56 protein-coding genes and 1 tRNA gene (1 of these 57 running past the window's edge) are annotated in these 55,901 nt (G+C 67.7%); 12 read left to right on the plus strand and 45 right to left on the minus strand.

Annotated elements, in window-relative coordinates:
- From ACK41U_RS09290 to ACK41U_RS09300, 3 genes are all read left to right on the plus strand, one after another.
- Window positions 1–120 (plus strand): NAD(P)(+) transhydrogenase (Re/Si-specific) subunit beta (locus ACK41U_RS09290; protein WP_409678973.1); only part of this gene is annotated, 120 nt, incomplete at its 5' end.
- An 81-nt stretch (window positions 121–201) separates the two neighbouring features.
- Window positions 202–1,506, plus strand: a complete 1,305-nt coding sequence (locus tag ACK41U_RS09295) for a DUF3422 family protein (protein WP_409678812.1) — start codon at window positions 202–204, stop codon at window positions 1,504–1,506.
- 144 nt (window positions 1,507–1,650) lie between these two features.
- Entirely contained in the window at window positions 1,651–1,995 is a 345-nt protein-coding gene (locus ACK41U_RS09300) for an arsenate reductase family protein (protein WP_409678815.1), read from the plus strand.
- Between the two features lie 45 nt (window positions 1,996–2,040).
- Here the strand turns inward: ACK41U_RS09300 and ACK41U_RS09305 are convergent, their stop codons facing one another.
- The 9 genes from ACK41U_RS09305 to cobU all read right to left on the minus strand — a co-directional run bounded on the left by ACK41U_RS09305 (window position 2,041) and on the right by cobU (window position 9,374).
- The gene (locus ACK41U_RS09305) at window positions 2,041–2,469 is read right to left on the minus strand and encodes a TIGR01244 family sulfur transferase (protein ID WP_409678817.1); all 429 of its coding nucleotides are present in this window, start codon (window positions 2,467–2,469) and stop codon (window positions 2,041–2,043) included.
- A 53-nt stretch (window positions 2,470–2,522) separates the two neighbouring features.
- Window positions 2,523–3,209, minus strand: a complete 687-nt coding sequence (gph, locus tag ACK41U_RS09310; protein ID WP_409678820.1) for a phosphoglycolate phosphatase — start codon at window positions 3,207–3,209, stop codon at window positions 2,523–2,525.
- Window position 3,210: 1 nt separating this feature from the next.
- The gene (locus ACK41U_RS09315; protein WP_409678823.1) at window positions 3,211–3,765 is read right to left on the minus strand and encodes a thioredoxin family protein; all 555 of its coding nucleotides are present in this window, start codon (window positions 3,763–3,765) and stop codon (window positions 3,211–3,213) included.
- Window positions 3,766–4,025: 260 nt separating this feature from the next.
- Window positions 4,026–4,475 carry an RrF2 family transcriptional regulator gene (locus ACK41U_RS09320; RefSeq protein ID WP_409678825.1) on the minus strand — a complete coding sequence of 150 codons (450 nt, stop codon included), beginning with the start codon at window positions 4,473–4,475 and terminating at the stop codon, window positions 4,026–4,028.
- 116 nt (window positions 4,476–4,591) lie between these two features.
- Entirely contained in the window at window positions 4,592–6,448 is a 1,857-nt protein-coding gene (locus ACK41U_RS09325; RefSeq protein ID WP_409678828.1) for a TRAP transporter large permease subunit, read from the minus strand.
- Window positions 6,445–7,053: a TRAP transporter small permease subunit gene (locus ACK41U_RS09330; RefSeq protein ID WP_409678831.1), complete on the minus strand. Its 609-nt coding sequence runs from the start codon at window positions 7,051–7,053 to the stop codon at window positions 6,445–6,447. The genes ACK41U_RS09325 and ACK41U_RS09330 overlap by 4 nt, the downstream gene beginning before the upstream one ends.
- 135 nt (window positions 7,054–7,188) lie before the next feature.
- Window positions 7,189–7,911: an adenosylcobinamide-GDP ribazoletransferase gene (gene cobS, locus ACK41U_RS09335; protein WP_409678834.1), complete on the minus strand. Its 723-nt coding sequence runs from the start codon at window positions 7,909–7,911 to the stop codon at window positions 7,189–7,191.
- Window positions 7,901–8,857: a nicotinate-nucleotide--dimethylbenzimidazole phosphoribosyltransferase gene (gene cobT, locus ACK41U_RS09340; RefSeq protein ID WP_409678837.1), complete on the minus strand. Its 957-nt coding sequence runs from the start codon at window positions 8,855–8,857 to the stop codon at window positions 7,901–7,903. Before cobT ends, cobS begins: the two co-directional genes overlap by 11 nt.
- Window positions 8,844–9,374, minus strand: coding sequence for a bifunctional adenosylcobinamide kinase/adenosylcobinamide-phosphate guanylyltransferase (gene cobU / locus ACK41U_RS09345; RefSeq protein WP_409678840.1), 531 nt, complete (start codon window positions 9,372–9,374; stop codon window positions 8,844–8,846). The genes cobT and cobU overlap by 14 nt, the downstream gene beginning before the upstream one ends.
- A 214-nt stretch (window positions 9,375–9,588) precedes the next feature.
- On the opposite strand from cobU, the gene ACK41U_RS09350 reads away from it, so the two are divergent.
- On the plus strand, window positions 9,589–11,454 hold the full coding sequence (locus ACK41U_RS09350) for an ABC transporter ATP-binding protein (RefSeq protein ID WP_409678843.1): 1,866 nt from the start codon (window positions 9,589–9,591) through the stop codon (window positions 11,452–11,454).
- Here ACK41U_RS09350 and ACK41U_RS09355 read toward each other — a convergent pair.
- The 5 genes from ACK41U_RS09355 to ACK41U_RS09375 form a co-directional block, all read right to left on the minus strand.
- Window positions 11,451–12,833 (minus strand): GntP family permease, encoded by a 1,383-nt coding sequence (locus ACK41U_RS09355; RefSeq protein ID WP_409678976.1) that lies wholly within the window; start codon window positions 12,831–12,833, stop codon window positions 11,451–11,453. The two genes, ACK41U_RS09350 and ACK41U_RS09355, sit on opposite strands and share 4 nt — an antisense overlap.
- 103 nt (window positions 12,834–12,936) lie before the next feature.
- Window positions 12,937–13,020: transfer RNA gene (locus tag ACK41U_RS09360), tRNA-Leu, on the minus strand.
- 99 nt (window positions 13,021–13,119) lie between these two features.
- The gene (gene lipA, locus ACK41U_RS09365; RefSeq protein WP_409678846.1) at window positions 13,120–14,070 is read right to left on the minus strand and encodes a lipoyl synthase; all 951 of its coding nucleotides are present in this window, start codon (window positions 14,068–14,070) and stop codon (window positions 13,120–13,122) included.
- Window positions 14,071–14,169: 99 nt separating this feature from the next.
- Entirely contained in the window at window positions 14,170–15,084 is a 915-nt protein-coding gene (locus ACK41U_RS09370; protein WP_409678848.1) for a hydrogen peroxide-inducible genes activator, read from the minus strand.
- Between the two features lie 83 nt (window positions 15,085–15,167).
- On the minus strand, window positions 15,168–16,307 hold the full coding sequence (locus ACK41U_RS09375) for a DUF6456 domain-containing protein (protein WP_409678851.1): 1,140 nt from the start codon (window positions 16,305–16,307) through the stop codon (window positions 15,168–15,170).
- Between the two features lie 217 nt (window positions 16,308–16,524).
- On the opposite strand from ACK41U_RS09375, the gene ACK41U_RS09380 reads away from it, so the two are divergent.
- Window positions 16,525–16,902, plus strand: a complete 378-nt coding sequence (locus ACK41U_RS09380) for a DUF6477 family protein (RefSeq protein WP_409678854.1) — start codon at window positions 16,525–16,527, stop codon at window positions 16,900–16,902.
- An 8-nt stretch (window positions 16,903–16,910) separates the two neighbouring features.
- Here the strand turns inward: ACK41U_RS09380 and ACK41U_RS09385 are convergent, their stop codons facing one another.
- A complete protein-coding gene (locus ACK41U_RS09385) occupies window positions 16,911–18,416 on the minus strand; it encodes a helicase HerA-like domain-containing protein (protein ID WP_409678857.1) in 1,506 nt (501 codons plus the stop codon).
- 471 nt (window positions 18,417–18,887) lie between these two features.
- A complete protein-coding gene (ychF, locus tag ACK41U_RS09390; protein WP_409678860.1) occupies window positions 18,888–19,985 on the minus strand; it encodes a redox-regulated ATPase YchF in 1,098 nt (365 codons plus the stop codon).
- Between the two features lie 132 nt (window positions 19,986–20,117).
- On the opposite strand from ychF, the gene trpA reads away from it, so the two are divergent.
- The 4 genes from trpA to ACK41U_RS09410 all read left to right on the plus strand — a co-directional run bounded on the left by trpA (window position 20,118) and on the right by ACK41U_RS09410 (window position 22,725).
- On the plus strand, window positions 20,118–20,915 hold the full coding sequence (gene trpA / locus ACK41U_RS09395; protein WP_409678863.1) for a tryptophan synthase subunit alpha: 798 nt from the start codon (window positions 20,118–20,120) through the stop codon (window positions 20,913–20,915).
- The gene (locus tag ACK41U_RS09400; RefSeq protein WP_409678866.1) at window positions 20,912–21,442 is read left to right on the plus strand and encodes an N-acetyltransferase family protein; all 531 of its coding nucleotides are present in this window, start codon (window positions 20,912–20,914) and stop codon (window positions 21,440–21,442) included. The genes trpA and ACK41U_RS09400 overlap by 4 nt, the downstream gene beginning before the upstream one ends.
- 47 nt (window positions 21,443–21,489) lie before the next feature.
- Window positions 21,490–22,230: a TerB family tellurite resistance protein gene (locus ACK41U_RS09405; RefSeq protein WP_409678979.1), complete on the plus strand. Its 741-nt coding sequence runs from the start codon at window positions 21,490–21,492 to the stop codon at window positions 22,228–22,230.
- A 69-nt stretch (window positions 22,231–22,299) separates the two neighbouring features.
- A complete protein-coding gene (locus ACK41U_RS09410; RefSeq protein WP_409678868.1) occupies window positions 22,300–22,725 on the plus strand; it encodes a hypothetical protein in 426 nt (141 codons plus the stop codon).
- A 9-nt stretch (window positions 22,726–22,734) separates the two neighbouring features.
- On the opposite strand, the gene ACK41U_RS09415 is transcribed toward ACK41U_RS09410, so the two are convergent.
- The 10 genes from ACK41U_RS09415 to ACK41U_RS09460 form a co-directional block, all read right to left on the minus strand.
- Window positions 22,735–24,723: an exonuclease domain-containing protein gene (locus tag ACK41U_RS09415; RefSeq protein ID WP_409678871.1), complete on the minus strand. Its 1,989-nt coding sequence runs from the start codon at window positions 24,721–24,723 to the stop codon at window positions 22,735–22,737.
- Window positions 24,717–25,088 (minus strand): response regulator transcription factor, encoded by a 372-nt coding sequence (locus ACK41U_RS09420; RefSeq protein ID WP_409678874.1) that lies wholly within the window; start codon window positions 25,086–25,088, stop codon window positions 24,717–24,719. The genes ACK41U_RS09415 and ACK41U_RS09420 overlap by 7 nt, the downstream gene beginning before the upstream one ends.
- Window positions 25,088–25,588: a hypothetical protein gene (locus tag ACK41U_RS09425; RefSeq protein ID WP_409678876.1), complete on the minus strand. Its 501-nt coding sequence runs from the start codon at window positions 25,586–25,588 to the stop codon at window positions 25,088–25,090. The genes ACK41U_RS09420 and ACK41U_RS09425 overlap by 1 nt, the downstream gene beginning before the upstream one ends.
- A complete protein-coding gene (locus ACK41U_RS09430; protein ID WP_409678879.1) occupies window positions 25,585–27,408 on the minus strand; it encodes a putative nucleotidyltransferase substrate binding domain-containing protein in 1,824 nt (607 codons plus the stop codon). Before ACK41U_RS09430 ends, ACK41U_RS09425 begins: the two co-directional genes overlap by 4 nt.
- A 68-nt stretch (window positions 27,409–27,476) precedes the next feature.
- Window positions 27,477–29,285 (minus strand): sodium:solute symporter family protein, encoded by a 1,809-nt coding sequence (locus tag ACK41U_RS09435; RefSeq protein ID WP_409678882.1) that lies wholly within the window; start codon window positions 29,283–29,285, stop codon window positions 27,477–27,479.
- A 10-nt stretch (window positions 29,286–29,295) separates the two neighbouring features.
- Window positions 29,296–29,553 (minus strand): DUF4212 domain-containing protein, encoded by a 258-nt coding sequence (locus tag ACK41U_RS09440; RefSeq protein WP_409678885.1) that lies wholly within the window; start codon window positions 29,551–29,553, stop codon window positions 29,296–29,298.
- Between the two features lie 122 nt (window positions 29,554–29,675).
- Window positions 29,676–31,631: an acetate--CoA ligase gene (acs, locus tag ACK41U_RS09445; RefSeq protein ID WP_409678888.1), complete on the minus strand. Its 1,956-nt coding sequence runs from the start codon at window positions 31,629–31,631 to the stop codon at window positions 29,676–29,678.
- Window positions 31,632–31,809: 178 nt separating this feature from the next.
- A complete protein-coding gene (locus ACK41U_RS09450; RefSeq protein ID WP_409678890.1) occupies window positions 31,810–33,366 on the minus strand; it encodes a SulP family inorganic anion transporter in 1,557 nt (518 codons plus the stop codon).
- A gap of 86 nt (window positions 33,367–33,452) precedes the next feature.
- Entirely contained in the window at window positions 33,453–35,747 is a 2,295-nt protein-coding gene (locus ACK41U_RS09455; RefSeq protein ID WP_409678893.1) for a glycosyl hydrolase family 28-related protein, read from the minus strand.
- A gap of 244 nt (window positions 35,748–35,991) precedes the next feature.
- Window positions 35,992–37,569 carry a lysine--tRNA ligase gene (locus tag ACK41U_RS09460; RefSeq protein WP_409678896.1) on the minus strand — a complete coding sequence of 526 codons (1,578 nt, stop codon included), beginning with the start codon at window positions 37,567–37,569 and terminating at the stop codon, window positions 35,992–35,994.
- A gap of 119 nt (window positions 37,570–37,688) precedes the next feature.
- Between ACK41U_RS09460 and ACK41U_RS09465 the strand changes: the two genes are divergently transcribed.
- Window positions 37,689–38,111 (plus strand): tellurite resistance TerB family protein, encoded by a 423-nt coding sequence (locus ACK41U_RS09465; RefSeq protein WP_409678898.1) that lies wholly within the window; start codon window positions 37,689–37,691, stop codon window positions 38,109–38,111.
- A 3-nt stretch (window positions 38,112–38,114) separates the two neighbouring features.
- On the opposite strand, the gene ACK41U_RS09470 is transcribed toward ACK41U_RS09465, so the two are convergent.
- The 3 genes from ACK41U_RS09470 to ACK41U_RS09480 form a co-directional block, all read right to left on the minus strand.
- Window positions 38,115–39,515 (minus strand): D-alanyl-D-alanine carboxypeptidase, encoded by a 1,401-nt coding sequence (locus tag ACK41U_RS09470; protein ID WP_409678901.1) that lies wholly within the window; start codon window positions 39,513–39,515, stop codon window positions 38,115–38,117.
- A complete protein-coding gene (locus ACK41U_RS09475) occupies window positions 39,505–40,107 on the minus strand; it encodes a nicotinate-nucleotide adenylyltransferase (protein WP_409678903.1) in 603 nt (200 codons plus the stop codon). Before ACK41U_RS09475 ends, ACK41U_RS09470 begins: the two co-directional genes overlap by 11 nt.
- A gap of 107 nt (window positions 40,108–40,214) precedes the next feature.
- Window positions 40,215–41,813 carry a bifunctional metallophosphatase/5'-nucleotidase gene (locus ACK41U_RS09480; protein ID WP_409678906.1) on the minus strand — a complete coding sequence of 533 codons (1,599 nt, stop codon included), beginning with the start codon at window positions 41,811–41,813 and terminating at the stop codon, window positions 40,215–40,217.
- Between the two features lie 81 nt (window positions 41,814–41,894).
- Here ACK41U_RS09480 and ACK41U_RS09485 point away from each other — a divergent pair, with 81 nt between their 5' ends.
- Both ACK41U_RS09485 and ACK41U_RS09490 read left to right on the plus strand, forming a co-directional pair.
- Window positions 41,895–42,287, plus strand: a complete 393-nt coding sequence (locus ACK41U_RS09485) for a DUF952 domain-containing protein (protein ID WP_409678909.1) — start codon at window positions 41,895–41,897, stop codon at window positions 42,285–42,287.
- Window positions 42,287–43,345, plus strand: coding sequence for a quinone-dependent dihydroorotate dehydrogenase (locus ACK41U_RS09490; protein WP_409678912.1), 1,059 nt, complete (start codon window positions 42,287–42,289; stop codon window positions 43,343–43,345). The genes ACK41U_RS09485 and ACK41U_RS09490 overlap by 1 nt, the downstream gene beginning before the upstream one ends.
- A gap of 6 nt (window positions 43,346–43,351) precedes the next feature.
- Here ACK41U_RS09490 and cysE read toward each other — a convergent pair whose 3' ends face one another.
- The 16 genes from cysE to ACK41U_RS09570 form a co-directional block, all read right to left on the minus strand.
- Entirely contained in the window at window positions 43,352–44,173 is an 822-nt protein-coding gene (gene cysE, locus ACK41U_RS09495) for a serine O-acetyltransferase (RefSeq protein ID WP_409678982.1), read from the minus strand.
- 106 nt (window positions 44,174–44,279) lie between these two features.
- A complete protein-coding gene (locus tag ACK41U_RS09500) occupies window positions 44,280–44,990 on the minus strand; it encodes a DUF2793 domain-containing protein (protein ID WP_409678915.1) in 711 nt (236 codons plus the stop codon).
- Entirely contained in the window at window positions 44,980–48,864 is a 3,885-nt protein-coding gene (locus ACK41U_RS09505) for a glycoside hydrolase/phage tail family protein (RefSeq protein WP_409678918.1), read from the minus strand. Before ACK41U_RS09505 ends, ACK41U_RS09500 begins: the two co-directional genes overlap by 11 nt.
- A 27-nt stretch (window positions 48,865–48,891) precedes the next feature.
- Window positions 48,892–49,323 (minus strand): peptidase, encoded by a 432-nt coding sequence (locus ACK41U_RS09510; protein ID WP_409678920.1) that lies wholly within the window; start codon window positions 49,321–49,323, stop codon window positions 48,892–48,894.
- On the minus strand, window positions 49,316–50,149 hold the full coding sequence (locus ACK41U_RS09515) for a DUF2163 domain-containing protein (protein WP_409678923.1): 834 nt from the start codon (window positions 50,147–50,149) through the stop codon (window positions 49,316–49,318). The genes ACK41U_RS09510 and ACK41U_RS09515 overlap by 8 nt, the downstream gene beginning before the upstream one ends.
- The gene (locus ACK41U_RS09520; protein WP_409678925.1) at window positions 50,146–50,778 is read right to left on the minus strand and encodes a TIGR02217 family protein; all 633 of its coding nucleotides are present in this window, start codon (window positions 50,776–50,778) and stop codon (window positions 50,146–50,148) included. The genes ACK41U_RS09515 and ACK41U_RS09520 overlap by 4 nt, the downstream gene beginning before the upstream one ends.
- Window positions 50,779–50,791: 13 nt before the next feature.
- Window positions 50,792–51,442, minus strand: a complete 651-nt coding sequence (locus tag ACK41U_RS09525; RefSeq protein WP_409678928.1) for a phage tail tape measure protein — start codon at window positions 51,440–51,442, stop codon at window positions 50,792–50,794.
- Window positions 51,429–51,671: a rcc01693 family protein gene (locus tag ACK41U_RS09530; RefSeq protein WP_409678932.1), complete on the minus strand. Its 243-nt coding sequence runs from the start codon at window positions 51,669–51,671 to the stop codon at window positions 51,429–51,431. Before ACK41U_RS09530 ends, ACK41U_RS09525 begins: the two co-directional genes overlap by 14 nt.
- On the minus strand, window positions 51,668–51,982 hold the full coding sequence (locus tag ACK41U_RS09535; protein ID WP_409678935.1) for a gene transfer agent family protein: 315 nt from the start codon (window positions 51,980–51,982) through the stop codon (window positions 51,668–51,670). The genes ACK41U_RS09530 and ACK41U_RS09535 overlap by 4 nt, the downstream gene beginning before the upstream one ends.
- Window positions 51,982–52,395 carry a phage major tail protein, TP901-1 family gene (locus ACK41U_RS09540; protein ID WP_409678938.1) on the minus strand — a complete coding sequence of 138 codons (414 nt, stop codon included), beginning with the start codon at window positions 52,393–52,395 and terminating at the stop codon, window positions 51,982–51,984. Before ACK41U_RS09540 ends, ACK41U_RS09535 begins: the two co-directional genes overlap by 1 nt.
- An 11-nt stretch (window positions 52,396–52,406) precedes the next feature.
- Complete coding sequence (locus tag ACK41U_RS09545) at window positions 52,407–52,826, minus strand: DUF3168 domain-containing protein (protein WP_409678941.1); 420 nt, start codon at window positions 52,824–52,826, stop codon at window positions 52,407–52,409.
- The gene (locus tag ACK41U_RS09550; RefSeq protein WP_409678943.1) at window positions 52,823–53,161 is read right to left on the minus strand and encodes a head-tail adaptor protein; all 339 of its coding nucleotides are present in this window, start codon (window positions 53,159–53,161) and stop codon (window positions 52,823–52,825) included. The genes ACK41U_RS09545 and ACK41U_RS09550 overlap by 4 nt, the downstream gene beginning before the upstream one ends.
- Window positions 53,161–53,775: a hypothetical protein gene (locus ACK41U_RS09555; protein ID WP_409678946.1), complete on the minus strand. Its 615-nt coding sequence runs from the start codon at window positions 53,773–53,775 to the stop codon at window positions 53,161–53,163. The genes ACK41U_RS09550 and ACK41U_RS09555 overlap by 1 nt, the downstream gene beginning before the upstream one ends.
- Window positions 53,776–53,972: 197 nt before the next feature.
- Complete coding sequence (locus ACK41U_RS09560) at window positions 53,973–55,136, minus strand: phage major capsid protein (RefSeq protein WP_409678948.1); 1,164 nt, start codon at window positions 55,134–55,136, stop codon at window positions 53,973–53,975.
- 124 nt (window positions 55,137–55,260) lie between these two features.
- Window positions 55,261–55,791, minus strand: a complete 531-nt coding sequence (locus ACK41U_RS09565) for an HK97 family phage prohead protease (protein WP_409678951.1) — start codon at window positions 55,789–55,791, stop codon at window positions 55,261–55,263.
- A gap of 3 nt (window positions 55,792–55,794) precedes the next feature.
- Window positions 55,795–55,901, minus strand: partial view of a hypothetical protein gene (locus ACK41U_RS09570; protein WP_409678954.1) — the 3' end only. Its footprint extends 124 nt past the window's final position; only the last 107 of its 231 coding nucleotides appear in the window; its start codon lies off the right edge, out of view — the gene reads right to left on this strand; it ends in the stop codon at window positions 55,795–55,797.

A 55,901-nucleotide genomic window follows, 5' to 3' on the forward strand; every position in this document is an offset into this window, starting at 1 on the left:
CGCGGTCAGGGCACCGGCTATTCCGGCATCGAGAACCCGCTGTTCTTCAAGGACAACACCCGCATGTTCTATGGCGATGCGAAAGACAGCATCAATAAGCTGTTGCCGATGATCGAGTGAGCCTTTTCCGGTGAACAGTCTATAACCATGACAGGGGCCCGTGCGGCCCCTGTCGCATATGAGCCACCGCAGGAGAGCCGCGTGACCCCCGAGACCGAACATCCCATGCGCTATGCGCTGGTGAATGAGCTGCACGCCCGGCCCTCGCCCCGGCTGCGGGCGCCCTCGACGGCGGTGTTTCTGGCCTTCAAGGAACCACGCGACGCCGCCAACCGCGACCGGGCGCGCGATCAGGCGCATCTGGCCGAACTGGTCACCCGCCATGGCGGACAGCGCCCCGACCCGGAGGAAAGCCATTATCAGGGCAAGCTGGGGCGGCACGATCTGAAATGGGAAAGTCACACCGAATTCGTGACCTATATGGCGATGACGCCGGGCCTGCCGCCACGGCCCTTTGACCCCTCCGCCGCCGCGATCTTTCCCGATCCGTGGCAGGACCATGCGCCGGGCCGCCGGGTCGCCGCCGTCATGGTGCAGATCGACCTGATGCCCGAAGACCCGGCCGAGGTGCTGACCCGCATCTCGGGCTGGTTTGCGCGCGACAGTCTGGCGGCGGTCTGGGTGCTGGACAAAACCGCCGTGATCGCCAGCGATTTCCGCATCGACCCGGATGGCTGGATGCGCTTTGCCGCCTTCGTGCGCCCCGACGTGTCCGAGGGCCGGATCGGGCGGCTGGTGCACCGGCTGGTCGAACTGGAGACCTATCGCGCCGTCTCGATGCTGGGGCTGAGCCGGGCGCGGGATCTGAGCTCGCGGCTGAATGCGCTGGAGCTGCGGCTGTCGGCGCTGGTCGACAGCATGGCCGACGGTGCGCGCCCCGCCGAGGAGGTGCTGCACGACCTGCTGCCCATCGCCACCGAGCTGGAGGCGCAGGCCACCCAGCACAGTTTCCGCTTTGGCGCCACGCGTGCCTATCAGGCCATCGTCGCCGACCGGATCGAGGTTCTGCGCGAGTCCCGCTTTCTGCAATGCCAGATGCTGACCGAATTCATGCGCCGCCGCTATCTGCCCGCCATGCGCACCACCCAATCGGCCGAGGCCCGTCTGAAGGCGGTGATGGAGCGGGCGACCCGGACCGGCGAGTTGCTGCGCACGCGGGTCGAGGTCGAACGCAGCGCCCAGAACCAGAAGATCATGGAGCGGATGGACCGCCGCGCCGATCTGCAGCTGCGGTTGCAGCACACGGTCGAGGGGCTGTCGGTCGTGGCGATCAGCTATTACGCTGTGGGGCTGCTGGGCTATGCGATGGCGCCGCTGGCGGCGGGTGTGGGGCTGGACAAGACGGTGCTGATTGCCGCGCTGACGCCGCTGACCGTGCTGGTGGCCTGGTGGGGGATGCGGCGGGTGCGGCAAAACCTGCATCAGGGCGGCCACAGCACATTGTGACTTGTGGCGGGGCAGGGCTGCGGCAATAAACAGGCGACCCTCACCCGGAGCCATGATCATGCGCCTTTACCTTGCCCTTCTGACCCTGACCGCCTTGTCCGCCTGCGGTGTGCCGTTCGTCCCCTTCATCTGATCGAGGATATTATGGTCAAGACCCTGAAAATATTTGGTCTTTCCCATTGCTCAACCTGCCAGAAGGCGCAGGCCGCGCTGGAAGAGCAGGGCTGGCAGGTCAGCTTTCGCGACGTCCAGAAAGAGCCGCTGACCGAGGCAGAGCGTCAGGCGCTTGTCACGGATTTCGGTGAGAAGATCATCAACCGGGCCAGCCTGACCTGGCGCGGCATGTCCGAGGACGAGCGCGCCGCCGATCCGGCCCTGATGATGGGCGCCAAGCCATCAGTGATGAAGCGCCCGGCGATTGTCGAGGGGGATCAAAGGCTTCTGGGCTGGACCGCGAATGTCAAGCGGGCGCTTGGCGTGCCGGTCTGACCCTGATGGGGCAGGGGGCGATGGGGCAGGGGTCGCCTGCCCCTCTCAGCCTTTGCGGCTGGCCAGCGATGCGATCAGCGGCTGCACCGATGTCAGATCATAGCCCGCCTTGGCCGCCGTTTCGAGAATTTCACCCTCGGGCAGTTTTCCAGCCTGATTGAGCGCCCAGAGCACGGTCGAGCGGTTGCCGCTGCGGCAATAGGCGATGACCGGGGCCTGATCGGCGGTGGCGGCGCCGAAATCCGAGATCAGCTGCGGTGTCACCTCGCCGGGCGTGAACGGCAGGTAATGATAGCGCATCCCGGCTTCGGCTGCCGCCTTCGACATGGCGTCATGGTCGATCTGGGCGTCGACCTCGTGGTCGGGGCGGTTGTTGACCAGCACCTTGAACCCTGCGGCGGCCAGCGCGGGCACATCCTCGGGCTGGATCTGGGCCGAGACGGCAAGGGTCGGGCTGAGTTGACGCAGATCCATGGGCGGTCCTTTCGCGGAGCTTCACCGCGATTCAGCCGGTTCGGGGCGGGATGTCAAGCCGCTGGCAGCACCTCGGCCGCGTCTGCCACCAGTCGGGGCAGATGGTCGAAATGGCTGAACCGCGCATGGCTGGTCATCTCGTCCAGCGGCACATGGCGGTAGCCCTCGGTGTACAGCAGAAACGGCACCGGGACGGCCTTGGCGCAGTTCGCGTCGAATTCGCTGTCACCGACATAGAGACCGCGCGGCTGCGCGCCATCCGCCCCAAGCGCCGACAAGGCCGCCCGCAGCGGCGCGGGATGCGGCTTTTTCTCGGGGAGCGAGTCGCCCGCGATCACCACGCCAAAGCTGCGGGTCAGGCCGAAATGTTCAAGAATATGCTGCGTCGGCCCCAGCGGCTTGTTGGTGCACAGGCCAATGGGGTGGCCCAGCTGCGCCAGCGCCGCCAGCGCCCCGGCGGCGCCGGGGTAAAGCCGCGTCAGCGCGGTCGCGTCGTGATAGCGCGACATGAAGGCGGCGATCAGATCGCGGCGATGGACCGGGTCGATGTCGCAGGCCGCAATCACGCGGGTCCACAGCAGATCGACGCCGCCGCCGATAAAGCTGCGCACCCGCGCCAGTGTCAGCGGCGGCACCTGATTGTCGCGCAGCACCGCGTTCACGCAGGCATGAATGTCGGGCGCGCTGTCGATCAGCGTTCCATCAAGGTCGAACACGACCGGGCAAGGGGCACTGCGCATATCAGGCGTCTTTCCATTTGATTGAACATCCCATCGACGGGATCTGATTTTCGGGGCCTTTGCCCGTCGCGGCAATCTGCATCATCGCCTCGAACAGGTCGCGGCGGGCATCGGTCGGACCGGCCGTGCGGCCAGAGGCATCCAGCCGCCCGCGATACTGCAGTCCGCCGTCGCTGTTATAGCCAAAGAAATCCGGCGTGCATTCGGCGCCATAGGCACGGGCAACCTGCTGGGTGGCATCATGCAGGTAGGGAAAGGGAAAGCCGCGCTCTTGCGCCAGCTGGCGCATCTGTTCGGGGCTGTCCTGCGGATAGCTGTCAGCATCGTTCGAAGAGATGGCCACGACGCCGATGCCTGCCGCCTGCAACGCGGCGGCGTCGCGCAGGATCCGGTCAAGGATCGCCTGCACATAGGGGCAATGGTTGCAGATGAACATGACCAGCGTGCCGCGCTGACCTTTGACGTCATCCAGCCGGTACGTCTGGCCATCGGTGCCGGGCAACGAGAAATCCTGCCAGGGGGCGTCGAAATCGCATACGGGTGGTGATACGGCCATCGTCGTCTCCGTGTTGTCTGGCAGCAGTCTGGGGCAAGTGTGAGGATCGCAACAACCCATGAAATGGTCGCAACGCCGATCTGATATTGTAGTTACATAATACAGATTATGGGTAAATGAGTTGCGCCTTCCTGTGTGGTCTCAGCCGCGCGCGCAGACCGACATGGCGGCAGACATGCCGGATCGTCCAGCAGCCGACAAAGGATGTGCTGCTGCGGCCCGTCTTAAATTAAAACTGTTATATATCAAACAGATAGCTGTTATCCGGCCACCTGTGCCGCCATCTCTTCCGAGCCCAGCATGTCAGCCAGACTAAGCGACTCGATCAGGATCAGATAGGACCAGAACAGTTCCGCAAAGACCCGGCGCAAGCGGCAGGTGGCCTCATCCGTGCAGTCCTCGCAGCGCTGATAGGCGCGCCGCGACAGGCAGGGCAAAGGCGCGATCGGCCCGTCGATCAGGCGCAGAAGCTCTGATATGGAGATCTCTTCGGGCCTTTTGATCAGCAAATAGCCGCCCGAGCGGCCCCGGATCGAGGCCACGATCCCGGCATTGCGGATCTCCAGCAGGATCTGCTCGAGAAACCGTTTGGGCGTCCCCGAGCGGGTGGCGATGGCCTCGATGGTCAGCGCCTCGGGATGATTGCGCCGCGCCTCGTCACCCAGAATAAGCAGGGCTTTCAGCGCGTATTTCATCTTTTGCGTGATCATCAGAGAGGCCTTTGGCGCGGCGTGTAATACGGATCATAGGCAATTTCGCGCGGACAGGCCAGAAAAGACGACTTGTCGGCGGGGGTTTTCTGCGACAGGCCCCCGCCGCGTCGTGCTCAGTTCCCTGACAGACCCGGCGGCGGACCACCCAATCCGAGGCCCATCCCGCCCGGTGCCGGCTCGGTCGCGCCTGAATCACCCGCCGGATCACCCGCCGGATCACCCGCCGGCGCCGGGCTGGCCGGCTGCTGCTGGCCAAAGGGCGAGCCGCCCAGACCGCCAAGTGTGCCAAATCCGCTGCCGCCGCCCGGCTGCGCGCCGTTCAGGCCCCCGCCAAGCCCGCCGCCAAGCCCGCCGCCAAGCCCGCCTCCCATGGGGATCTCGATGCGGATATTCGAGCTGTCGATCACCGGGCCGCGATAGTGCATGACCATCTGCGGGAAGGCGATCACAGCCACGATCATCAGCACCTGCAGCCCCACAAACGGCACCGCACCGCGATAGATGTCGATCGTGCTGACCGCGGGCATCTGCAAGCCGGTCACCTTGTCCTTGTAGGGTTTTCGCGGCGCCACGGATCGCAGATAGAACAGCGCAAACCCCACCGGAGGCGTCAGGAACGAGGTCTGCATCGTCACCGCCAGAATGACCCCGAACCACACAAGGTCGATGCCCAGCACATTCGCCGCCGGGATCAGCAGCGGCACGATGACAAAGGCCAGCTCGAAGAAATCCAGAAAGAACGCCAGGAAAAAGATGATGGCGCAGACGGCGACGAGGAACCCGATCTCGCCCCCCGGCAGCGCGGTCATCAGGTCGCGCACCCAGATATGGCCGTTGATCGAATAATAGGTCAGCGAAAAGACCGTGGCGCCGATCAGGATGAACATGACAAAGGCCGACAGCTTGACCGTCGCCAGCAGCGCCTGATTGACGACGCCAAACGACAGCCGCCCCTTCATCCCGGCCAGCACCAACGCGCCGACCGCGCCCATGGCGCCGCCCTCGGTCGGCGTCGCGATGCCCAGAAAGATCGTGCCCAGCACCAGAAAGACCAGCGCCAGCGGCGGGATCATCACGATGATCACCTGCCGCGTCATCGGCGACATCAGATGCAGCCCCGTGACCCGGTCCAGCAGCGCCAGCAGCAGCATGACCACCACGGTCAGCGCGGCGGCCCAGATGGCGCTGTCATCGCCCAGCTGACCCTCCAGCCATTGCGCGGCCAGCCAGTAGAACCCCAGCGCAAAGGCCAGCGACAGGGCCAGCGACCAGCCGCCCGAGCCCAGGCTGCGGGCCTCGGCGGGCAGCGCGGGCATCGAGGCCGGGCGCAGGAACGACATGACCAGCACGTACAGCATGTAGATCCCGGTCAGCACCAGCGCGGGCACCATCGCCGCCTTGTACATATCGCCCACCGAGCGGCCCAGCTGGTCGGCCAGCACGATCAGCACCAGCGAGGGCGGGATGATCTGCGCCAGCGTCCCCGAGGCGGTGATCACCCCCGAGGCCATACGCCGGTCATAGCCATAGCGCATCATGATCGGCAATGAGATCAGCCCCATCGAGATGACCGAGGCCGCCACGACCCCGGTGGTCGCCGCCAGCAGCGCACCGACCAGAATGACCGCATAGGCCAGCCCGCCGCGCACCGGGCCGAACAGCTGGCCGATCGTGTCCAGCAGATCCTCGGCCATGCGCGAGCGTTCCAGCACGATCCCCATGAAGGTAAAGAACGGGATCGCCAGCAGCGTGTCGTTGCGCATCACCCCGAACACGCGGTCGCCAAGCGCGCCCAGCAGGTTCCAGCCCAGATTGACCTGATCGGACAGCGGCGTCAGGAACACGCCGAAGAAGAAGAACAGCAGCCCGTTGGCGGCCAGCGCGAAGGCGATGGGATAGCCGATCAGCAGAAAGGCGACCATCGACACGAACATGATGGGCGCCAGGTTATGGGCGATAAGGTCGATCACGGGCGGCTCTCCGGGGTGGTGTCGATGCGGTCGTCGCGCATGCCTGCGGTCATCAGCTCGGCCTCGCGCAGCGCCGTGTCATGGCCGACATGCAGGTCGGGGATCAGCCCGCGCATCACCGCGATTTTCTTGATAATCTCGGATATGCCCTGCACGAACAGCATGATGAACCCGGCCAGCAGCACCGCCTTGGCGGGCCAGATGATCAGCCCGCCTGCGTTCATCGACACCTCTCCGGCACGCCATGACCGCATCAGCGAGGGCTGCATCAGCCAGATCATGATGGCCGAGAACGGCATCAGGAACAGCAGGGTGCCCAGCAGGTCGATCCAGTGCTGCACCCGGCGCGACCAGCGGCCATAGATGATGTCGATGCGGATATGTTCGTTGTCCAGCAGCGTCCAGGCGGCGGCCAGCATGAAGGCGCCGCCGAACAGATACCATTGCAGCTCCAGCCAGGCGTTCGAGGACATGGAAAACACCTTGCGCACCACGGCATTGACCGCGCTGACAAGGATCGCCATCAGGATCAGCCAGGCCACCGATTTGCCGATCACGGTTGTGACGCGGTCGATGCCGCGTGACAGGGCCAATAGCCCGTTCATGCTGTAGTCCTCCCCCTTGGCGCGGACCCGGCGGGTCGGGCCGGTTGTGCCCCGGCTTGTGCGCGTTCAACCGGGGTATGACGGATGCCGGGACCGGTCAAGATATTCGGTGCGGGGCGCGCGGCGCAATCGGGCTCAGACCAGTGCGGCAAAGGCCACAAGCACCGCCGTCTCGGCCCACAGCGTGCCCGCGCCCAGCACATCGCCCGTCTGTCCGCCCAGCAGATGCCGGGCACGGGCCGCAACCGCCAGCCCCGCCGCACCCGCAGCCAGCCCCGCCGCCAGCACCGCAGCACCCGGAGCGGCAACGGCCAGCAGCGCCAGGGCCAGCCCGCCCGCCACCAGAACCGATCCGCCCGAGGGGCGCCCGGCCCCCTGCCCCAGCCCGTCGGCGCGCGCGGGCGGCAGGCCCGCCATCAGCGCCACGGTCACCGCGCGCCCGGCAGCCATCGCCGCGATCAGGTGCCACGGACCCAGCCCGGCCAGAGCCGTCAGCCGCAGCGCATAGCACGCGATCAGCGCCACGGCGCCATAGCTGCCGATGGTCGAATCGCGCATGATGCGCAGCCGGTCCTCGCGCGTCCGGCCGCCGCCCGCATCGGCGAAATCGGCCAACGCATCCTCGTGCAGCGCGCCGGTCAGCCAGACAGCCCCCGCCAGCGCCAGCGCGGCGGGCAGCAGCCCCGGCCCCAGCAGCCACAAGGGCAGCGCCGCCAGCGCACCCGCCAGCGCGCCGATCAGCGGAAAAGACCATGCCGCATCCGACAGCGGCATCACGCGGGCGGGCAACAGGCGGCCAAGCGGCAGGCGGGTCAGAAACACCGCCGCCAGCAGCGCCTGATGCCACCTAGCCCGCAATCCCGGCCTCGGCAAAGGTGGCCATGCCGTTGTGGCATTCCAGCGCCGCGCGCAGCACCAACAGCGCCACGGCAGCACCCGAACCCTCGCCCAGCCGCATGTCCAGCGACAGCACGGGCGTCATTCCCAGGGCTGCGATCAGGCGGCGATGGCCCGGCTCGGCGCTTTCATGGCCGATCAGGCAATGGGCCAGCGCATCGGGATCGTCGCGGGTCAGCACGGCGGCGGCGGCGGTGCAGATGAACCCGTCCAGCAGCACCGGCAGCCCCAGTTCGCGCGCGCGCCGCACCGCGCCGCAGATCGCCGCCTGCTCGCGCCCGCCAAACGCCGCCAGCGTGGCGCGCGTATCGGTGGGCGCGTGACGCGCCAGCCCCTCGGCCACGACCGCGATCTTGCGCGTCAGAACCTCGCCCGCAGCCCCCGTGCCGGGGCCGGTCCAGTCCTCGGCCTGCCCGCCAAAGACCGACCCCGCCAGCGCCGCCGAGACGGCGGAATTGCCGATCCCCATCTCGCCCAGCAGCAGTAGATCGGCGCCGGGATCGACCGCATCGGCCCCGGCCTGCATTGCGGCTGAGACCTCGGCATCGCTCATGGCGGGGCCTTGGGTGAAATCGCCGGTGGGCCGGTCCAGATCCAGCGGCACGACGGTCAGATCCGCCCCCGCCGCGCGGCACAGCTGGTTGATGGCCGCACCACCGGCGCGGAAATTGGCGACCATCGCCGCCGTGACCTCGGCGGGAAAGGGCGTGATCCCGCGCGCCACGATGCCGTGATTGCCCGCAAAGACCAGCGCCTGCGCGGCGGTGATCCGGGGGCGCGCCTGCCCCTGCCAGCCGGCCATGAACACGGCCAGATCCTCCAGCCGGCCAAGCGAGCCGGGCGGCTTGGTCAATTCGGCCTGCCGCGCGCGGGCGGCATTGGCGGCGGTCTCGTCATAGTGGCGCATCGGGATCGTCCCTTGTCGGTTTCAGGCGCAGGGGCTGGCCCGCGACGGCCAGCCAGACCTCATCGGCCATCCCCGCGATCAGTTGGTTCATCCGCCCGTGATCGTCGCGAAACCGACGGGACAGCTCATTTGCCGGAACGATGCCCTGTCCCAGCTCGTTCGTGACCAGCACCACAGGGCCGGATTGCTGGCGCAGCGCCGCGACAAGCGCGCCGACATCCGCCTGACCCATGCAGTTTGACAGCCACAGCGTCAGGCAATCGACCAGCCGCGCGCCCTGCCCGTCGGTCCGGTGCAGCGCCCCGGCCAGCGCGACCGGCTCTTCGACCGTGATCCAGCCTTCGCCGCGACGCCGTTGATGCCGCGCGATTCGTTCAGCCATCTCGCCATCGCGCGGCTCGGCTGTCGCGATATAGAGGCGCGGCAGACCGTGGCGCGCGACCAGCCGTTCGGCCAGATCGGATTTGCCCGAGCGCGCGCCGCCCGTCACCAGCGTGATATGTCCCCGGTCGCTCATGGCGCGCATCTGTTCCACATGACGCGCCGTCTGTGAAGCGGGAATGCGCCTTGCCGATGCCCGCGCTTTGCCTAAGGTGCACCGGATTGCACATGACCCGGAGACCACGCGGTGATCAGCTTGTCGCCACCACCGCCCGACAGACCGTCCGCGCCGCGCCGGATCAGCGACCGGGGCGCAGGCGCGCGCGCCCGCCACAGCGAGGTTGCAGCCCATGCCCACTGACACGCCAAAGGGTCCGTCCTTTTCGGCCCGGTGGGCGGCGCTGAAGAACATCCCGCCGTTTCTGGTGCTGGTCTGGCGGGCCAGCCCGGCGCTGACCGCCGCCATGATCGTGCTGCGCCTGTTACGGGCGCTGATGCCGGTGGCGATGCTGTGGGTGGGCAAGCTGATCATTGATCAGGTCGTGGCGCTGTCGGGCATGGGCGGGGCGGCCTCGGGCGGGCCGGACAGCCTGTCCGGCTGGTGGGACAGCGGGCTGGCCGACAGGCTGATCTGGCTGGTCGCGCTGGAACTGGCGCTGGCCGTGGCGCAGGATGTGCTGGGGCGGCTGGTCAGCTATGCCGACGCGCTGCTGCAGGAAAAGCTGGTCATCGACATCTCGATCCGGCTGATGGACCACGCGGCGGGGCTGGACCTTGCCAGTTTCGAGGATGCCGGATTTCAGGACCGTCTGGACCGCGCGCGGCGCCAGACGATGGGACGCATTCCGCTGCTGAACCAGCTGATGCAGCAGATGCAGGACAGCGTGACGGTGGCCAGCTTTGCCATCGGCCTGATCCTGTATAATCCGTGGCTGGTGGTGCTGCTGGCGCTGGCGCTGATCCCGTCCTTGCTGGGCGAGATGCACTTCAACGCCCGCACCTATGCGCTGAACCACGCCCGCGCGGCCGACCGGCGCGAACGCGACTATCTGCGCATGATCGCCGCCACCGCCGAGACCGCGAAAGAGGTCAAGATATTCGGCCTGTCGCCCTGGCTGCGCGACCGTTATCTGGTGCTGGCCGAGCGGTTCTATCGCGAGAACCGCAAGATCCAGAGGCGGCAACTGTCGGTCATGGCGGTGCTGACGGCGCTTGGCACGCTGGCCTATTACGCGGCGTTCCTGTGGATCATCGCGCGCACGCTGACGGGGCAGCTGACGCTTGGCGATCTGACCTTTCTGTCGGGCAGCTTCCTGCGCCTGCGCGGGCTGCTGGAGGGGCTGCTGGCGGGCTTTTCCAGCATGGCGGGGCAGGCGATGTATCTGGACGACCTGTTCGGGTTCTTCACCGCCCTGCCCGCCATTGCCTCGCCCGCCGATCCGCTGCCGGTGCCCAACCCGATCCGGCAGGGATTCCGGTTCGAGAATGTGGGCTTCCGCTATCCGGGCCGCGAGGCTTGGGCGGTCCGCCACATGACGCTGGATCTGCACGCGGGCGAAACCGTGGCGCTGGTGGGCGAGAATGGCGCGGGCAAGACCACCATCGTCAAGCTGCTGGCGCGGCTCTATGACCCTGATGAGGGGCGCATCACGCTGGATGGGCGCGACCTGCGTGATTATGATCTGGACGGCCTGCGCGGCGCCATCGGCGTGATCTTTCAGGATTTCGTCCGCTATGCGGTGACGGCCGCCGAAAACATCGCCATCGGCCGCATCGAGGAACGCGAGGACCGGCCGCGCATCGTGGCCTCGGCCGAGCGCGCGCTGGCGGATCAGGTGATTGCGAAGCTGCCGCAGGGCTATGACCAGATGGTCGGTCGCCGCTTTGCGCGCGGGTTGGACCTGTCGGGCGGCGAGTGGCAGAAGCTGGCCATCGCGCGCGCCTATATGCGCGACGCGCAGTTGCTGGTGCTGGACGAGCCGACCGCCGCGCTGGATGCCCGCGCCGAGTTCGAGGTGTTCCAGCGCTTTCGCGACCTGACCGAGGGGCGCACGGCGCTGCTGATCTCGCACCGCTTTTCGTCCGTGCGGATGGCCGACCGCATTATCGTGCTGGAACAGGGCGCCGTGCAGGATCAGGGCAGCCACGCGGAATTGTTATCGCGCCCGGGACGTTACAAGGAACTGTTCGAATTGCAGGCGCAGGGTTATCGCTAGAACATGCCGCCCAGCAGGATCACCACCAGAAGGGCCGCAGCCGGAATCGCCACCGCGACCACGAAAATATCGCCATAGCTTTTGCGGTGGCTCATCCCGCTGATCGCCAGCAGGGTGATGACCGCGCCGTTATGGGGCAGCGCGTCGAACCCGCCCGAGGCCAGCGCGGTGACGCGGTGCATCAGCTCCATGCTGATCCCCTGCGCCTGCCCCATTTCCGCGAATTGCGCGCCAAGCGTCTGCAGCGCGATCGACATCCCCCCCGAGGCGCTGCCGGTGATGCCCGCCAGCACCATCACCGCCACCGCCAGCGAGGCGACGGGATCGGCGGGAAACAGCCCCAGCACCGCGTCGCGCAGAGCCAGAAAGCCCGGCAGCGAGGCGATCACCGCGCCATAGCCCACCACCGAGGCGGTGTTGAGGATCGGCTGCAACGAGCCGATCGTGCCTTCGTTGACGCTGCCGCGCAGGCTGGCAAAGCGGCGCCGGTTCAGCGCGATGGCAAGACAGATCGACACGACCAGCGCGACGATGATCGCCCACAGCCCCGCCACCGCCGACAGATCGGTCCCGCCATATTCCGGCAGGGCAAGATAGGCGGTCTGCATGCGCGGAAAGACGACCCAGCTCAGCAGCGCATTCAGCGCGATCACCGCGACCACGGGCATGACCGCCTGCGCAAAGGGCGGCAGGTCGGCCTCCTCGGGCAGGCTGGCATCGGCGGGGGTGGCGGGGTGGGTGCCGTATCCCTCGCCGCGCGCGGTGGCAGCAGCCGCACGGCGGTTCAGCCACAGCGTGCCGCCCGCCAGCATGATCGCCCCCGCCAGCAGCCCCAGAACCGGCGCGGCAAAGACATTGGTGCCGAAAAACGGCATCGGGATGGCGTTCTGGATCGCGGGCGTGCCGGGAAAGGCGCTCATGGTGAAGGTGAAGGCGCCAAGCGCGATGGTCGCGGGCAGCAGCCGCTTGGGGATGCCCGCGCGGCGGAACAGCGCGCTGGCGATGGGATAGACGGCAAAGGCCACCACGAACAGCGACACGCCGCCATAGGTCAGCACCCCGCAGGACAGCACCACCGCCAGAATCGCCCGGCTGGCGCCAAGCCGCGCCACGATCCATTCGGCAATGCTGCGCGCAGCCCCGCTGTCGGCCATGATCTTGCCAAAGATCGCGCCCAGCAGGAACAGCGGAAAATACAGGATGACGTAATCGCCAAGCGCCGTCATGAAGACCTGCGTATAGCTTGCCAGCAGCGGCACCCCGCCCGACATCGCCACCGCCAGCAGCGCCAGAACCGGCGACAGGACCAGAACATTGATCTCGCGATAGGCCAGATACATCAGCAAGATCAGCGACAGAAAGATGCCCAGCAGACCCATATCGCGCGCGCCCCGCATGCCCGTTTCGGATGGGCCGCAGGGTCTCATCCCCGGCAACCGGGCGCAAGATGCTGCAATGCAGAAAAGGGCGTGGTCAAAGCGGTGGTAGGGGTAGAGGGACTCGAACCCCCACGCCTTGCGGCGGGGCATTTTGAATGCCCTGCGTCTACCATTCCGCCATACCCCCAGGACCAGTGCCCGGCGCTTTGACCGAAGGCCCCGAGGGGCCGTGAAATCTGACGTAAATCGGCCCGCGCGGATTTGCAAGCCCGCGCGCGCGGGTCTGTCAGGCGCGGCCCAGCTTTTCCAGCCGCGCCTGCCGCAGTTGCGCGAAATCATCGCCCGCATGATAGGACGACCGCGTCAACGGCGTGGCCGAGACCATCAGGAACCCCTTGCCATAGGCCGATTTCTCATAGCCCGAGAATTCCTCGGGGGTGACAAAGCGGTCCACACGGTGATGCTTGGGCGTCGGCTGCAGATACTGGCCGATGGTGATAAAGTCGATATCGGCGGCGCGCATGTCGTCCATCACCTGCAAGACGCCCTGCCGGTCCTCGCCCAGACCCACCATGATCCCCGATTTGGTGAACATGGTCGGATCAAGCTCCTTGACCTTTTGCAGAATGCGCAGCGAATGGAAATAACGCGCACCGGGCCGCACGGTCGGATAGAGGCCGGGCACGGTTTCCAGATTGTGGTTGAACACATCGGGCCGCGCCTCGACTACCTTCTCCAGCGCGCCGGGGGCCGATTTCAGGAAATCCGGCACCAGCACCTCGATCGTCGAGGCGGGCGAGCGGTGGCGGATCGCGCGGATGGTCTGGGCGAAATGCTCGGCGCCACCATCGTCCAGATCGTCGCGGTCGACGCTGGTGATGACGACATGGTTCAGGCCCAGCTTCTGCACCGCATGGGCGACGCGGCCGGGTTCAAACGCGTCCAGCGCGTTGGGCTTGCCGGTGGCCACATTGCAGAAGGTGCAGCCGCGGGTGCAGATCTCGCCCATGATCATCATGGTGGCGTGGCCTTGGCTCCAGCATTCGCCGACATTGGGGCAGCCTGCTTCCTCGCAGACGGTCGACAGGCGATGTTCGCGCAGCAGATCGCGCGTGGCCTTGTAGCCTTCGGATGTGGGCGCCTTGACGCGGATCCATGCGGGTTTTTTCGGCTGCGCCTGATCGGGGCGATGCGCCTTTTCCGGGTGGCGCTGATCCGGGATCGTGAGGTCGCGCAAACTGGTCATCCTTCTGGTCGCGGGCGTTCCGTCGCGTATCCGCCATATCTAAGGCGTTCCGCACCCTTTGGCAACGCGCGCGTCCCCCGATACCGGCAGCTAGGCCAGCAGCGGGCGCGCCGCATCCGACAGGATCTGCGCCAGCTCATCGAACCAGCCGCCCGGCGGGGTCGAGGCGCGGCGCATCAGCACCACCTGCCGCGCGGGCTGAGGATCGGGAAAGCGGATCGCGGTCAGGCCGGGGGCGGCGGCAATCTCCTGACTGCGGGCGATCTCGGGCAGGAAGGTCAGCCCCATCCCCTGCGCCGCCAGCCGGCACAGCGTCGCCAGCGAGGCCGCGCCCAGATCCAGCCGGCTGCTGCGACGGTTCAGCCCGCAGACCTCCAGCGCCTGATCGCCAAGGCAATGCCCCTCATCCAGCAGCAGCAGCTGGCCGGGGTCCAGATCGCGCGGCCCGATGCTGCGGGCGTCGCTGCGGGCGTCCAGATCGGCGATGCGCGCGGCGCTGCCCGCCAGCAGAAAGCGGTCGGTGAACAGGGGCACGGCCTCGGTGCTGCCCCCCTGCGGCGGGGTCGCCACCACCACCGCATCCAGCCGCCCGGCGGCCAGCTCGTCCAGCAGGCGTTCGGTCTGCGCCTCGCGCAGATGCAGGTCGCGGCCGATATTCTGCGCCCGCAGCACCGGCAGGGCCACCGGCAGCAGATAGGGCGCCACCGTCGGGATCATCCCCAGCATCAGGCGGCCCCCCTGCCCCGGCTGCCGCATCGCCTGTTCCAGCCCCGCCATGCTGGCCATGACACGGCGGGCATGGGTGTCCAGCGCCCGGCCCTGAGGGGTCAGAACGATCCCCGCGGGCGTGCGCTCGACCAGCCTTGCGCCTGCGACCTCTTCCAGTTGCCGGATCTGCATCGACAGGGCGGGCTGGGTGACATGGATCGCCTCGGCGGCGCGGGTGAAATGCGCGTGTTCCGACAGGGCCAGAAAATAGCGCAACTGGCGCAAGGTGATGTTCATAAGCCCGCCTGATGCGCATGGTGCAATGGATAAGCGATACCTTATCGCGCCACACGCCGCCACTCAAGCGGCGCGCGCGGGCATCAGCCGATCAGCGGCGCGCCCTTGCCATAGGTTTCGGCGTAATGCCGTTCCAGCCGCATCAGCGCCAGCCGCAGCACGATCTTGCCCGAGCGCGCGGACCAGCCCAGCCTGCGCTCGGTCATCTCGATCCCTTCCAGAAAGCAGCAGACCCGCAGCACGATGTCGCCCATCCCCGGCCCCAGATCACGCAGCGCAAGGGCCACCCGGTCGCGCGCCGTCTCGGACCCGCCGCGATGCCCGCCGCCATGGCGCGACACGTCGATGCCCGAGGTCATGAACCCGTCCCAGTTCTGCGTCACGCGCGGCCCCATCTGCGCCAGTTCGAAATCCTCGCGCAGCCGTTCCCCGGCCGCGACCATGCCCGCGCTGAGAAAGGGCTGTCCGTCCGTATCCCGCCTGCGCGCCAGCAGCAGCAGCGGCGCCTCGGCGATGTTGACGCGGGCACGGCGGCGGCGGCCATCTTCGGGGTCGGTGATGAGCCGGTCGTCCCAGACCCGATGCTGACCGGCATGGTCGAATGTGGTGGGCGCCTCGGCCATGCCGGTCACGACCGGCGCGGCCTCGTCAAAGGCGTCCGGGCCCGGCACCGCGTTGCGCTGACGGGGCGAGCGCAGCATCTGGCGCAGCGCGTCGCGACCGGTGGGCGCCATCACATAGCGCGACAGCCGACCGCCCTGCCCCGATTGCACCACCCAGCCGCGCAGGGCCAGTTCCTCGGCCAGATGCCGGGTCAGCACGGCGGTGCGGATGTCGTCGCGGGTGACGATCGCCTTGTCCATGCCCACAGCCGAGGCCAGCACCGCGCCCGGTTCCGACAGCCGCCGCAGCACGCGCAGCGCCTGACGCTCATCGAACTGGGGCGCCGGGCGGGGGGCCGATGTCAGCGCAGCGTCGACCAGCGGATCGTCGCGCCGCGCCTCGAACCGGCGGATGCGGCGCAGAATGGTCGAGGCATGGCACCCCGTCTCGCGCGCCAGCGCGCGGATCGCCTCGCCATTCTCGACATGGCGCAGATACAGCTGCGCGTCCTGGCAAAGGTCATCATCGGCGGAACCGTCCGGGGCAGCAAGGCAGGCGCCGTCCTCGCGGTGCTCCGCCTCGTGGGGGCCGATTGCGAAATCACCGGAAAATATCGTCATGTCACGTCCCTTGTGGTCCTTGGGCAGTCCGGCAAAAAACCACCCTGGGTTGAATCTTCGCCCATCTTGGTTAACCGGGCGTTTCTGCACGTAGACGCAACAATCACTAACAAACCCTAAAGAATGATTGCCGGTGCGTGCGCTGCACGGGCAGAATCGGCAACACACCCTGTGGTTGTGTGAAGCTGTGGCTGTCGCAGATCAAAGGATTGATGCCATGACCGCAGACCGTGCCGCAGCCAACCTGTCAGCCAACAGTTCCAAAGGCAGGGACGGCAATGTGATTCCCTTTCACCCCCGCGGCACCGATCAGCCGCTGCGCCGTCCCCGGCTGCTGATCCGGGCCGCGCGCGAGGGTCAGCGTGGATGGCGCCGCGAGCGCGATCTGGCGCGGCTCCTGCGGCTGGACAATTGCCCGCGCCCCGGCGCCTGCCTGCCGCGCCTGCGCGCCGAAGAGGCGATGGTGAACGACATGCGGCTGGCCGCTGCGGCGGAATATCCCATGCGGCGCCACGTGCTGCTGATGGTGGCGATTCTGGCCGAGATGAAGGCCGCGATCGAGGCCGCACCCGCGCCGCTGCTGGCCGCGCGCTAGGCGCGTGTTCAGCGCGGCTTTTTCAGCAGCGATCCCAGAAGGCCGCGCACCAGCGCCTGCCCGGTGCGTGTGCCCAACTCTCTGGCAAGGCGCTTGCCGAAGGTCTCCGCGACGCCATCGCTGCGCGCGGTCGAGGTGCGGCGCGCTGGCGGCTGATAGCGCCGCGCCTGCTGCAGGGCCTCGGGCGGGGGCGCATCGGCGGTGCGCCGTGCCAGCATCTCATGCGCCGAATCGCGGTCGATGCTGCGGTCGTATTTCGGCCCCAGATCGGACGCGGCCAGATGCGCCTGCAGCTGCGCCCCGGTGATCGGGCCGGGCTGGCTGAAGGGCGGGCGGATCAGCGTGCGCTGCGCCACGCCGGGACTGCCCTTGGCCTCAAGAAACGAGGTCACGGCCTCGCCCGTGCCCACCTGCCGGATCGCCTCGGCAATGTCGAAATCCGGGTTGGGCCGGTAATTCTGCGCCGCGTCGCGCAGCGCCTTCTGGTCGCGCGCGGTAAAGGCGCGCAGTGCGTGCTGGACCCGGTTGCCCAGCTGCGACAGGACCGGATCGGGAATATCGGTCGGGTTCTGGCTGATGAACCAGACGCTGACGCCTTTCGACCGGATCAGCCGCGCGACCTGTTCCACCTTTTCGATCAAGGCTTTGGGCGCGTCACCGAACAGCAGATGCGCCTCGTCGAAAAAGAACGCCACGCGCGGGCGGTCGGGATCGCCGATTTCAGGCAGCTGTTCGAACAGCTCTGACAGCAGCCACAGCAGAAAGGTCGCATAGAGGCGCGGTGAAGTCATCAGCCGCCCCGCCGACAGGATATTGATGACCCCCTTGCCCGAGGCGTCGCACCGGATCAGGTCCGACAGCTCCAGCGCCGGTTCCCCGAACAACCGCGCGCCGCCCTGATTCTCCAGCACCAGCAGCGCGCGCTGGATCGCGCCGACGCTGGCGGCGCTGACATTGCCATAGCGCAGCGACAGGTCACCGGCATTCGCGCCCACCCAGCGCAGCATCGCCTGCAGATCCTTGAGATCGAGGACCGGCAGCCCCTCTTCGTCGGCCACGCGAAAGGCGATGTTCATCACCCCCTCCTGCACGGCGGTCAGGTCCAGCAGTCGCGACAGCAGCAGGGGCCCCATCTCGGCCGGGGTGGTGCGGACGGGGTGGCCCTGCTCGCCCCAGACATCCCAGAACGCCACCGGAAATCCCTGATAATCCAAAGACAAACCGATCCGACCGGCGCGTGCGACAAAGGCGTCATGCAGCCGCCCGCCCGGATCGCCGGGGCGCGACAGGCCCGCCAGATCGCCTTTCACATCCGCCAGAAAGACGGGAACGCCCGCCAGCGACAGGCTTTCGGCCAGCGTCTGCAAGGTCACCGTCTTGCCGGTGCCGGTCGCGCCCGCAATCAGCCCGTGCCGGTTCGCCAGCCGCAACAAAACTGTTTCAGAGGTTCCATAGTCGGGGCCGCAGCCGCCGACAAAGATCTCTCCTGCCTCTGGATCAAGCACTGACCGCATCATCGTTCCACCCGCCGGCGATTTTTCGCAGGCGAACATGCAACGCTTTATCGCGCAAGACTAACTTAACCTTTTCGTGTCATGGTTGAGTCGTCCGGTGCCGCATCCTTGGCGTCGGACCTTCCTCCCTGTTGGACTGCCGCGCCTTCGGGCGCGGCTTTTTTCATCTGAGAACGGGGCAGCGCCGAAACCTGACCAAAGGGACAGTTCTGGGCTGTTGACGGATCACGACGCCGCGACTAGTTTCGCGCCCAATGATGACCGGCCAGTCCGGCAGGGAGACTGCGCACCAACAATCGCGCGAGGGGCCGCAGCAATCACTGGCTGCGGCCTTATCTAATTCCCGCAGATGACGGCATGATGACAATGCGGTAACGAATTTGCGGCGCAGGCAGCAAAAAGGGCCAGCAAAAAGGGCGATGCATCGCACCGCCCTGCACCGCCCTGCCCTGGGTGGTCTGCGGGACAAACTCAGCCGCTGAACAGGAAATGCAGCACGTCGCCGTCCTTGACCTCATAGGACTTGCCCTCGACCCGCAGCTTGCCGGCCTCGCGCGCGCCCGCCTCGCCATTGCCTGCGACGTAATCGTCATAGGCGATGGTTTCGCTGCGGATAAAGCCCTTCTCGAAATCGCCATGGATCACGCCCGCCGCCTGCGGGGCCAGCGTGCCGCGGGTGATGGTCCAGGCGCGGGCCTCTTTCGGGCCGACGGTGAAATAGGTCTGCAAGCCCAGCAATTCATAGCCCGCGCGGATCAGCCGGTCCAGACCCGCCTCGTCCAGCCCCATCTCGGACAGGAACATCTCGGCCTCTTCGGCCTCAAGCTGGCTGATCTCTTCCTCGATCCGGGCCGAGATGACGACATGGCCCGCCCCCTGCGCGGCGGCCATCTGGGCCACCTTGTCGCTCAGCGCATTGCCGTTGGCGGCATCCGTCTCGGCCACGTTGCAGACATACAGAACCGGCTTCGAGGTCAGCAGCTGCAGCATTCCCCAGGCCTTGCGGTCATCCTCGGCGATGTCCAGCGTGCGGGCGGGCTGACCGGCCTCAAGGGCGGTCAGTGCGCGTTTCAGCAGCCCCTCCTGCTGCGCGGCCTCCTTGTCGCCGCCTTTCAGCTTGCGCGCGATATTGGCCAGACGGCGCTCGATCGATTCCATATCGGCGATCATCAGCTCGGTCTCGATCACCTCGGCATCGGCCAGCGGATCGACGCGGCCCTCGACATGGGTGATGTCGCCATCCTCGAAGCAGCGCAGCACATGGGCAATCGCGTCCACCTCGCGGATGGTGGCCAGAAACTGGTTGCCCAGCCCCTCGCCCTTGCTGGCGCCCTTCACCAGACCCGCAATATCGACAAAGGTGATGCGCGTCGGGATGATCTGCTTGCTGCCCGCGATCTGGGCCAGCGTATCCAGCCGCCGGTCGGGCACGGCCACCTCGCCGACATTCGGCTCGATCGTGCAGAACGGAAAATTGGCGGCCTGTGCGGCGGCCGTGCGCGTCAGCGCGTTGAACAGCGTGGATTTGCCCACATTCGGCAAGCCCACGATCCCCATGCGAAAGCCCATCTGCGCGCCCCTTTGTCATTTGCGAATTCCGCGCGTCTGTTACGCCGCCCCCGCCCCCAAGTCCAGCCTGCGCACATTGCGCCCGGCGCGCTTGCGGGCTAGTGCTGCATGAAAAGCTGCGCGGGGGCGGACATGACCAGAATCGACACGACCTTTCAGGCGCTGAAGGCCGAAGGCAAAAAGGCGTTCGTCGCCTATATGATGGCCAGCGATCCCGATCAGGACACGGCGCTTTCGATCATGCGCGGCCTGCCGCAGGCGGGCGTCGATGTGATCGAGCTGGGCATGCCCTTCACCGATCCGATGGCCGACGGCCCGATCATCCAGCTGGCGGGCCAGCGCGCGCTGGCCGCAGGCGGCAGTGTCTCGCGCACGCTGGACATGGTGCGCGCGTTCCGGCGGGATGACAGCACCACCCCCATCGTGCTGATGGGCTATTACAACCCGATCTATGCCCGCCCCGGCGGGGTCGAGGGCTTTCTGTCCGAGGCGGTCGAGGCGGGCATCGACGGGCTGATCGTCGTCGACCTGCCGCCCGAGGAAGACGAGGAACTGTGCCTGCCCGCCGCCCGCGCCGGGCTGAACTTTATCCGGCTGGCCACGCCCACGACCGATGACCGCCGCCTGCCTGCCGTGGTGAAAAACACCTCGGGCTTTGTCTATTACGTCAGCGTCACCGGCATCACCGGCGGGCCTGCCGCCAACGCCGCCGAGGTGGCCCCCGAGGTCGCGCGCATCCGCGCCAGCGCCGGGCTGCCGGTCGTGGTGGGCTTTGGCATCTCGACACCCGAGGCCGCGCAGCAGATCGCCTCGGTGGCCGATGGCTGCGTCGTGGGCAGCGCCATCGTCAAACAGATCGGCGAAGGCCGTCCTGTGTCCGAGATCCTTGATTTCGTGCGCGATCTGGCCACCGGTGCGCACCGGGGATGACCGGGGGGGCTGATGGCGTGATTCTGCGCGACGCCACATCTGCGGACGCCCCGGCCATCGGGGCGATCTGGAATGCCATCATCCGCGACACCGCCATCACCTTCTGGCCCACCGAACGCAGCGATGCCGAGATCGCGGCGATCATCCACGAACGGCAGGCGGCGGGTCTGGCCTTTCTGGTGGCCCAGACCGATGCGGGCGTGCTGGGTTTTGCCACCTATTCCCAGTTTCGCGGCGGCGCGGGCTATGCCCACAGCATGGAACACACAATCCACGCAGCCCCGCAGGCGCGCGGGCAAGGGCTGGGCCGCCGCCTGCTGGCCGCAATCGAGGATCATGCCCGCGACGCGGGCCACCGGCTGATGATTGCGGGGATCACCGGCTCGAACGCGGGCTCGATCGCCTTTCACGCGGCGCTTGGCTACGGCGAATGGGGGCGCATCCCTGCGGCGGGCTGGAAGTTCGGGCAGTTCCACGATCTGGTGCTGATGGGCAAGGATCTGGGCGCGGGGGATCTGGGCCAGTGACATCGCGCCCCTATCGCAGCGAGGCCGGGGGCGTTAACCTTGGCGCCATGGAATGCTGCGACAACCCTCTGATCTGTTCCGGGCCGTGCCCCGACCTGCCGCGTCCGCGCAGCTTCTGGCAGCGGATCGCGGACCGGGTCGTGGCCTTCATGTGGACCAGCCGCCCGGCCACGCCGCGCGAACGCTCGGTCGCGTTCACCATTGCGGTGATCGCGCTTGGCGCGAAACTGGCCAAGGCCGACGGCACCGTCGCCCGGTCCGAGATCGCAGCCTTTCGCCGCGTCTTCATCATCCCGCGCGCCGAGGAAAAGAACGCCGCCCGAGTCTTTGATCTGGCCCGGCAGGATGTGGCGGGGTTTGACGCATGGGCGCGCAAGATCGCCTCCATGTTCGCGCCCGGCGATCCGGTGCTTGAGGACGTGATCGAGGGGCTGTTCATCATCGCCGTCGCCGATGGCGATCTGCACGAGGCCGAGATCATCTTTCTGGACGAGGTCGCGCGCATCTTCGCGCTGGCGCCCGAGCGGCTGGCCGATATCCGGCGCCGCCATGATCCGCGCAGCGAATGCCCGCCCTGCGACGTGCTGGGCATCGCGCCCGGCACGCCGCTGCCCGATGCGCGCAAACGCTGGCGCAGCCTGATCCTTGAGGCGCATCCCGACCGCGCCATCGCCCGTGGCCTGCCCCCCGAGGCGGTGCGGCTGGCCGAGGCCCGCACCCGCCGCCTGAACGAGGCATGGGAGAAATTCCGCGCCCTGCACGCGGCAAACCAGCAGCGCCCGGCCTGAGGGGCATGGCCCGAGGGGCTGACGGGGCTTGCGCCATGGCCCGCGCGCGCCCATCTTGGGGTCATGTCGATGCGCCGCCTTGCCCTTGCCGCCCTGACTGTTGCAGCCCTGTCGCTGCCCGCCTCCGCTCAGCCTGCCCCGCCGCAGCCTGCGGAGGGGACCGAAGAGGGTCTGGGCCTGATCGAACGCGGCATCGGCATGCTGTTTCGCAACCTGATGTCCGAGGCCGCGCCCCAGCTTGACCTGATGACCCGCGATCTGTCGGGCGCGCTGCAACAGCTGGCGCCCGCCCTGCAGGATCTGGCGGTTCTGGTCGATGACATCCGCCACTATCACCCGCCCGAGCGGCTGGAGAATGGCGATGTGCTGATCCGCCGCCGCGCCGAGGCGCCGCCGCCCCCGCCCATCGGGGACGGGCTGCGCGGTCTGGTCACGCCCGGTGATCCGGCCCCGGACCTGACCCCCACCCCCTCACCGGACGACATCGAGATCTGAGTGGCGGCCTCAGGCGGACGGCTCGGCAAGTGGCCCGGCGCCGGGCGGCGGGCTGGCCGTCATCAGGCTGGTGGGCAGGTTCGCATCCCCGATCAGGCGGCGATGGCGGCGGGCCTCTTCGACGGCCTGCTCGAACCGCTCGATCCCCTTCGCCTCCAGCGCGGGGATCAGGCGCAGAAAGGCGTCGGCGGTGGCGATGGTGTCGCCCATGGCGGTGTGGCGGGCCTCGGGCGGGATCACGATGCCCAGCCGGTCGGTCAGCGCGTCCAGCGAATGCACCGCCGACTGCCCCCAGACCATCGCCGACAGCAGCACCGTGTCCAGCACCCGGTTGTCGAAATGCGCGCCCGTTTCGGCGGCGGCGCGGCGCAGATAGCCCATGTCAAACGGCGCGTTATGCGCCACCAGCACCGCGCCTTCGGTAAAATGCTGGAAGGCGGTCAGGGCGGCGGTCATGTCGGGGGCGCCCGCGACCATCGCATCGGTGACGCCATGGATCGCGGTCGAGGCGGGCGGGATCGGGCGGCCCGGATCGACCAGCGTGTCGAACCGCTCGCCGGTCAGGCGGCCCCGCGCAATCCGCACGCCCGCGATCTGCACGATCCGGTCATGGGGCGCCATGCCGGTGGTTTCGGTGTCAAACACCACGCAGGTCAGATCCGCCAGCCGCGACGAGGCCGCGCCGCGCGAGGCCAGCGCGAAATCATAGGTCACGCCCGCGCCCTCGGCATGGTGCATGACCAGCCGCAACGGCAGCACCAGCCGCGCGTGATCGCCCGCAGCCTCGGGCCAGATGCCGGTGCCGTGGCCCGCCAGAATCTCGGCGCCCGACAGATCGGGCTGGCCCGGATCGGGTGGTGCGGCCAGCCAGCTGTCCAACTGATCCATGCCAAGCGCCGCACCGGTCCAGCCAAGGATCAGCCGCGCCTCGCCCCCCTCATCGGGCTGCACGTCCAGCACCGGCGCGCGGCCGCTGGCGCGCAGCCGCGCATCCAGATCGCGCAGCAGCGCATTCATCGGCCCGGCCTCGGCCTGAAAGCGCAGGCGCGGCAGGGGGGAGGCGGCGGTCAGGCCCGCGCCCAGCTCATCCAGCCCCGCCACGCCGCCGGGCGCGTCACCGGCCAATATCTCGGACAGATGGCGGGTGGCCACGGCCAGCCCCTGCCCCTCATCGCGGATGGCGCGGGCCAGATCGGGCGGGATCGGCCCGTCCAGCGCATCCAGCATCGGCACCAAGGTCGCTGCATGGCGGCGCAAGGCCTCCAGCGTGGCGCGGGGGGCGGGGCGGTCGGCGGGCCGGTCGCGCAGGATCATCAGCGTGCCGTCATCGACGCGGCGCATGCGGCCCGACAGGCGCGCGCCCTCGGCGGTCAGGCAGATCAGATCGGTGGCGGCGGCACCCGCGGCCAGCCGCGCCTCGGCGGCCTCCAGCGCGCCACGGCCCAGATGACGCTCCAGCGGGCGGTCCAGTGCCAGCCCCGGCAACAGCCGCGCGGCCGAGGCGTTGTAGAACACCACCCGCCCCGCCGTGTCCGAGATCACCGCCCCCGCGCCGAAATCGGCCAGAATGGATTCGAGCCCCGCCTTTTCGCGCGCCAGTTCAGCGGCGTGGATGCGCACAGCCTCGGCCAGCGCCTCGGCAGAGGCGGCGCGGGCCTCGGCGGCCTCGCGCGCGGCAGGGCCCAGATCGGCCAGATAGCGGGTCTCGTCCGGGTCGGGCGCATGGCCCATGCGCAGCCCCCCGGCCAGCGCCTCAAGCGGGCGGGCCATATTGCGGTCGAACAGATACCACAGCCCGGTGATGCCCCCCAGCAGACCAAAGCCCGCCACCAGCCCGGCCTGCATCAGCCCGTCCAGCATCTGCGCGGGCGCCACGCCTGCGCCCGCCAGCCGCGCGAAGGCCAGCCACAGCGCCGCGCCCAGCAGCGCCAGCCCCGCCACAGCCAGCCCTGCAAACATCAGCAGAACCCGCAGCCGCAGCGACAGCCCGGTCAGCATGGCCCGGCAAGCAGGCGCGTCATCTCGGCCCGCAATTCCGACAACTCGAAGGGTTTGGCGATGAACCCGTCGGCGCCAAGTGCCAGCCCCTTGCGCCGTTCCACCACAGATCCGCGCGCGGTCATCATCAGCACCCGCACATCGGCCAGCGACGGGTCGGCGCGGACATCCTGCACGATCTGATAGCCGGACACGTCGGGCAGCATCACGTCCAGCAGCACCAGATCAGGGCGCGTCTCGCGGATGCGGTCCACCGCGCCCGAGCCTGTGGCCATGCGCGCATGGCGGTGCCCGTCCCGCGTCAGCAGGAAATCCAGCGCCACGGCGATATTGTCCTCGTCCTCGATCACCAGAATATCGGCCATCATCCCCCCTGACTGCCGCACACCACGGCAAATGCCGGATCATCGCCCGCCACGGGCGCCCATTCCCCGCGCGCAGGCCGGATGCGGCCCGCGGCGCAGTCGAAATCCTGCGGCACGATTATGGTCTGGCCGCGACGCTCGACCAGCATGATCTGCGCCTGTCGCAGCCCCTCGGCTCCGTCGGTGACGCTTGCGGGATCGAGTGCGGCAAAGCGCACCTCGACCGGGACCACATAGGTCCAGGGCGCCCAGATCTGATGCGCGCGGCCCACCATCAGCACCTCGGCGCCATCGGGCAGCCGGTCGATCGCGCGCCCGTACCAGGAATAATCGGTCCAGACGGAATAGGCGACCATCGCGGCGCCGATGGCCGCAGGCAGCAGCCAGGGCGCGGGCCGCAGACCCGCCTTGCGCGCCGCATGGATGCCCGCATACATCACCGAGGCCATGCCGATCCCCACGGCGATCACCCCCAGAAGCTCTGCTCCGATCCCACTCATCCCAGCATTCCTTTTCCGTGTCCCACCGCCGATTGCATGGATCTGACCACCACAAAGGCGTCGCGCAGGTGACTGCGCTGAAAGTCTGACAGATCCGAGGGCGAGAGGTAATTGTCAGGCGCCCGCCCGGCCTTGATCAGCGCCGCCTGATTGTCCAGCCGCACGGTCTGGATCATGTCATAGGCCGCGATCAGATCGCGCGCACCCCCGGCCGAGATGACCGAGCGCGTCTCGGCATCCTCCAGCCGGGCGCGGGTGTTCACCGCCCCGATCCGGCCCTGCAGCGCATAGACCCGCGCCAGATCGGTGACCGGCACGACGCCGTTATGCTTCATGTCGATATGGTGGCGGTGCTCGCCCGAGCGGATCGTGGCAAAGCCGCCGATCAGCCCCAGCGGCGGGCGGTGCTTCAGCGAATTCGCGATCATATGCGCGACAAAGATGGAATTGCGGTTGGCCGCCAGCAGCGTCTCGCGCTGCAGACCCTCCAGCAGCGCGGCCTGCCCGCCGATGGCGCGCAGATCGAACATGACCGAGGACAGCATCTGCGCCTCGGGCGATGGATGGGCGATCCAGTCGTGGAAATAGCCCTGCCAGACCGGGACCGGCTGGCACCAGCGCGGGTTGGTCGCCATCATGTCGCCGGGGCAATAGACATAGCCGCAGTCGTTCAGCCCGTCGCTGACCTGCCGCGCCAGATCGCGGAACCAAGCCGCGTCCGGATCGGCACCCGGCGCCAGGATCAGGCAGTTGTCCTGATCGCTGATGCCGGTCTGTTCCTGCCGCCCCTGACTGCCGCAGGCGGCCCAGACCCATGCGGCGGGCGCGGGCCCAAGCCGGTCACCGGCCAGCGCGATCAGGCGGCGGGTCACCGCATCGGCGACATCGGTGATCATCCGGGTGACGATCTCGTGGCGCTGATGGGCGTGGACCAGCTGCACCAGCAATTCGGGGATGCGCCCGGTCACCCGCGCCATCTGCGCGACGGTGTCGGCCTGCGCCACTTCGCGGATCAGCCCGGCGGTGGAAATCGCCTGCACCCGCGTCAGATCCGACTGGCTGATCATGCCCAGAAAGCGCCCGTCCTCGACCACCGGCAGATGGCTGACGCGGCGTTCCAGCATCACGTTCAGCACATCCAGCCCCAGCGCCGAGGGCGCCAGCGTCACCGGATCTTCGGTCATCACCTCGCGGACGGGGCGGCGCAGGTCGCGCCCCTCGGCCACGACGCGGGTGGACATGTCGCGGATGGTCACAAGGCCGATCAGCCGCCCGCCCTCGCAGATGCCAAGGCTGCTGGCATGGGCGTCGCGCATCATCCGCGCGGCCTCGATGATGGGCGTGTCGGGGGGGCAGTACAGCGGACGGGCCGACAGCAACTCGCCCACCTTGAGCATGGCGACCTCGGTGCCCCGGTCCACCGGGTCGCGATCCACCGGGCCGCGCCCGCGATCAAAGAACCGCGCGACCGCGCGGTGGTCGGCGATCAGGCGCACCACCTCGGCGCGGGGCAGCAGCAGGACGGTGCTGTCCGTCTCGGCCAGGGCGCTGGTGACGGCCACACCGTCGCGCAACAGCCCGCGTTCGCCAAAGGAATTGCGCGGCCCCAGCTGCGAGACGCTGTCGCCGTTGCGGTCCCGCACGGCAATGCAGCCCTTTTCGATCAGATAGAGGCCGGGCAGCGGGTCGCCATGGGCATAGACCGTGCTGCCCGCCGGATAGTCCCTGCGGCTGAAGGAACCGGCGACACGCGCCAGCTCGTCCCGCGGCAGGCCGTCATAGGGATGAACCGTGGCGATGAAACCTGCAATATCGGACATCACGCGGGGCACCTTGCTGACGTTGCGGGGATGCCGCGCCCCCGGCAGGGGACGCGGCGGGTGTGTGGTCAGTGGGCGACAGCGCCACCGGCACCGCGCGGCACGCGGATCGATTCGACCATGTCCTGCACCTCGACCGGCGGTTCCTGCGTCACTTTCGAGATGGCGAAGGCCACCAGGAAGTTGATCAGCGCGCCGATGACCCCGAAGGATGCGGGCGAGATGCCCAGCAGCCAGGCGTCGGGCGTATCGGGCAGCATGTTGGTGCCGCCGATGAAGAACCAGCCCTTGTAGGTGAAGATATAGAGCAGGGTCGAGACGATGCCCGCGATCATGCCCCAGATCGCGCCTTCCTTGGTGATGCGCTTCGAGAAGATGCCCATCATCAGAACCGGGAAGATCGAGCTGGCCGCAAGACCAAAGGCCAGCGCCACGGTCTGCGCCGCAAAGCCCGGCGGGTTAAGCCCCAGGATCGTGGCCACAAGGATCGAGGCCGCCATCGAGATGCGCGCCGCGTTCAGCTCTCCGCGTTCACTGATATTGGGCATCAAGGTGCCCTTGATCAGGTCGTGGGACACAGCGCCCGAGATGGCCAGCAGCAGACCCGCCGCGGTGGACAGGGCCGCAGCCAGACCGCCCGCCGCCACGATGGCGATGACCCAGCCCGGCAGGTTGGCGATTTCGGGGTTGGCCAGCACCATGATGTCGTTGTTCACGGTGGTCAGCTCGTTGCCCACCAGACCTTGCTCTGCTGCCATCTCGACCACAGGGCCGGTGGTGGCGGCATCGTTATAGTACTGGATCAGACCGTCGCCGTTCTTGTCTTCCCAGTTCAGCAGCCCGGTGGCCTGCCAGGTGCGCATCCATTGCAGCTCAGGCGCGGTCTCGATGGCCTCCAGCGAGACGGCAGGCTGGCTGTAGGTGTCGCCGGTCAGCGCACCCGGCCACATGGTCGCGCTGAGGTTGAAGCGCGCCATCGAGCCGACCGCAGGTGCGACGGTATAGAGCAGCGCGATGAAGACCAGTGCCCAACCCGCCGATTTCCGCGCGTCCGACACTTTCGGCACGGTGAAAAAGCGGATGATGACGTGGGGCAGACCCGCGGTGCCGATCATCAGCGCCAGCGTGAACAGCACCATGTCCAGCGTCGAGTTGTGATGCGCGGTATATTCGCGGAAGCCCAGATCGGTGACCAGCAGGTCCAGCTTGGACAGGAAGGCCATGCCGGATGCGTCATGCGTCCCGAACAGACCCAGCTGCGGCAGGAAATTGCCGGTCAGTTGCAGCGAGATGAAGATCGCCGGAATGGTATAGGCGATGATCAGCACGACATATTGGGCGACCTGCGTATAGGTGATGCCCTTCATGCCGCCAAGCACGGCATAGCAGAACACCAGCGCCGCGCCGATCCACAGGCCGGTCGCGTTCGACACTTCCAGATAGCGCGAGAAGGTGACGCCGACGCCGGTCATCTGGCCGATCACATAGGTGATCGAGACGATCAGCAGACAGATCACGCCGATGATGCGCGCGGTCTTGGAATAGAACCGGTCGCCGATGAATTCCGGCACGGTGAACTTGCCGAACTTGCGCAAGTACGGCGCCAGCAGCAGGGCCAGCAGCACATAGCCGCCCGTCCAGCCCATCAGATAGGTCGAGTTGTCATAGCCGGTAAAGGCGATCAGACCCGCCATCGAGATGAACGAGGCCGCCGACATCCAGTCGGCTGCGGTCGCCATGCCGTTCATCACCGGGCTGACGCCACGGTTGGCGGCATAGAATTCCGCCGTGGACTTGGCGCGGCAATAGATCGCGATGCCGATATAAAGCGCGAAGGACGCGCCGATGAACAGCAGGTTCAGGGTAAATTGGCTCATGGCTGGTTCCTCACTCGTCCACGCCGAATTCGGCATCCAGCTTGTTCATCCGCCATGCGTAGAAAAAGATCAGCACGATGAAGCACAGGATCGACCCTTGCTGGGCAAACCAGAAGCCCAGATCGGTGCCGCCCACCGGGATCGAGGCGATCAGCGGCCGCAGGATGATGCCGAAGCCGTAAGAGACCAGCGCCCAGATGGCGATGGAAATATAGATGATCCTGAGATTGGCCGCCCAATAGGCGTTGGAAGATGTTCTGTCAGTCATGGTCCTTGTTCCCTCCCTGTTCAGTCATGTCCCGTGTTCCGCCCTTGCGTTGTCGCGTTCTGCTGCCCGGCAGAGTGGCCAGAACGCCTGAAGGGGGCGGCACGGGGCCGCCCCGGTGACCGTCAGCCGCGGTTCATGCGGCCCGCGATCAATTCGTCCACGACCTCTGGCTCGGCCAGGGTCGAGATGTCGCCAAGCGCGTCATAATCGTTCTCGGCGATCTTGCGCAGGATGCGGCGCATGATCTTGCCGGATCGCGTCTTGGGCAGGCCCGGCGCCCATTGGATCAGATCGGGCCTGGCGATGGGGCCGATCTCGGTGCGGACCCATTTTTCCAGGTCGGCGCGCAGCGCGTCGGTCGGCTCGACCCCGTTCATCAGGGTGACATAGGCATAGATGCCCTGCCCCTTGATGGCGTGCGGATAGCCGACCACGGCAGCCTCGGCGACCTTTTCATGGGCGACCAGCGCCGATTCGACCTCGGCGGTGCCCATGCGGTGACCGCTGACATTGATGACGTCATCGACCCGGCCCGTGATCCAGTAATAGCCGTCCTCATCCCGGCGGCAGCCGTCGCCGGTGAAGTAGTAACCCGGATATTGCTGGAAATACGCCTCTTCAAAGCGCTCGTGATCGCCCCATAGGGTGCGCATCTGGCCGGGCCAGCTGTCACCGATGCACAGAACACCCTCGACCCCGTTGCCCTCGATCACATCCGCCGTGGCCGGGTCCAGAACGATGGGTTTGACGCCGAAGAAGGGCACCGTGGCCGAGCCGGGTTTGGTCTCGGTCGCGCCGGGCAGCGGCGTGATCAGATGGCCGCCGGTTTCGGTCTGCCACCATGTATCGACGATCGGGCAGCGGCCCTGACCCACATGTTCATTATACCAGTTCCACGCCTCGGGGTTGATCGGCTCGCCCACCGTGCCCAGCAGGCGCAGGCTGGACAGATCATGGCCCTGCACGAATTCCGGCCCCTTGCCCATCAGCGACCGGATCGCGGTCGGCGCCGTGTAGAACTGCGTCACCTTGTGCTTGGCGCAGACCTCCCAGAAGCGGCCGGCATCGGGGAAGGTCGGCACACCCTCGAACATCACCGTGGTGGCGCCATTGGCCAGCGGGCCATAGATGATATAGCTGTGCCCGGTCACCCAGCCGACATCGGCGGTGCACCAGAAGACATCGCCCTCGTGATAGTCGAACACCATCTGGTGCGTCATCGCGGCATAGCACAGATAGCCGCCGCTGGTGTGCACGACCCCCTTCGGCTTGCCGGTCGAGCCGGAGGTATAGAGGATGAACAGCGGATCCTCGGCCCCCATCGGGCGCGGCGGGCAGTCGGGCGCCACCTCGGCCATCATCGCGCGCACATCCACATCGCGGCCATCGACCCATGTGGTCTGATCGCCGGTATGCTTGACGACAAGGCAGCGCACCCTGTCCGAGCAATGCAGCAGGGCCGCATCGGTGTTGGATTTCAACGCCGTCTTGCGGCCGCCGCGGGGGGCATGATCGGCGGTGATGACGACCTTGGCGCCGCAATCGTTGATCCGGTTGGCCAGCGCATCGGGCGAGAACCCCGCAAAGACGATGGAATGGATCGCCCCGATCCGCGCGCAGGCCAGCATCGCATAGGCCGCCTCGGGGATCATCGGCAGATAGATCACCACCCGGTCGCCGCGCATCACGCCTTGCGCCAGCAGCACATTGGCCATGCGGTTCACCCGCTCGGACAGTTGCGCATAGGTGATGTGCTGGGCCGGGGTCTTTGGATCATCGGGTTCAAAGATGATCGCGGTCTGGTCGCCGCGCGTCTCAAGATGGCGGTCGATGCAGTTGACGCTGACGTTCAGAACGCCGTCCTCGAACCACTTGATGCTGACCTGCCCCAGGGTGAAATCGGTGTTCTTCACCTTGGTATAGGGCGTGATCCAGTCCAGCCGCTTGCCTTCACGCGCCCAGAACCCCTGCGGGTCGCTGACCGATTCGGCATAGAGGCGGTGATAGTCCTCGGGACCGATATGGGCGTTTTCAAAACCCGGCGGAATGGCGTGTTTCGCCACGATTTCAGAGCTCATGACATCCCCTCCTCACAGAACTGCCACGGCTGGCCCGCATTATCGGAAGGGCCCCTGCCCGATACCAGCCGCGTTGAGGAGTATGTTAATCACATCGCCGTCAAAAAGTTAACCTATTTTTTTCATTGAATAATTTTGTTAACGAATTCACCTGATCTGCGCGTCTGTGGTAAATCCTTCACAGACCCTCCAGCCCGCGCGCCTGATCCAGACTGTCGGCGCGGGCCATGTGGGGCGGCAACTGCGCGGCCAGCGCGCGGCTGGCCCCTGTCAGCACCACGCGGCAGTTGTGCCGTGCCATCCGCGCGCCCAGATCGGCCAGCATCTGCCCGCCGCTCTGGTCGATGACGCTGACGCCCGCCAGATCGAGAACCATCAGGCGCGGCTGTTCGGGAACGCGGTCCAGCACCCGCTCGATCCGCGCGACCGAGGCGAAGAACAGCGGGCCGCGCAGATGCACGATCATTTCGCCCTCGCGCTGCGCATCGGGCGGCAGGGCTGCGGGCTCGGCACTGCCATCCTGCGCCATGCGGGCGATAAAGGTCATGCCCGCCAGCGCCGTGCCGACCGCAATGCCCATGACCAGATCGCCCAGAACAACGGTCAGAAAGGTCGCGGCAGCCACGCCCGCCTCGGTCCGGTCGATGCGCCACAGGCTGCGCAGCGCGTGCCATTCGATCATCTTCCAGCTGACAATCATCAGCAGCCCCGCCAGCCCGGCCAGCGGGATCGCCCCCAGCAGCGGCGCGGCGACGATCAGGAACAGCAGCAGCAGCCCGGCATGGATCATCCCCGAGGCCGGGCCCCGGCTGCCCGCCTTCACATTCGTGGCCGTCCGCGCAATGGTGCCGGTGGTGCAGAAGCCGCCGAACAGACCCACGCCGATATTGGCGATGCCCTGCCCGATCAGCTCGTCATTGGGGCGCATCCGGCTGCCCGACATCTGGTCCGCGACCATTCCCGACAGCAGCGATTCGATCGCCCCCAGCAGCGTGAACCCCAGCGCAAAGGGCAGCGCGGCCACCAGCGTCGCGGCATTGATCTGCGGCAGGGCGGGCATGGGCAGGCCACCGGGCAAGGCGCCGAAACGGTCAAGGATCGTCTCGGCGGGCAAAAGCTGTGCGGCCAGCGTCGCCACCGCCACCCCCATCAGCAACGAGGGCAGGCGCGGCGCCAGCCGCTGCACGCCCAGAATGGTGCCGATGGTCAGGGCCGCGACCAGCAGCGCGGCAGGCTGGGCGGTGCCGCGCGCCTGCCACAGGGCGGCCAGCTTGGGCAGCAACGCCCCCGGCTCGGGGCCCGACAGCGACAGGCCCAGCAGATCGCTCAGCTGGCTGGCGCCGATGATGACGGCAATGCCTGCGGTAAAGCCCAGAATGACCGGATAGGGCACAAAGCGGATCGCGCCGCCCAGCCGCAGCGCGCCCAGAATGGCCAGCATGATCCCCGACATGACCGTGGCAAGGATCAGCCCCTCGATCCCGATGGCGCTGACGCAGGCGGCGACCAGCACGATGAAGGCGCCCGCAGGCCCGCCGATCTGATGCCGCGTGCCGCCAAGCGCGCTGACCAGAAAGCCGCCGACGATGGCGGTGACCAGCCCCCGGTCGGGGGGAACGCCGCTGGCGATGGCGATGGCCAGCGACAAGGGCAGCGCCACGATGGCAACGGTCAGCCCGGCCTGAAGATCCTTCAGGCCGGGCGAAAGATCAAGAAAAGCAGGCCGGTAGCGCATCCTGTACCCCCCACCCGCCCAAGATGTGCGGCATGTGACAGCACCATCGGGCGCGGGGGCGGCGCTTGTCAACGCGCGGCTGCGCGCTATTGCGGACGGTCCATCCGGGCGAAGACGCTGACCTGTCCCCGCAACGGCTGCGCCCAGTTCAGCCGGATCTGGCGGCGCGAATTGCCCTGCTCCATCTGGACATGCGGGCTGGCATCGACCCGCGTGCCCGAGTTGTTGACAAGCGGGCTTTCGGTGATGACCGATTCGACCGACTTCGCCCAGCCCTGAAACGGCAGCCCCTGAATGACCGGCAGCGTCCAGGTGCTGCTGGCGCTGCTCTGGTTGTGCTGCACCATCAGCGGATTGGCGACATAGGTGTTCACGCCGTTGAAGGTATTGGCCTCGAACTGCAGGTTGCGCATATTGTTGTAGTTCAGATCCGCAATCGAGCTGTCGACCCGGTCGATGCGGTTGACGTTGCCAAACAGCGCCTTGAACACATTGCCCACAACATTCAGCCCCTGAATGAAATGCCCCGAGCCATAGGGTTTGACGGTGATCCAGGTAAACCACGCCACCGTGTTCGAGCACAGGAACGTATTGCCGGTCAGCGTCAGCCCGCCAAAGCTGAACTCGTTGCCGGTAAAGTCGGGGCGCTGGCTGTGCTCGTTCGTCCATTCGATCGAGGCGTTGTCGATGTAGTTCCCCGACACCGTTGTCTGCACATTGGGCTGGGTCAGCACCAGACCGGCATAGCGCAGCCCCTCGCCCGAGCCGTCGCCCTGAAACCAGTGATTGCCGCTGATGATATGGCCGCCGCCATTGGCGACCATGAAATGCGCAAAGCGGACAAAGCGGTTGTTGCGGATCTTGACGTCATTGGCGTTGACGTTGATCGCCACCGTGGTCCGCTGCTGCGCGGGCAGGTCCATGTCGTTGGACAGGAACTGGCAGTTGTCGACCAGCAGATCCTGACAGCCGCGCCCGATCGAGGTGATGGCGCGATCCAGCGGGCGGGTGAAATAACAGCCGGTGAACTGGATCATCTCGCCCGCCGGGGCCAGCATGACGCCGCTGGAGATCCGGTCGCAGCTGAAGTCGAGATTGACGAAATTGAGCCGACTGATCTCACGCAGACCCGAGAAATCGAACAGATAGCGATAGCGCTCGAAGGTCAGGGTGCGGGTGCCCGCGCCTCCGAACAGGGGCTGCGACAGGGTGATGGTGCCTGCGCCGATATTGCGGCTGTTGACATAGACCTCGCGCCCGACGCCGTTGCCGCTGACGCGCGAGCCGATCTCGATCGCGGCGACATTGGCCACATTGGTCAGAAGATTGGGCTGGGACGGGCTATAGCTTGCCACGCTGGTGCGGCGCGTCGTCGCCCATGCCGGTCCGGGCTTGGCCTGAATGGAGCCGTTCTGGATCACGCGGCGGTTCGAGAAGCCCTCCAGCGTGGGCGCGATGTCGGTCAGGACCAGAGGCTCGTCCAGATCGACGCGGCGGCCGCGCAGGTCCAGCGAAATATGGTCGGTATAGCCCATCAGCGCCTGCAGCGCCTTTTTCATGCCGAGCGTTTCGTCCTTGAAGGCATCGGCATAGGTCGGGAAATCGAAACTTTGCAGGAAAGCGACGCGGGTGGCGGCAGGGGTGATCAGGCGGCCCTTGAAGCGGATCGGGCTGTTGATCGACAGATCGCCCGAGATGAAGAAATCCCCCTGAGGGACCAGCACCGAGCCACCATTGGCGGCCTGATCGGCGGCCAGAAAGGCCGCGCGGTCATTGGTCACCCCGTCGCCCACGGCCCCGAAATCGCGCACATCGACCCAGTCCAGCAGCGACGGCACGAATGCCGCGGTGATGTCATCAATGCGGACCGATTCGATGCGGAAGGCGCCGCCATTCGCGCCGACCAGATCCAGACCGAAATGGCCATAGACCGGGCGGGTGCCCCAGCTCATGTCCACGCCATCGCGCGAGCCGATGCCGACGATGGCGCTGACCTCGATGATCTCGCCATAGGACTGCATCGCAACCGTGCGCCCGGTGGTGACCAGCCCGTTGACCGCGTTGCGCGCGCCGTCCCCCGCCCAGCCCGCGATGCGGGCACTGGCCAGCGCCCCCGCCACCGCCTTGACCCGCGCCGAGATGCGCAGATAGACGCCGGGGATCATCGGCGTCTCGCCCATGAACCGGATGCTGGTGGTGGTCTGCTGCTTGAGGACTTCGAGGCAGATGCCGAAATCCTGATCGGCGGGCATGATGGCCACGTTGTCCGCCGTGGCCCAGGTCGGGCTGCCCGGTGTGCCATTGCTGCGCGACCACGCCGCAAGCCCGGCGTGAAACGCAGGCGGTGTCAGCAAAAGCCCGTTGGTGATGGCGATGTTCATCGGCTCTCTCTCCTTGCAGAACTCTGGACGGGCGGCTGGTTGCCAGACCGCCTGTCGGGGGGAAAGAGATAGTTGATGAGAGGTTAACGCGGTCTGAACCGGGCGCGCGTTGCGCCGGGTCTGCCTGCGCAACGGCGGGCATGGCCGATGGCCGGGCGGGGGGCTGTCTGCCCCCCGATCGCGCCTGAAGGCGCGATTCCCCCCGAGGATATTTCAACCAAGGCAAAGCCTTGCGGGAGATAGTTCAGGTGGTCAGTTCGCCCGCAAGGGCGCGCTGGATCAGGGCGCGGGTTTCGTCGATCCCGTAAAGCGCGATGAATCCGCCGAAGCGCGGGCCCTGATCGGCGCCCAGAAGCACCTGATAGAGGGCGGCGAACCAGTCGCGCAGCGGCTCGAACCCGTGATCCTTGCCGACGGCAAAGACCATGGTCTGCAGCGCCTCGGGATCGGCGGGCTGGTCCCATGCGCCGAGACGGTCGGCGAGGTCCTGGATGGCTGCGCGTTCGGTGTCAGAGGGGGCGCGGAACTGGCGGGTGGGGGCGACGAAATCCGTGAAATAGCGCAGCGCAAAGCCCGCCGCATGGTCGAGGCCGGGATGGGTTTCGGGGCTGGCCTCGGGGGCGTAGCGGCGGATGAAGCCCCAGAGCCCGTCCTTGCCCGTGTCCCCCGCGACCGAGGCGAGGTTCAGCAGCATCTGGAACGGCACGACCATATCCGAGGCGGGCACCTGACCGCCATGGATGTGCCAGACCGGGTTGGCCAGCTGCTGTTCCGGTGTCTGGCCGGGATAGGCGCGCAGCTGCTGGTGGTATTCGTCCACCGCCTTGGGGATCACGTCGAAATGCATCCGCTTGGCCGTCTTGGGCTTGAGATACATGAAATAGGACAGGCTTTCGGTGGCCGCATAGGTCAGCCATTCGTCGATCGACAGCCCGTTGCCCTTGGATTTGCTGATCTTCTGGCCGGTCTGGTCGAGGAACAGCTCATAGGTGAAATGCTCGGGCTTGCGGCCGCCCAGGATCTCGCAGATGCGGTCATAGATCGGGGTGTTGGTGCTGTGATCCTTGCCATACATCTCGAAATCGACATCAAGCGCGGCCCAACGGGCACCGAAATCGGGCTTCCATTGCAGTTTGACATTGCCGCCGGTGACCGGCAGCGTCAGTTCCTCGCCATCCTCATCGAAGGTGATCGTGCCATTCGCGGCATCGACATGCTTGATGGGCACATAAAGCACCCGGCCCGTTTTCGGGCTGATGGGCAGGAAGCAGGAATAGCTTTGCTGGCGTTCCTCGCGCAAGCTGGCCAGCATCACCTCCATGATCGCGTCATAGCGTTCGGCGGCGCGCAGCAGCACCGCGTCGAACTGGCCCGAGCGGTAATATTCGGTCGCGCTGATGAATTCGTAGTCGAAGCCGAACGTGTCCAGAAACCGGCGCAGCATGGCGTTGTTATGCGCGCCAAAGCTGTCATGGGTGCCGAACGGGTCGGGCACCGAGGTCAGGGGCCGTTGCAGATGTTCGTGCAACATCTGCGGGTTGGGCACATTGTCGGGCACCTTGCGCATGCCGTCCAGATCGTCCGAGAAACACACCATCCGGGTCGGGATGTCGCTGATCATCTCGAAGGCGCGGCGGATCATCGTGGTGCGCGCGACCTCGCCGAAGGTGCCGATATGGGGCAGGCCCGAGGGGCCATAGCCCGTCTCGAACAGCACATGACCCTTGGCGGGGGGCGCCTTTTCATAGCGCTTGAGCACCCGGCGTGCCTCTTCGAACGGCCAGGCCTTCGATTGCATTGCGGCGTCGCGCAGGGTGGTCATGGTCTGTACTCCCGGGGTAAAGGCTCTGACGCCTTATTGAATGCCCGCAGGATCGTCAATAATTTGCGCCCCAAGACCTGCGGCCAGACAGGCCGACGGTCGAACAACTGGAGAGAACCATGACCACAGACCTGCCCTCCCTGTCCCCCTGCGATGCGCTGGTGGCCGTCATGGTCGCGGTGTCGGCATCCGACAACACCATCCGCACCTCGGAACTGGTGGCGATCCAGCGCATGGTCGATCACGCGCCGGTCTTTGCGACCTATGATGACGACCGCATCCGCGCCGTCAGCCAGACGGTGATGACCCTGTTCGAGGAAGAGGACGGGCTGGATGCGCTGTTCGGGCTGATCCGCGACGCGCTGCCCGAAAAGCTGTATGAGACCGCCTATGCGCTGGCCTGCGATGTCGCGGCGGCGGACGGGCGGCTCTACGAGACCGAGATCGAGATGCTGGCCGAGATCCGCGATCAGCTGAACGTTTCGCGGCTGCATGCGGCGGCGATCGAGCTGTCCTCGCGGGTGCGTCACCTGACGCTGTAGGCGTTACGCCAGGTTGTCGGCGAAGGCGTCCAGCAGGTTGCGTTGCAGCTGCCGGGCGCTGCGCGTCCATGTGCTGACGCCCGCGGGCAGTTCCTGACCGATGGCGCCGGCGCGGCGGGCCGGGTCGGTGCACAGGATCGCGAAGGCCGCCTGACGGCCCGAGGGCGCCGTGACATAGCCCGCGAGGTTCGAGACGAAGTTCAGCGTGCCGGTCTTGGCCGCGATGTCGGCGCGCGGGGCCTCGGTCTGCAGCGGGTTCCGGCGCAGCAGCGGCGCCAGCCCGGTCTCGCGCCCCGGTGCGGCCAGAATGCGGGCCATGGACAGGGCGCTGATGCGGCTGGCATCCGACAGGCCCGAGTGATCGGCCAGACGCATCCCCTGCCCCAGCGCAGGCGCGTCCGCGGTCAGCCAGTCCAGCATCCGCGCGCCCGATCCCGCCAGATCATCCGCGCCGCTGGCATGCAGGCCAAGCGCCTCGGCGGTGAGGTTGGTGGAATAGTGCATCATGTCGCGCAGCAGCGTCTCGACCGGGGCGCTGTCGTGATAGGTGACCACCTCACCCTGCGGCAGGCGGTCGATCACTTCGGGGGCGGGCAGGACCAGACCGCGCGCCCGGCACAGCGTCTGGAAGACATCGCCCGCATACAGTTCGGGCAGGCGCACGGGCAGCCAGCGGCTGCCGCTGCCGCCCAGTGCCGCGCGCGAAACGGTCCAGTATTCCCGCGCCGCGTCCTGCCGGTAGGTGAACAGCGGCCCCTGCGTGCCCGGCGCCGCCGTGACCGTATAGGCGGGCGGGGACTGGGCGCCGCCACGGGCCTCGACCGCCATCTGGTAATTGACGCCGACGCGCCGCCAGCCCAGATGGACGCGGTTGAAGTTCAGCATCATGCCAGAGATGGCCGGGTTATAGGGCAGATGCGCGGCCTGTTCCGGCGCGATCTGCGGCAAGGCGGGCAGCGCGCCGCCCCAGACCGCAAAGCGCGCGGGCGCGGGCTGGTTGCGGGCGGCCAGATCGGCGGCCAGCCGGGCCAGATCGTCGGTGGACAGGGTCGGATCGCCGCCGCCTGCAAGGATCAGCATGTCGCCCGCGCGGATGACCCGCGTGCGCAGCCGGTGCGCAGGCCCCAGCCGGTCCAGCACGAACATCGAGGTCAGCGCCTTGACCGTGCTGGCAGGCGCGATCGGGGTGGTCGCGCGCGCCAGATGGCGGGGATCTGCGGGGCGGCCCGGCTCGATCAGCGCAAAGGCCGCCTGACCGGGCAGTCGGGCCGCCGCCAGCACCGCGCGCGGATCGGGCGCGGGCTTGCGCGGCGGCCGCGCCGCCAGCCCTTCGGCCCCGGCCAGCGAGGGCATGGCGGCTGCGGCCAGCGCCGAGGCCAGAAAGCGGCGGCGGTCAATCGTCATGGCGCAGGCCCTTTCGCAGCGCGGTCGAGGACAGCGGCGACATCGGCAGGTTCAGCAGCGTCCAGACGGGGGGGGAATGCGTGGCCAGTTCCGCTGCGCGATGTTCGGGCAGACGGGCTGTCTGCAGCGCCCGTGCGGCGGGGGCGGTGCGGGCCGCAAGCCGGGTGCCGGGCCGCGCCAGAACGGCAAAGGGGACCTGGGCTGCGATGCTGCGCCAGCGGTCCCAGTGATGAAACTGCACCAGATTGTCGGACCCCATCAGCCAGACGAAATGCACAGCGGGATAGTGCCGCTGCAACGCCTCCAGCGTGTCGGCGGTCTTGCGCAGACCCAGCCGCGCCTCGATGTCGGTGACGATGATACGGGGGTCGCGGACCAGCACGCGGGCGGCGCTCAGCCGGGCGGCCAGAGGCGCAGGCCCCTGTGATTTCAGCGGATTGCCCGGAGAGACCAGCCACCAGACCCGGTCCAGCCCCAGCCGGGCAAGTGCCGCGCGGCTGATCGCCAGATGCCCGGCATGGGCCGGATCAAACGATCCGCCCAGCACTCCGATGCGCATGCCGGGCCGCGCGATGGGAAAACCCGTTTTCATGGCGTCCGCTTAGCGCATCATTCCGGGCAAGCCAATCGCGGATATGGGCGAACCTGCGCGGCGCCAGGTCGCTGTTGCCAGACCGGGCGCCGCCTTGGCCTGACGGATCAGCGAACCGTGATCCGGCCATCCAGAGCAGGGCTGTAGCCGCCTTCGGCGGCGGTCATGTACCCGGCCAGAACCTCGGCCAGATCCGGGCCGAAATCATAGGCATTGCGGCCATTCTGCGCGAACACGTCATAGCCGTCGCCGCCATTGCGCATATAGTTGTTGGTCGCCACGCCATAGCTGGCCTGCTCGTCGATCGGCTGCCAGTCGCCATCGGCCATGACCATCACATCGCTGATGCGCGCGCCGGGTTCGGCGGCAGGATCGACGGTGTATTTCAGACCCGCCACCTGCGCGAAACGCCCCGCACCGTCTTCCATCCGGCTGGCGCCGTTCTCCAGCGCCGCGACGATGTCGGCGCCGTCCAGCTCGAAGGTGGCCAGCGTGTTCTGGAACGGCAGGACGGTATAGACCTCGCCCATGGTCACCTCGCCCTCGTCGATCGAGGCGCGCAACCCGCCGCCATTCTGGATCGCGATGGTCACGCCCTGCGCGGCCACGCGGTCCAGTATCGCATCCGCCACCAGATTGCCCATCTCGCATTCGCGGGCGCGGCAGGTCTCGCGGCTGCCGTCGATCGACGCCAGCGTCTGCGCCACGACCGTCTGGCGCAGCTCGTCGATGGGTTCGACCATCTCGGCCACGCGGGCCGCGATCGTCTCATCCTCGGGGACCGCATTGTCCAGCAGAATGGGCTGGCCGGAGGCCGAGGTGACATTGCCCTCATCGTCAAAGGTCAGCGTCACATGGCCCAGATATTTGCCATAGGCATAGGCCTGCACCACCGGCACCTCACGCCCGTCAGGCCCGCTGACCAGCGTGGGATAGGCGTCCACCGCGCCCTCCATATCGCCCAGCAGGGTATGGGTATGCCCGCCCACGATCAGATCAAGGCCCGGCACCTCGGCGGCATAGACCAGATCGCGGCCATAACCGGAATGGGTCAGCGCGATGATCTGCGTCACGCCCTCATCGGTCAGCGCCTCGACGCCGGCTTTCAGGCTTTCGATATCGTCCTGGAAGATCACGTTCGGGCCGGGCGAGGATGTCTCGGGCGTGTCCATCGCCAGCGCCGAGACGATCCCGATGCGGGTGTCCCCGACCTCCAGCACCACATGGTGGGGCAGACGGCCCGCCAGCAGGTTCGACTGCGACACGTCCAGATTGCCGGAAATCACCGGGAATTCGGCGCCTTTCAGCAAGACATCCAGCCCTTCGGGGCCGTCATCGAACTCGTGATTGCCCACCGTCATCGCATCATAGCCGATGGTATTCATGAACTCGACGACCTCGGTGCCCTTATAGGTCGTGTAAAACAAAGAGCCCTGATACTGATCGCCCGCATCCAGCAAAACGACATTCTCGCCTGCGGCCCCGATCTGCTCGCGCAGTTCGGCCACCTTCGAGGCGATCCGCGCGACACCGCCAAAGCACTCGCCTGCCTCCTGCGTCTCGGCGTCGCAGGTGCTGTCAAAGGCGTTGATCGGCTCGATCCGGCTGTGAAGATCGTTGGTGTGAAGAACATGCAGCACCAGTTCGGCCTGCGCCGTTCCGGCAAACAGCGCAAGGGCGGATGCCGCGGCAAGAAGACGGGTCATGGGTGATTCCTTTTCGGCCCTGTTGGGGACAGTCCCGAAGATGGCGCAGCCTGACCGGCGGGTCAAATAGCAGGATATGACATGCGCCCCGCGCGTCCGGCAGGGCTTGACCCGGCGCCCCCGCGCGCGGCAAATGCCGCCATGCTGATCTACAAGATCCTTCGCGCCCCCGAATGGCAGGTGATGCAGTCGCAGGGCCGGACGCGCGGCGCGCCGGTCGATCTGGCCGATGGCTATATTCATTTCTCGACCGCCGAACAGGTGCCCGGCACCCTGTCGCGCCATTTCGCCGCTGAAACCGGGCTGATGCTGCTGGCCTGCGACGCCGAGGCCATGGCCGCCGATCTGCGGTGGGAGCCTGCCCGCAACGGCGCGCTGTTCCCGCATCTTTATCGCGACCTGCGCATGGCGGATCTGCGCTGGAGCCGCGCCATAACGCAGGGGCCCGATGGCCCCGAAACCGGAGATCTGTAATGTCGCTGCTGGAACGCGCGGGCCTGTCGGCGCTGCACCGCCTTGACCCCGAACGCGCGCATGACCTGTCGATCCGGGCGCTGGAGCTGGGCCTTGTGCCCCTTCGCGGCACTGCGCCGACATCCGATCTGCTGCGCTGCCGGATCGCCGGTCTGGACCTGCCCAACCCGGTGGGTCTGGCGGCGGGATATGACAAGAATGCGCGGGTGGTGGGGCCTCTGTCCAAGGCCGGGTTCGGCTTCATCGAGGTCGGCGCCGCGACCCCCCGGCCGCAGCCGGGCAACCCCCGCCCGCGCCTGTTCCGCCTGCGCGAGGATCACGCGATCATCAACCGCTTTGGCTTCAACAATGAGGGCGCCGAAGCCATTGCCGCCCGCCTGGCGGCCCGGCCTGCGGGCATTCCCGTGGGCCTGAACATCGGCGCCAACAAGGACAGCGCCGACCGCGCCGCCGATTTCGCGCAGGTGGTGCAGATCGCCGGGGCCAGCGCCGATTTCCTGACCGTCAACGTGTCCTCGCCCAACACCGAAAAGCTGCGCGACCTTCAGGGCGCCCGCGCATTGGAGGCGCTGTTGCAGGGCGTTCTGACCGCCCGCGACGCCCTGCCCGCCCGGCGCCCGGTCTTCGTCAAGATCGCCCCCGACCTCGACGATGCCGAGCTGGCCGATATTGCCGCAGTGGCGCTTGGTCTGGGCCTCGACGGCATCATCGCCACCAACACGACCCTCTCGCGCGACGGGCTGACCGGCGCGCATGCGACCGAGACGGGCGGTCTGTCGGGGCGCCCGCTGTTCGCCCGCTCGACCCGCGTGGTGGCGCAGCTTTACCGGCTGACCGGGGGGCGCCTGCCCATCATCGGCGTGGGCGGGATCGGCAGTGCCGAGGACGCATGGCAAAAGCTGCGCGCCGGGGCCTGTGCGGTCCAGATCTATTCCGCGATGATCTATCAGGGCCTGTCGCTGGCCCCCCGTATCGCGGAAGACCTCGACCGCCGCCTGCGCGCGCACAGCATGACGCTGCCGGAACTGACCGGCAGCGGCGCAAGTGACTGGCCCTAGCCGGCCCTAGCGGAACTCGTCCGCGCCCAGCAGATGGTTCATGCTGTGCGACGGCTCGGCGCAGCCCGCATCGCCGATGACGCGGGCGGGCACGCCTGCGACGGTCTTGCAGGGCGGCACCTCGTGCAGCACGACCGAGCCTGCCGCAATGCGCGAATGCGCGCCCACGCGGATATTGCCCAGAACCTTGGCCCCCGCCCCGATCAGCACGCCGTCACCGATCTTGGGATGACGGTCGCCATCCTCCTTGCCGGTGCCGCCAAGCGTGACCGAATGCAGCATCGACACGTCATTGCCCACCGCAGCCGTCTCGCCGATGACGATGGAATGGGCGTGGTCGATCATCACCCCGGTGCCGATCCGGGCGGCGGGATGAATATCGACCCCGAAGCATTCCGACGACCGCATCTGCACGAAATAGGCCAGATCGCGCCGGTTTTCCTGCCACAGCCAATGCGCGATGCGATAGGCCTGCAACGCCTGAAACCCCTTGAAGAACAGAACCGGCTGCAACAGCCGGTGGGTCGCCGGATCGCGGTCATAGACCGCCATCAGATCCGCCCGCGCCCCGTCGCCCAGATCGGGCGCCGCGGCATAGGCGGCATCCGCGATCTCGCGCAGAATCTGTTCCGACATCTCGCCCGAGGCCAGTTTCAGCGAAAACCGATAGGCCAGCGCCGCCTCAAGGCTGTGGTGATGCAGCAGCCCGGCATGGATCAGCGATCCCAGCAGCGGCTCGTCGCTGACGGCGGCGCTGGCCTCGCGGCGCAGCTGCGCCCAGATGGCATCCCGGTCCAATCCCAAGGGCGTTTTCGCGACAGCGTGCATGGTCATCCTGAAACCCGTCCGATCCTGAACATATCCCGTTCTAACCCATATAACGGGCCGGGAAAAGCAGAGGGGGTCAATTTGACCGGCAGCGTCCGGCCCGCCCTTATCCCGGCAGCCGCAGCTCCCACCAATGCACGGACACACGGATGCGGCCCGCTGCGAAATTGCCCCCTTCGGCGGTCAGCAGGACCGGCTCGGGCTGATAATAGGTCATCGGCGCGCCCAGAATGCCGCGTGCCCAGGAGCCGTTCGCCTTGCCCAGCCCCTGCCCAAAGCGGTTGGTCGCGCCCGCCGTGCCCATCCGCCAGCTGCTCAGCGTGCCGGTCAGGCCCGAGGTCACCCGCGCCACCGCGCCGATGACCATCGCGCCCGCCGGAATGAGAACACCTGTCGTGACCGATGCACCCGGCGTGATCGCGATCTCATCCTCGGCCATGCCCGCCACCATGCCCGCCCCGCTGGCCCCCAGGCTCAGCGCGCCCACGACCCAGACCGCGCCGTCATGGATCGCCTCCAGCCCCCGGTCGGCCACAAAGGCGCGCATGCCGCGACGCGGCGGCAGGAACACCCAGCCGCCATTGACGCCGATGGCCAGCCGCCCGGCCTGCCCGGCCCACACCCCCTGCGCCTGACCCGGCACCGCCCAGCACTGCCCGTCCAGCACCGTTTCGGGCGGGGTGACCTGCGAGATGCTCTCGATCACCAGATTGACCGAGGCATCAAGGCGCATCAGCGCCTCATTCACGGTCACATGTTTCTGCGCCTGCGCGGGCTGGATCAGCGCCATCTGCAAACGTGCGGTTTCACTGGACATGAAAATCTCTCCTGACAAAGAGGCCGCGCCCGAAGGTCTGCGACAATTGCGCCACGCGGACGGTGAACGGCCCACCCTGCGACAGGTCCGCCCACAGGTCCGCAGATACGTCGTGCGACGGCACGGAGACCTGCTGATCCAGCAGCATCTGCCCGCCCCGCAGGATCTGGAGGACATAGCGCTCCTGATCCTCGCCAAGCGGGATGTCGGGACCGTCCCAGCCATCCCCCTCGATCCGGCTGCGCCTGATCCATGTCAGGCGTGGCCCCTCCAGCCGCAGATGACAGGGTGCATAGGGCCGCAGCCCGATGCCCCGCGCCGCCGTCATGCGGCTGCGATAGCCGGGATCGTCGGGCGCCCGCAGCGCCGGGCCGATGCGCCAGAACCGCTCCTGCCCGCGCGCCGAGGGCGGCAGATCGACCTGACGCGGCCCGCCATCCAGCAGCACGACCATGCTGCCCGCAGGCCAGACATCCGGCATCACCCCATCCGTGCCCGCCTGCCCCCGCAGCCGCTGGCTGATCTCCCATTCATTCGGGGCGACCAGATCGGCGCGGGCGAATTGCAGCACCTCCCAGCCCTCGACCGAGCCATCCCCGATCGCCAGCGCATTGGCGCCCGACAACAGCGCCCGCATCGTGACCGAGGCCAGCGGATCATGCGTCAGCCGCAGCCGCAACGGCGCGCCCCGGTCCAGCAGGCCGGGCCGCGCGCGCGGCAGGGGCGTCAGCGTGCGCCCGATCAGCGCGCGGCGGTCCAGCAGCAGGTTGGTGTCGAACCCGCCCTCGGCATCACCCGAGACATAGGCCGCCACCGTCCCCGGCCAGGGATGCGCCGACACCGCCAGCCAGGGGGCATGCGGCACCTCGTCCCCGCGCAACAGCGGCAGGTCCAGAAACACCGGCAGCACCGGCATCGGCGGCTGATAGCGGCGGATGCTCCCCTGCTCCTGATGGCTGATCGCGGGGCGGTAGACGCCCGGATCGACGCGCACCACCTCGATGGTGATCGCGCCCGCGCGCTCCAGCCGGTCGATCCGCCAGCGGCCAGCAGGCAGACCCGGCTGCGCCATCGTGATCACATCGCCCGGCCCCAGATCCGCACGCGAGGGCGGCAGCGCGAACCGCGCCGTGTCGCGCGCCACCTCGGCCTCGGCCAGCCAGCGGTCGGCAATGGCGCGTCCCTCGGGGCGGGTCAGCACCATCTGGAACTCGCTGTCGGCCACCGCCTTGCGGGCCTGCCCGTCCTGCGCCGCCTCGGCGGTGGCGGCGGTATAGTCGCCACCCGCCGCGATATGGGTCAGCCGCAGACGTCCGGGCATCGCCGATTGCGGGCTGCGCGTGGTCTCCAGCCCGGTGATCTCGCCCGCGACGGCCAGATCACCGGAGCCAAGCGCCACCCGCGCCAGCGCATCGCGCGCCACGAATGTCAGCACGCCGTCGCGTTCCACCGCATCGAAGCCATAGGCCAGCATCAGGGGCTGCAAGGCCGCCCGCCCGCTGTCCTGCCCGGTCAGCGCAAAGCCCCGCACCACGCCCGAGATCCGGCTGACGTCATATTCTGTCACCCCCGCCGCCCGGCAGATGTCGCCCACCACGGCGCGCAGCGTGACCGCCCCCGCCCGCCCGTTCAGCCAGTGCCCGCGATCCCAGGCCGGACCGTCCGACCACAGATCCGGGCGCCCCGGAAAGGCCGGATAGGGCCGCGCATCCCAGGCCCAGATATGGGCACGCCCCGGCGCGACCATAAAGCGCCCATCGACCATGCGCGGATTGTTGGCCGGATCGGTCCAGAACGCCATCGACGCCTCGACATAGGCCGCCTGCAAGGCATCGTTGCGGGTGCCGTCGGAATACCACGGTAAGGTGCTTTCCGAGCTCATGGCATCGAGGAACTTGTTGGGCTGGTTGGTCGCCTTGTCCAAAGCCGCACAGCCCAGTTCGGTGAACCAGAACGGTTTCGAGCCCGGCACCCAGCCCGTCGCCTCCCGGTTTCTGACCCCGCCCGGACGGTCGTAATGCAGGTTCTGCCACCACTCCCGCAGATCCTTGTAGCGCCAGACCCAGGCCTCGTCATAGGCGCCATCGGTGATCGGCGTGCGGATCTGGGCGTCGCGATCGGCCTCGCTGGCATAATACCAGTCGAACCCCTCGCCGCCCGCGACATTGGCCTTGAGATAGTCGAGATTGTCGATCCGCCCCCAACCCGCATCCAGATGGTCATCGCCATCGCGCCAGTCCGACAGCGGCATGTAATTGTCGATGCCGATAAAGTCGATATTCTCGTCCGACCACAGCGGGTCGAGGTGAAAGAACAACTCGCCATCGCCGGGGTGATGGCCGAAATATTCCGACCAGTCGGCGGCATAGCCGATGCTGACATCCGGCCCCAGAATCCCGCGCACATCCGCCGCCAGCTGGCGCAGCGCCGCCACCGCCGGATAGCTGTTGCCCGGCCCCCGGATCTGCGTCATCGCCACCATCTCGGACCCGATCAGGAAAGCGTCGATCCCGCCCGCCGCCGCACAAAGATGCGCATAATGCAGGATGAACCGGCGATAGGACCACTCATCCGGGCCGCCATAGCTGACCGTCTCGCCGTCGCGGCTGAAATCGCCGGGGCTGGCCGTGCCAAAGAACGCCGCCACCTCGGCAACCGCCACAGCCGTCAGGTCCGTCGTGCCCGGACGCCCCGGCGCGATGCGGGTGGTGACCCGCCCGCGCCACGGCATGACCGGCTGTTCCCCGGCGCCGTAAGGATCGGGCAACCCGTTCCCGGCCAGCTGCTCCATCAGGATGAACGGATAGAACACCGCCTTGCGCCCCGAGGCGGTCAGCGCCCGCAGCGCCTCGATCACCGACTGGTCCGAGGGCGTGCCGCCATAGATCGGCCGCCCCTCGACCCGCGCCACCTCGGGCGCCTGCCCCCGCGTGATCCCGCCCGCGCGCCAGGGCATCTCGCTGCCCTCGTCGCTGACGAATTCCACCTTGGGCCTGACCCTGCACTCGCCGATCCGCAGATCGCTGCCAAACCACGACACGATCAATGAGACCGAGCCGACATTGGGCAATTCACGCCCCAGCACATCCAGCGAGGCGCGGAAATCCGTCCCCCCCATCGGCGTGTTGACGTTGAAGCTGCGCGCCTCGCCCAGCTCGACCTGATGGCTGACCGGGGTGGTGGCCAGCGAATATTCGCCGGTGCCGGGGATCAGTGCCACCGCCTGCACATCGCGCGACAGGCCGGTGCCGTCGCGCGCCGGGCAGGTCACCTCAAAGCTCAGCTGCGGCATGCGGTTGCCCCAGCGCTCAAGGCTCAGGTTCTCCAGCACGACATAGGCCACGCCGCGATAGGCGGGGGCGGCATCACCCTCGGTCGCGGCGATGACCGGGTCGGGCATCTGCCCCTCATCGCCGCGATAGACGCGCATGTTCAGATCGGATTGCGCGATCTCCTCGCCATCCGCCCAGACCCGGCCCACGCCAAGAATGCGCCCCTCGCACAAGGCCAGCGCCACCGACAGCCGGTAGCTGATCTGACTGACCTGCGTGCGCGGCGCGCCCTTGCCGCCGCGCATGTTCTCGCGGCGCACGACCTCTTCCAGCGCCGAGGCCCAGATGACATGGCCCGGCAGCCGCATCTGTCCCCAGATGCGCGGGACAGCCATCCCCTCGCCCGCGGTCTGAAGGCGCAGCCGGTCGATGCGCCCGGTCTCGACCGCCCGCGCGCCGCCGCCCAGCAGCTGCTGGTCGATGGCGCGGCCCAGCACCGCGCCCGCCGCCCGCCCCAGCACCGCGCCCGACAGGCCCAGCACCGTGCCGCCAAACCCCGCGCCAAGCGACGCGCCGACCGCAGACAGGACAATCGTGGCCATGTTCAAATCCTTCGTAACTGAGGGGCGTCAGGGAAAGCGGAACCGCGCCACGATCCTGGAGGCCCAGGGCCGGGTCAGCGGGCTTTCGATGACGCCATGAGAGGTATAGGCATGGATAAAACGCGGCGCGGTTTCTGCCTGCGAGACCAGCCCCAGATGTTTGGCGATGGCCCCCTCGCGCATGCGGAACAGCAGCACCTGACCGGGGGTCAGCACCGCCGCATCCGGCACCGGGCACAGATGCCGCAGCGCCGCCTGCCACAGCGCTTCCTGCCCGCCGCATTCCGCCCAGTCGCCGCTATAGGCGGGCGGTGTCTCGGGTTCGGCGCCGTGGACCTCGCGCCAGATGCCCCGGATCAGACCCAGACAATCGGCGCCCGCGCCGCGCGTGCTGGCCTGATGGATATAGGGCGTGCCCAGCCAGCCGCGCGCAATCGCAACCTCGCGCGGATCAGCCATTGCGCCCGCCCACCTGCGGCGCCAGCAGCCAGTCCTCCGAGGGCAGATGCGGAAACCCCCGGAAATTGACCAGATTGGCGAATTTCAACCGGCAGGTGCCCGCCGCCTTGTCGCAGCCCGCCACCACCCGGATCTGATCGCCCGGCGCGGGCAGGATCGCCAGCGCCGACCACAGCTCGATCTCGCGGCGCTGGCCGGGGCGGGCGGTGTCGTTCTTGATCCGCCCGCGCAGACCCTGCGCCGCGCCGTCCAGAACCTCCAGCATGCCGCCCTCGAACCAGTTGGCGTCATAGGCGGGGAATGCGGTCAGCGAAAAGATCCGCCCCTCGTCCAGCCCCTCGACCGATACCGTCGCGCTGTAGGCAGGCACATCCAGCCGCAGCTTGCAGGCACCATCGCCCAGTTCGGCGGTGCAGCGCGGATGATAGACCCGGCCCTGCGGCGCATTCAGCGCCTCGGACAAGCCGCGCAATTCGGCGCGGAACGCCCCCTTCGCGCGCGAGACCTCCCCCAGCGTGCCGCGAAAACTCAGCCGGCGCTGGCTCACGTCGCGCCAGTTCACCTCCCACATGCGCAGGCTTGCGCCATCCCAGCGCCCGGCCATCAGATCGGGCTCGGTGATGGCATCGGCGCTCAGCGCGCCCACGGCCTCGCTGTTGTCGACCGACAGCCCGGTGGCCTGCGTGATCGCGCGGGCGGTCAACCCGTGATCGGGGCGGAACAGGATGCCCTCGAACCGCAGCCGCTGGTCGTGATCGGTAAAGCCAAGCGTCAGCCCGTCCCGGCGCCGGATCGCCCAGGCGCGCGCGCGTTCGGTCGCACTCATACCCGCACCTCGACCACCGGAATGTCGGGCACCTGCCCTGCCTCGAAGGACGAGACCGAAACGGCGATCCGGTCGGCATCGAACCGCACCGGCACGTCGTATTCATAGCCCGCGCTGATCTCGGCGCCGGTCTCGGGCGGCTCAAGGAAGTTGATCCGCCCCAGCCCGTGATCGACGGTATAGTTGGTGCCCAGGAACTTCTGGTCGCCGCCCACGCCGACGCGCACCGTGCCCGGCACCGGCTTGGTGATCGGGCGCAGATAGACCGTCGCGCCCGAGCGATAGGATTTGGTCAGCGCGAAACTGCGCATCTGCCCGTCCGCCACCGCGATCACCTGATCGTCAAAGGCGGGCGCGGCCGAGGGCAGGCAGCTTTTGTAATCCGACCAGTCCTTCCAGCGGAACCCGTGCAGCTGGCCCGACCGCGCCTCGAAAAATGCCACGACCTCGGCCAGATCGTCCAGCGAGCGCAGCCCCATCCCCGCATCATAGCGCCGCCGGGGATGCGCCCAGGGCGTGTTGCGTTCCTCGAACCCGCTGGCAAGGGTCACGATCTCGGTGCGCCGTTCCGGGCCGCCGACACTGCCAAAGGACAGGCTGGCGGGAAATCTCACCTCGTGAAAGGCCATCGCCCTCACCTCCTCAGTTGTTGCGATTGCCCTGCGACATCAGCCGCGACATCTGCGCCGCGATCTGCGACTGGCTGCGCTGAAAGCCTGCAACATCGGGGGTCTGGATGTTGAAGGTGACATTCACTGCCCGCCCGCCGCCGCCCGCACTGGCGACACCAAGCCGCCCGTCCGGGCCGCGCGACAGCGGCATGATCGCCTCCGCGCCCGCCTCGCCCATCAACCCGCGCCCGTCGCGCATGGGAAAGGCCGTGGGCGTGCCGACCAGATCGCCACCCATGGCCGAGGCCCGCCCCTGCTGGAACACGCCACCATTGGCAAAGGGCCTGATCGCGCCCGGCAGCGCGTGACCCATCAGCCCCAGCATGCCCCCGGCCAGCGCGTTTCCCACCGGCTTCATGGCGATGCCATAGACGCTGTCGGCCAGTGACCGGCCCACGCCCTTCAGCGCATCCGACAGCTTGGCGCCGTCAAAGATCAGCCCGTCAAAGGCGCGGCGCAGGCCGCCCTCCAGCCCGGCGGTCAGGCTGCCCATCTCGCGATTGGTCAGCACCATCGACTGTTGCAGCCGCGACAGCCCCGCCTCAAGCGTTGTCGCCTGCCGGGCCGTCGCGCCCAGATCCTCGTCCATCCGGCCCAGTGCCGGGCCTTCATCCATCGCCATCACCATCGTCCCCCGTATCGTTATGTTCCGTCCCCGGCGCGCGGGCATCGGGATAAAGCCGCGCCAGATCGGCCAGCCGGTCGCGCGACATCGGCGCGGGCGCCCGGTCCAGCCCCAGCATCAGCGCCAGTTCGGCGGGCGTCAGCGCCCAGAACGCATCCGGGTGCAGCCGCAACTCGCGCAGGCCCACCCGCATCAGCCCGGTCCAGTCCAGCGCGGCGCCGCTCATGCAGGCCCCCGGAACGCCAGCGCCAGCAACTGCGCCGCCGCGCGCGCCGCAGCCATCGGTCCGCCCTCGATTTCGGCCTCGATCAGATCAGATGCCTGCCCCGACCAGCCGCCACCGCGCAGACCGGCGACCAGCACCGCCAGCACGTCGCGCCCCGAAAAGCGCCCGCTTTCAAAGCGTTCGGCCAGATCCATCAGGCTGGGGCTGGCCAGTTCCTGCTCCAGCTCGGCCAGCGCGCCCAGGGTCAGGCGCGCCAGCCGGGGCTGGCCGTCGATCACCAGAGCGACCTCGCCACGCATCGGGTTCGCCATCAGATCGCCACAAAGCTCAGCGCACCGGCCGAGGCCAGCGCGATCTCATAGGTGGCCTCGCCGTTATAGCTGCCCGCATATTCCAGCGAGGTGATCTGAAACACGCCCTCGATGCGCCCGAAATCGGGGATGATCACCTGACAGCGCGGCACCTCGCCATCAAAGAACGCCTGCCGCGCGCGCCCGTCGGTATCGGCATCCCGGAACACCCCCGAGCCCGAGATCCGGGCGCTGCGCACGCCTGCGCCGCCCAGCAATTCGCGCCAGCCCCCCTCGCTTCCGAGGTTGGTGACATCGACCGTCTCGGCGTTGAACGAGACGCGCGTGGCGCGCAGCCCCGCCACCGTCTCGAAGGCGCCGTCGCCCGTCATATCCATCTTGATCAGCAGATCGCGACCGTTCTGTACCGCCATGGCCTTGCTCCTCAGCCCAGATCCACGCGCGCACGAAAGGTCAGATCGACCTGCCGCGCCGCACCATTGTCCATCCGGCGCGCCACCGCGCGCAGAAACCACATTCCCGCCAGCCGTCCCCGCGACAGGGTCAGCTGGCCCTCATCCAGCAGATCGGCGACCCGCGCCGCGACCTGCTTGACCATCGCAAAGCCCACCGCCTGATCGTTGCCCGACAGGACCGAGACCACGAAATCGTGGCGCGATCCGCCCGCGCTGACATCGCCCGCATTGCGGACATCCTCGGGGCCCAGGGTGACGAAAACGCCCGCAGGCGCGGCCACCGGCATCGCGTCGAAAATCGCGTCACCGACCAGACCGGCCAGCGCCGCATCGTCGCGCAGATGCAGATAGACCGCCGCCTGCAACGCGGCGCTTGCACCATAGCTCATGGCTGATCCTCCTCGCGGGCAAAGCAATCCAGATAGCGGCCCATGCCGTCGGCCTCGGCCACCGCCTCGATCAGAAACAGCCGCGTGCCCATGCGAAAGCGCTGGCCGGGGCGGGGCCTGCGCGGATCGCCCACCGCCGCGCCCCGCAGGGTGATGCGCCACTGCACCACGCTGATCAGCCCGACGCCCGCACCCTTTTCGCGCCCCGACCGCGCCTCCATCGCCGCCCACAGCCGCCCCAGCCCGGTCCAGACCAGACGGTGCCCGCCCATGCCATCAGGCAGGCGCTGCCCCTCCTCCAGCACCAGTTCGCTGGTCAGTCGCGGCGCGCCCATCAGCGCCACTCCCGGTTGCCGCGCCCGGCTAACGTGCGCACCGCGCGCCATTTCTCGATCAGCGCGCTGACCCCAAAGGGCAGCGCCTGCCGCGCGGCCTCATCGTGGCGGTCCTCGTAATAGCGCGCGGCCAGCATGATCACGGCATGGGCCAGATCGGCGGGCACCTCGGCCCATGCCTCACCAAAGCCCGCCATGAAGGTGACCGTCAGGCTGCCCCGGCGCGGCACATGCGGCAGCACCACGCCCATGGGCAGGATCACCGGGCGCTGGCTGTCAGGCACCAGCCGCCAGCTGTCCGGGGCCAGATCCGTCTCTTGCCCGTCACCGTCCCCGATCACGATCCGCTCGACCGCGTGAACCGGCGCCAGGGGCAGCGCCTGCCCCAGCCGGTCGCGCCAGTCATCCAGCCGCATGGCAAAGCGCCGCTTCAGCAGCACCTTGCCCGTCCGCGCCTCGATCGCGGCCATTGCGGCGCGCAGAAATCCCTGCAGGGCGGCGGTCTCGGCGGCATCATCGGGCCCCTCAAAACCTGTCCCCAGCCGCAGATGCGCCCGAAGCGCGGCGACGGGCAGCGCCTCTGCCGCCACCGCGGTTTCCTCAATCAGCATCATGTCGCGAACCTCCCGTCCTGCCGTCCGCACCACCGTTCAACCCGGACGAGGCCCCCGCGCGGGGCCCCGCCAATTCGCCACAGATCGGGCAGGGGGCGCGCCCGCCCGCCAGCCATCAGCGCGCGCGGACAGTTGCTAAGCCGGAACGACCAGCACACCAAGCGCACCCCCTGCCCTTCACCCGGTCCCCGGAGGGATCAGGCGAACCGCAGCAGCTTGACGGCGCGGAAGTCGGTGACCCCGCCGCCGACACGCTTGGTGGCATAGAACAGCACATGCGGCTTGGCGCTGAACGGATCGCGCAGCACCCGCAGGTCGGGGCGCTCGACGATCGTGTAGGCCGCGCGGAAATCACCGAAGGCGACTGCGAACGCATTCGCCGCGATGTCCGGCATGTCCTCGCTGACCATCACCGGATAGCCCAGCAGCTGCGGCACCTGACCCGCCGTCATCGGGTCGCTCCACAGGAACCGGCCATCGGCGTCCTTCATCTTGCGCACCCGCGCCGCCGTTTTCGAGTTCATCAGGAACGAGGCGTTTGCGCGATACTCGGCCCCCAGCGCAAAGATCAGATCGACCAGCGCGTCCATCGGCGCCGTGGTGCCAAAATCACCCAGCGCGCCGGTCCCGACAAAGCCGATCTGCGCCGCCGTCGCACCGGCATTGGCGGCGGTCGGATAGTTCAGGATGCCGCGCGGCTTGTCGACACCATCGCCCCGGACAAAGGCCAGCGCCTCGGACCGCGCAAAGCGGCTGGCGATGCGCTCGGCCAGCCAGCCCTCGACATCGAACGCCGCATCATCCAGCAGACGCTGGCTGGCCTTGGGCATGGCCGACAGCTCGTGGACCGGGATGGCGATCCGCTCGATGCCCGCATTGGCGGTCTCGGTCGCGGCAGCCTCGGTCGCCCAGCCCGCACCCATGTCGCCCTTCTCGACCAGCACCTCATAGACGGCACTCTCGATCGTCACGACATTGGCCAGCCGGCGCAACGAGGCCGAGGAATGCAATGCGTTCTGAACCGTCTCGGCCACCTGCGGCGCGGCCAGAAAGCCACCATCGCTGACCACCGTCAGGCCCTTTTCCTCGATGGTCAACCCGCGCAGGCCATCATCGTCGCCGTGGCGCAGATAGGCATTGAACGCCTTCTGGTGCGGCGCGGCGGCCTCGGCCGAGGTGGACAGCGGGGCGCGGCTGCGAAGGGCGGTCTTGCGGTCGATCATGGTCATACGCTCGTCCTGTGATTTGAGCTGGGTCTGAATATCGTCACGGAAAGCCCGAAGTTCGTGCACGAACCCCGTCATGGCCCCCTTCAGGTCGGCAGGCATGTCGCTGCCGCCCGCGGCCTTTGCCTCGGTCATGGTGTTCTCCTCATCGCGGATGATCGGGGGACGATCCTGTTGACGCGCGCCCCTGTTGACGAACCACCTCCGGGGGCGGTCCGAACCCTGACAGGCCGCGCAAACCGCGCGGCCCGAATGACTGTCACGCGCGGCGCAAAGCCTGCGCGGCCTCGGCAAAGATCGCGGCAATCTCGCGCAGATCCCCCGCCTCCTTGCGGCCCACCTTCGCCTCGGGCAGCATCGGGAAGGTCACAAGCGAGACCTCCCACAGCTCGATCTCGGCCAGCATCCGGCGGCCCTTCGGGTCGCGCGTGGCGCGGATGGTGCGATAGCCGATCGACAGCCCCTCGATGGCGCCCGCCTTGATCAGGGCTGCGGCCTCGCGGGCCTGCGCCACCTCGGGCAGCAGACGGCCCTTGACCCACAGGCCCCGGCCATCCTCGCGGATCTCGTCCCAGACGCCGATGGGGCGGGTGGGGTCGTGCTGCCACAGCATCCGCACCTTGTCGCCCCTGGCCGCCAGCCGCTTCAACGAGGCGGCAAAGGCGCCCGGCAGAACCGCGTCGCCGCCCTGATCGGTCAGCCCGAACAGGCTGCCATAGCCCTCGATCACATGGCCGTCGGACAGAACCGGCCCGCCGCCCGCGAATTTCACTTCCAGCCCCGCAACCATGCCTCAGCCCCCTTTCGGCGCAAATTCAAGTATCCCTTGGACGGCCTGCGTCAGGATCACGGCGACCACGCCGTACACCGTCATCCACAGCCGCCGCTCCAGCCCTTCGA

The organism is Paracoccus sp. (in: a-proteobacteria), from assembly GCF_046289755.1.
Classification (GTDB): Bacteria; Pseudomonadota; Alphaproteobacteria; order Rhodobacterales; family Rhodobacteraceae; genus Paracoccus.

Coding starts and splice junctions, on each gene's coding strand:
- ACK41U_RS09500 (WP_409678915.1), bottom strand. CDS start 44,990: ATGTCCAGTGAAACCGCACGTTTGCAGATGGCGCTGATCCAGCCCGCG.
- ACK41U_RS09470 (WP_409678901.1), bottom strand. CDS start 39,515: ATGACGATTGACCGCCGCCGCTTTCTGGCCTCGGCGCTGGCCGCAGCC.
- ACK41U_RS09370 (WP_409678848.1), bottom strand. CDS start 15,084: ATGAACATCACCTTGCGCCAGTTGCGCTATTTTCTGGCCCTGTCGGAA.
- ACK41U_RS09525 (WP_409678928.1), bottom strand. CDS start 51,442: ATGGCGATGGATGAAGGCCCGGCACTGGGCCGGATGGACGAGGATCTG.
- ACK41U_RS09425 (WP_409678876.1), bottom strand. CDS start 25,588: ATGAGTGGGATCGGAGCAGAGCTTCTGGGGGTGATCGCCGTGGGGATC.
- ACK41U_RS09555 (WP_409678946.1), bottom strand. CDS start 53,775: ATGATGCTGATTGAGGAAACCGCGGTGGCGGCAGAGGCGCTGCCCGTC.
- ACK41U_RS09330 (WP_409678831.1), bottom strand. CDS start 7,053: ATGAACGGGCTATTGGCCCTGTCACGCGGCATCGACCGCGTCACAACC.
- ACK41U_RS09460 (WP_409678896.1), bottom strand. CDS start 37,569: ATGACCACCCTGCGCGACGCCGCAATGCAATCGAAGGCCTGGCCGTTC.
- ACK41U_RS09400 (WP_409678866.1), top strand. CDS start 20,912: ATGACCGGGGGGGCTGATGGCGTGATTCTGCGCGACGCCACATCTGCG.
- ACK41U_RS09440 (WP_409678885.1), bottom strand. CDS start 29,553: ATGACTGACAGAACATCTTCCAACGCCTATTGGGCGGCCAATCTCAGG.
- trpA (WP_409678863.1), top strand. CDS start 20,118: ATGACCAGAATCGACACGACCTTTCAGGCGCTGAAGGCCGAAGGCAAA.
- ACK41U_RS09430 (WP_409678879.1), bottom strand. CDS start 27,408: ATGTCCGATATTGCAGGTTTCATCGCCACGGTTCATCCCTATGACGGC.
- ACK41U_RS09480 (WP_409678906.1), bottom strand. CDS start 41,813: ATGACCCGTCTTCTTGCCGCGGCATCCGCCCTTGCGCTGTTTGCCGGA.
- ACK41U_RS09515 (WP_409678923.1), bottom strand. CDS start 50,149: ATGAGTGCGACCGAACGCGCGCGCGCCTGGGCGATCCGGCGCCGGGAC.
- ACK41U_RS09475 (WP_409678903.1), bottom strand. CDS start 40,107: ATGAAAACGGGTTTTCCCATCGCGCGGCCCGGCATGCGCATCGGAGTG.
- ACK41U_RS09435 (WP_409678882.1), bottom strand. CDS start 29,285: ATGAGCCAATTTACCCTGAACCTGCTGTTCATCGGCGCGTCCTTCGCG.
- ACK41U_RS09380 (WP_409678854.1), top strand. CDS start 16,525: ATGACCGCAGACCGTGCCGCAGCCAACCTGTCAGCCAACAGTTCCAAA.
- ACK41U_RS09355 (WP_409678976.1), bottom strand. CDS start 12,833: ATGGGTCTGCTGGGCATCTTTCTGTCGCTGATCTTGCTGATGTATCTG.
- ACK41U_RS09405 (WP_409678979.1), top strand. CDS start 21,490: ATGGAATGCTGCGACAACCCTCTGATCTGTTCCGGGCCGTGCCCCGAC.
- ACK41U_RS09490 (WP_409678912.1), top strand. CDS start 42,287: ATGTCGCTGCTGGAACGCGCGGGCCTGTCGGCGCTGCACCGCCTTGAC.
- ACK41U_RS09300 (WP_409678815.1), top strand. CDS start 1,651: ATGGTCAAGACCCTGAAAATATTTGGTCTTTCCCATTGCTCAACCTGC.
- ACK41U_RS09510 (WP_409678920.1), bottom strand. CDS start 49,323: ATGGCTGATCCGCGCGAGGTTGCGATTGCGCGCGGCTGGCTGGGCACG.
- ACK41U_RS09375 (WP_409678851.1), bottom strand. CDS start 16,307: ATGACGATATTTTCCGGTGATTTCGCAATCGGCCCCCACGAGGCGGAG.
- ychF (WP_409678860.1), bottom strand. CDS start 19,985: ATGGGCTTTCGCATGGGGATCGTGGGCTTGCCGAATGTGGGCAAATCC.
- ACK41U_RS09320 (WP_409678825.1), bottom strand. CDS start 4,475: ATGATCACGCAAAAGATGAAATACGCGCTGAAAGCCCTGCTTATTCTG.
- ACK41U_RS09565 (WP_409678951.1), bottom strand. CDS start 55,791: ATGGTTGCGGGGCTGGAAGTGAAATTCGCGGGCGGCGGGCCGGTTCTG.
- cysE (WP_409678982.1), bottom strand. CDS start 44,173: ATGCACGCTGTCGCGAAAACGCCCTTGGGATTGGACCGGGATGCCATC.
- gph (WP_409678820.1), bottom strand. CDS start 3,209: ATGCGCAGTGCCCCTTGCCCGGTCGTGTTCGACCTTGATGGAACGCTG.
- ACK41U_RS09385 (WP_409678857.1), bottom strand. CDS start 18,416: ATGCGGTCAGTGCTTGATCCAGAGGCAGGAGAGATCTTTGTCGGCGGC.
- ACK41U_RS09560 (WP_409678948.1), bottom strand. CDS start 55,136: ATGACCGAGGCAAAGGCCGCGGGCGGCAGCGACATGCCTGCCGACCTG.
- ACK41U_RS09415 (WP_409678871.1), bottom strand. CDS start 24,723: ATGCTGACCGGGCTGTCGCTGCGGCTGCGGGTTCTGCTGATGTTTGCA.
- cobU (WP_409678840.1), bottom strand. CDS start 9,374: ATGAGCGACCGGGGACATATCACGCTGGTGACGGGCGGCGCGCGCTCG.
- ACK41U_RS09540 (WP_409678938.1), bottom strand. CDS start 52,395: ATGGCGGTACAGAACGGTCGCGATCTGCTGATCAAGATGGATATGACG.
- ACK41U_RS09550 (WP_409678943.1), bottom strand. CDS start 53,161: ATGGGCGCGCCGCGACTGACCAGCGAACTGGTGCTGGAGGAGGGGCAG.
- ACK41U_RS09485 (WP_409678909.1), top strand. CDS start 41,895: ATGCGCCCCGCGCGTCCGGCAGGGCTTGACCCGGCGCCCCCGCGCGCG.
- ACK41U_RS09420 (WP_409678874.1), bottom strand. CDS start 25,088: ATGGCCGATATTCTGGTGATCGAGGACGAGGACAATATCGCCGTGGCG.
- ACK41U_RS09410 (WP_409678868.1), top strand. CDS start 22,300: ATGCGCCGCCTTGCCCTTGCCGCCCTGACTGTTGCAGCCCTGTCGCTG.
- ACK41U_RS09450 (WP_409678890.1), bottom strand. CDS start 33,366: ATGCGCTACCGGCCTGCTTTTCTTGATCTTTCGCCCGGCCTGAAGGAT.
- ACK41U_RS09305 (WP_409678817.1), bottom strand. CDS start 2,469: ATGGATCTGCGTCAACTCAGCCCGACCCTTGCCGTCTCGGCCCAGATC.
- ACK41U_RS09520 (WP_409678925.1), bottom strand. CDS start 50,778: ATGGCCTTTCACGAGGTGAGATTTCCCGCCAGCCTGTCCTTTGGCAGT.
- ACK41U_RS09545 (WP_409678941.1), bottom strand. CDS start 52,826: ATGAGCTATGGTGCAAGCGCCGCGTTGCAGGCGGCGGTCTATCTGCAT.
- ACK41U_RS09465 (WP_409678898.1), top strand. CDS start 37,689: ATGACCACAGACCTGCCCTCCCTGTCCCCCTGCGATGCGCTGGTGGCC.
- ACK41U_RS09535 (WP_409678935.1), bottom strand. CDS start 51,982: ATGGCGAACCCGATGCGTGGCGAGGTCGCTCTGGTGATCGACGGCCAG.
- ACK41U_RS09455 (WP_409678893.1), bottom strand. CDS start 35,747: ATGAACATCGCCATCACCAACGGGCTTTTGCTGACACCGCCTGCGTTT.
- ACK41U_RS09505 (WP_409678918.1), bottom strand. CDS start 48,864: ATGGCCACGATTGTCCTGTCTGCGGTCGGCGCGTCGCTTGGCGCGGGG.
- cobT (WP_409678837.1), bottom strand. CDS start 8,857: ATGCGCCACTATGACGAGACCGCCGCCAATGCCGCCCGCGCGCGGCAG.
- acs (WP_409678888.1), bottom strand. CDS start 31,631: ATGAGCTCTGAAATCGTGGCGAAACACGCCATTCCGCCGGGTTTTGAA.
- ACK41U_RS09350 (WP_409678843.1), top strand. CDS start 9,589: ATGCCCACTGACACGCCAAAGGGTCCGTCCTTTTCGGCCCGGTGGGCG.
- ACK41U_RS09530 (WP_409678932.1), bottom strand. CDS start 51,671: ATGAGCGGCGCCGCGCTGGACTGGACCGGGCTGATGCGGGTGGGCCTG.
- ACK41U_RS09315 (WP_409678823.1), bottom strand. CDS start 3,765: ATGGCCGTATCACCACCCGTATGCGATTTCGACGCCCCCTGGCAGGAT.